This window comes from Virgibacillus byunsanensis (assembly GCF_042675965.1).
GTDB lineage: Bacteria > Bacillota > Bacilli > Bacillales > Amphibacillaceae > Virgibacillus_R > Virgibacillus_R byunsanensis.
Genome location: NZ_JBHTKJ010000032.1, coordinates 1 through 45,500 on the forward strand (window position 1 = coordinate 1; position 45,500 = coordinate 45,500).

The following is a 45,500-nucleotide window of genomic DNA, read 5'->3' on the forward strand; positions in this document are numbered from 1 at the left end:
TGTCAAGCAGGATTCGCACCTGCTAAATTACACGACCTATGCTCGGTCGCTCCGAAAGCCTTAGTTGTACTTATGTAGATAAGAAAGTTTTATACTTTCCTATCTACGAACAAAAGCGCAAACGTCCTTACAGGCTAAGTTCGCCACATCCTTGAAAAAGAAGTTCACTTTTTCTTCGCGATGTTACGCTGTCGTAGCAATCCTTCCTAATGCAATAAAAAAGCCCTGATCACAAAGGCTATTGCCAGTAATCAGGGCTTTTCCTATTACGCTTTACTCGAACCCAAGTTCTTCTTTGGGGTACTTTTTTCCTTTTGACCATTTTTATCCGTATTTTTGGAGTCACTATTTGTTAGATGATGCAGTATAAGCAACTGATATGTGTTACATGCTAGTAACGGAATAATCATCAACCACGCATAGTCTGTCCCCTCTGTTCTTAGCCCTGGCACCCATTCAATAGTTGTTATGACTACCATTAAGAATAATGCTGGTACAAACGCACTTTGATTTGTCTGTTTCGCTTTTATTTTGGCGATTACCCAACCATACAGAAGAATAGATGCTGACATGAGTATATACCAAAAAATGGAAACCTCTCCTTCAGTTGCTTTATATGGAAAAAATACTAGATCAAAAACAACAAATGCAACTAGCAGAATTTGTACTGTTGGCCAAAATGAACGAAAGATCCCTAACCCAAACTGATTCACATATAGATATGCAAAAAAACCAGTTTGACTAATAATGCTTGCTAGTAATCCAAAACCTACATAAAACAACAATAATCCCAGTAACTCCATAAAATTAAATGGACTTACATTTTCAACATAAAGTTCTGTATTTACAAAAAAGCTTGTTACAAGCCCTGTTATTCCACCTACCAATAATGTCTTCAAAAATAACCCTACCAACTTACGACTGTTCAATCGAATTCCTCCTGCCAATACAACTATGTAATCTTACTTTGCATTTTATTTCACAATTCATTCCCCAAGATATTTTATCATGAAATCAAACTTTTTTCCTTCATGAAGTGAATATTTTTTTATCGCAACACTCATATTAATCATGAGAGAAAGGAGGTTTTCCAAATGCATCGTAAGATTTTTATTACGCTTGTTGGAATACTCATTATACTAGTGAGCGCTTGTAATGGAGAGGGGACCTCCGGTAAAGAAGGAGAATACGATACAACCAAAAAAATGGTTGTTGATATATTGCAAACAGAAGAGGGAAAAAAAGCCTTAAAGGAAATACTGGCTGATGAAAAATTAAAACAAGAGTTAGTGATAAATTCTGATGTTGTTAAAGAATCCGTAAACAGCGTACTCGTTTCTGAAAAAGGGAAAGAAATGTGGAAAAAAATGTTTGAAGATCCCGAATTTGTTAAAACTTATGCAGAATCCATGTCTGATGAGCAAAAAAAACTAATGAAGGATCTATTAAAGGATTCTGAATACCAGAAACAAATGCTCGAATTGTTGCAAAATCCAGAAATTACAGATCAAATGTTAAGCGTTTTGAAAGGCCAACAGTTCCGGGCCCATTTAGAAGAAACGATTCAACAAACCTTAGAATCACCACTATTCCAAGCCAAAATACAAGAGATATTATTGAAAGCTGCAGAAAAACAAGGTGGCGGTGGTGGACAACAAGGTGGAGGATCCGGCGAGGGTGAATCCGGTGGCGGTGATTCTGGCGGTTCCGGTGGTGGCGGAGGCTCAAGCTAATGACTCGACTTATCACTAGATGAACAATTGAATTAACATTTGTAAAAAATATAGAGCACACTAACTGGGTGTGCTTTTTTGTTTATAGTAAAGAAGGTTTGGATCATCTGATCCAAACCTTCTTATAGATTTCAACAAGTACATTTATTCTTCGACTTTAGCTATTACTTTAGCCGCTATCTTATGATATTCTTTTCCGATCGGATGGTCTTGTTGATAGATGGAAGGAGCAAATACATCCTCTTCCTCAAATGGCTGTTGTAATGGCAGATGACCGAGAACTTTTGTTTGTAACACTTCTGCAAGTTTCTCTCCTCCACCTTGACCAAATACATATTCCTTTTCTCCAGTCGCTTTACTTTCAAAATAAGCCATGTTTTCAACTACACCTAAGATTTCATGCTCTGTTTTAATTGCCATCTGTCCAGCTCGTGCCGCTACAAATGCTGCTGTTGGATGTGGTGTTGTTACAATTATCTCTTTACATGTCGGTAACATTTCGTGAACATCCATTGCGATATCACCTGTTCCTGGTGGTAAATCCAGCAATAAGTAATCTAGGTCTCCCCATTCGACTTCCTTAAAAAAGCTGGTAAGCATTTTACCCAGCATTGGACCACGCCAAATAATTGGTGAATTATCTTCAACGAAAAAACCCATTGAAATAACTTTTACTCCAAAGCGTTCAACAGGAATTATTTTTTCACCACGAACTGCTGGGCGTTCTTCAACCCCCATCATGTCTGGAACACTAAATCCGTATATATCTGCATCAATAATCCCTACTTTTTTGCCTATACGCATTAAAGACATAGCTAAATTTACGGTTACAGTGGATTTTCCTACTCCACCCTTACCACTTGCTACAGCTATAAAATGCGGTTGTTTACTCCCACCCATCAACGTTTTTTCTTTTTCATCTTCCATAGATGGTTGGAACTTTTGAATTACTTCATCAGGTAGTTGTTCAAAGCGCAGCCCTACTGTATTAGCACCATTTTTCTTTAAAATGCCAACTAGCTCTTGTTGTAGTTGCATTTGTTCACCAGTGTTTGTTTTTCCAATGCCAATTTTTACACTGACATGTTTTTTCTCTTCTTTAATGGTTACTTCCTTTACGCCGCCAGTTTCTTCTAACGTTCTATGTAAAAATGGATCCTTAACAGGATTTAATAGTTGTACAACTTCTTCTTTTGTTAACACAATGCGTCACCATCCCTTTTCTAGCATCTGAGTAGTATTAGATAACTTCAGACTAACTCTACCTTAATCATATCCAACGCTAGTATAACATAAATCACGTAAAATCTAAGTGATATGAATCATGGGATGGTTTCTAATGATTTCACTTGCCTAATCAGACTCTTCTATTTCTTCTGTAGCATAGCGTAATATCCCTTCATAAATACTGCCTGCCATCTTTTGCTGATAGGAATCTTTCTTTAAGTGCTCACGTTCGTGTTCATTAGATAAAAACCCAATTTCTACTAATGCTCCAGGAACTTCTGCTTGCTTTAAAAGATAGATACCATTAATGGCTAATGCAACACGATCTGTGTTTTCCAAATTACGGATGATTTCAGATTGAACCATCTTTGCTAAATGCTTACTCTCATCATGTTTTGAATAGTAAAATGTCTGTGCACCGCTCCATTTACCTGAAGGGAGTGCATTTAAATGAATAGTTAGGAAAAAATCAGCTTTTTTATCATGAATAAAGTCTAGCCGTCTACGAATATCCTCTGCTTTTCTACGTGCTAAACCCTTTGTTTCTTCATCAGCTAAATCCTCATCCTTTTCACGCGTTAAATATACAAGTGCACCTGCTTGTTGCAAGTAATCTTGCAGCTTCTTTGCCACTTCCAATGAAATTTCCTTTTCTAATGTTTGGTCTTTTCCAACAGCCCCGCCGTCTGGGCCACCATGGCCTGGATCAAGTACAATCGTTTTCCCGGAAAGGGGTAATGACCATGTCTGCCATGTTGTCTCTACTTTTTGAATAGGAAATTGTATAAGAAAAGCTAAAATAATAATACCTATTACCCAAGTTACAACCCCGCCTACTCGCCCCATATCATTCTCTCCTTATCTCATTACTCTCATTATTCTATGGGACAAGATATTGGATTATGACTTAAACTGTATTTATCGTATATGCATTTCAAGTTAACGGGATAGAATCCCTATTACAAATTGTTTTTTCCAACTTATATTTTCAAATTCAGTTAATTTCCTCCATTTAATTTGCTTCCAATTCAATGGTGTTATAAACGTTGAACCAGATTTGAATTTTTCTTGATTAGGCACAGCCAGCCATTCATCTGGCTCAGCGCCTCTTGTAACCTCCCAAATATTATTCATCTGAATCCCAGTCTGAATTTCCTGGTTAATAAGTTTACCCTTATTCGTCATTATCCATAATTCACCGTTGCTTATATGTTCATTAAGTACAGCAGTCGCATCATTCGATTCCTTCATTATAATCTCAATTGTTGCATGATACCCAGGTAATAATTCTTCCGTATCTATTTCTTCAGTGAATGCTACGTTAAAGGGATAGACACTTGAACTTTTAATTGGAGTGGCCTTCGGTGTATCGCTAATATTTTCTATCGAACCTTGAAGTACTACTTCCTTCTCTAGAAACGTCACTTCTACAGGCATATCCTGTTCAACTGTCACACGCTCTTGTTCATTTAACTCGCCCTTTACATGTAATTCCATATCTCTTACCGTTATAAGTGGGTCACCTAATTCCTCTGATATGGTTGTTACTTCCCCTTGATAAGGACTCTCTACTGTAATAGTATCTCCAGTTGCTTCAAGCTCTGCTAACTGTGCTCGAACACTTTCACGTTCTGCGTTTTTTTGAGCTAATTCTTTTTCCTTTTCAGCCAAATATTGTTCCTTCATATAATCAGCTTCCACTGGAGGTTCTGGTGTAATCGTAATATCTTCCTCTTCCTCACGTTCAATTATGATATTCGTTTGTGGTACTTGATAAAAAGACATAGTCGCTATCGCTTGCTCAATTGCTGCGATCTCTCCATTAATCTTATCTATCTCGCTTTCTAAATAGGTACGCATTTCAACATAATCATGAACTGCATATGTATATACCGCATCACCAGTATCTATCAGCTCACCCTCATCGACTAAAAATTCCTGAAAGCTTCCTCTATTTTTATCAAAATATATATGTTGTTCGTTTACTGAAGACAGTACGCCTTGTTTATCTATCGATTCGTACATATCCATCTCAAATGTTGCTGACCATTGTTCAACATATGCTTTTTTGGGTATTTTCCCATCATGATCCAGGTAATTCAACAAGAGGTTAATTCCCATAAATAAAATAACCATCATATAGATCAGTCGTTTGCGTCTCATTCGAACCACCCACTTATCAACTCAGTATCTATGTAAGCCAACGTTGCTACTAGTAACCAATAAAATAGATGTAACAAAATGACAGTTGTCCATAGCCAATGCGTTTTAATAAGAGACATGGAACCGATAAATTTCACTTGAAACCAGATGATCCAAAGTTGAAAAATTGATATAGCGCCAAAAAAATAGATGATTAGGGGCATTTCAGTGATATAAGATGCTATAATGCCAAAGGACATGGGAGAAACATACCAATCCAACCCCAAAAATACGACAAGCGGGATCCATATGATACGTTCGGTTAACATGACGAACAGTACCATTTGTTGCATAATGACCAGTTTTTTAAACGAGATACCTGTTAATGAATAAAGAATCAACGCAGGTAAAAATAATATCAAACATGCAAATACAACAGCAAAAACAATCCTACCAGCAACAAACCATAATTTGCTTTCCTCGTAAGTCAGTTGACCCATCTCTGTTGCACTTCCAGAAATAATATCAGACCCTATTCCAAGCATAGCCATCCATGCGTAAATGGTCATACTTACTAATATAAGTGCGATAGTTAGCTTCCATAAATTTTTAAATGCTTCTGCTTTTTTAATTCGAAATAAATGATCATCTATGGAAAAAAGTAACTTCAAAATATTTATAGTATACATAAAAGACATTCCCTTGTCCGTGGCATATTTTTAAAGTAAATTTACGGAAAAATTTTTCATTTAGTATCTATTCTAGCGTATTATACTACATTTTCCTATTATTATTTTAATTGTTTTAAATAGTAAAAATAGTTGTCTAAATATAAGGCTGTTTTCGCACGCATTGTTGCTTTTTCACCTTTATAGTTGATAAATATAAAATGAGGGAGTATCTCCTCGTGTCGCATATTAGCAACATTTTGAAAAACTCCCTCACATATTTGTTTTGTTAAAAGAAATCCGATAGAAATGTTTGTTGCTCTGGAATAAGCTGCTCCAGCTGTTCAATATCTTTTTTCCCTCCCTGAAGAAATCCAATATCGTACAATTCGATTGGTCGTTTGTAGCCTAAAAATATAGATGTAAGCGTCTGAATCGTACACGTTATCCCTGACTCGTTAGTTGCTTTTAAGGTAGTTACCTTGGTTTCCAATCCAGCCTGAGTCAACTGATACGTTCCGCTGTTCTCCGGCAGAAATGAATCCTCAATATGTAATACAACAGGTTTTCCTTCACTGTTTAGAAAAGGATAGTTTTTTAGGAAGTTAAATACATCGACAATACGCGCCATGAAATAAGGAACTATTTCCTGGGCGAATCTAGGTTCATCAATTAATAGATGCAAATTATCATTTTCAGGAACCGTTAGTTCTACCTTTTCAGCCATAGAATCATGGTTAGCAATAAATTGAAGTAACAGCTTTTGTCCATTGCTGGAGGCATAAACCATTTCCTCAACAACAAATTTATTCTCTTTAACCTTATAGATAACATAACCATCTGCTTCTTTTTGGTCATTATAAGCAACTACAATATGATAATTATCCTTAAGGACACGTTGCTTCCACCATTTCTTATCACGCACAAGCATCCCATTAAGTTTCTTTGCATAACTAGTATAGATATCATGCAACACTTCTATATCATCTTGAATGCGTCGCACATACCCATTTCCTCCCCACTTCCCTTTCAACGACTCCATAGGAAGGGTGTAATTCTTTTCTACAAAGGTGAGCTCCCATCCGTATTTTCTATAAAACGAAAAGGCAAATGGATGGAGGAATGAAATTGTCTGACCATTTTCCTTCATATGTTGCAGCGCATGGTGCAGGAGATGTTTAACAGCACCCTGCCTACGATACTCAGGCCATGTGGCAACAGAACTTATTCCCCCGATTTCAAACGTCTTTCCATTCATATAACAAGACAAAGGAATGAGATGTAATTTAGCTGCAAGTTGTTCATTTTCCATCCAACCCCAAATGATATGCCGTTTAGCTTCCTCTTGCTTCTTCTCTAATTCCACTTCTGATAACTTATATTGAAAAGCAAATTGAGAAAGCGGAAATATTTCATGATAGTCTGCTTCTGATAGCCTCTTTATTTTATTCATTCAGCACCCTCACTTCCTTTATTACTACCTTTATAATACTATATTTTAATCATTAAAAATGCCCCATTACCTATAAAGGAAAAGAGCTTATAAAATTTTATCGCTTAACTGTACTATTTACTTCTTTCTGTCCACGGTGTTCCAATGCAGGCAATGCCCAGCGACAGCTACTGCGTTTAGATTAACAAACATATCTAAGAACCAAGTATACCACCCTGCTACATCACTACTAGAAATGAAACCTATATAACCTGCTATTTCAGTACCATCACTTCACCAGAAGTTAACCATGTATACCCAAGATATAATCTTAAAATCAGCCAGATCCATGCTGATTTCGTGTTCGTACACAACCATCTGGATAGAGGGTTTTCTTCTACAACTATTTCATTTCCAGAAACCTCTCCTTTTATATTAGCTATTTCAAACACTCCTAAAAATGATCTAAATACTAAAAAAACCCTCTTTCCCATAAGGAAAGAGAGTTTTTGATATAAGCAATAATTAACGTTTTGAGAATTGTGGTGCACGACGAGCGCCTTTAAGACCGTATTTCTTACGTTCTTTCATACGAGCGTCACGAGTTAGGTACCCTTCTGTTTTAAGAGAAGCGCGATATTCAGGATCAGCTTCTAGAAGTGCACGAGCGACACCGTGGCGGATAGCGCCAGCTTGGCCAGTAAATCCTCCACCATGAACGTTTACTAAAACATCATATGTTCCTTCTGTTTCAGTAGCTACAAGTGGTTGGTTTAGAATTAATAATTGTGTTTCATATGGGAAATAGTCTTTTGCTTCACGGTCATTTATAACAACACGGCCAGTTCCTGGAACTAAACGTACACGTGCAGTTGATTTTTTACGACGACCTGTTCCGTAGTATTGTACTTGTGCCAATTGATTAACCTCCTTTTAATTATCCACGAAGCTCGTGAACTTCTGGTTTTTGTGCTTGATGATTGTGCTCAGAATCTCTGAATACGTGCAATTTTTTACCCATTTGACGGCCTAGAGGACCTTTAGGGAGCATACCTTTTATAGCAAGCTCTATCATTTGTTCAGGGTATTTCGTACGCATTTCAGATGCATTACGTTCTTTTAATCCACCTGGGTGGTTAGTGTGGCGGTAATACATTTTGTCATTTATTTTGTTACCTGTTAGTTCTATTTTTTCAGCGTTAATAATGATTACATTATCACCTGTATCAGCGTGTGGTGTGTATGTTGGTTTATGCTTTCCACGAAGGATCGCAGCAACCTCACTCGCTAAGCGACCAAGACGTTGGCCTTCAGCATCCACAACAAGCCATTTGCGTTCAATATTATTTTCATTTGCCATGAAAGTTGTGCGCATGATTAGTTTCCCTCCATATTTCAATAATCGTTCATTTCGTTTTATATTTCAACACAATTAGATTCCGGGGCTAATCGTGGTTTAGAAATAAATAAAATGCCATTAATCATCATATACCAAAATAGTGGTCAATGTCAAGTTGTTCATTAGTTTATTAAAATATTATTCCTTCTAATTTCAACCATGGAGTATTATAACGGTTATTTGTATTTAACTGCAACCAAATATAACCCTTGTGGTGGAACAGTTTCACCTACCATTTGACGGTCTTTTTTCGCTAGTAACTCAACAATGTCAGAGGGTTTACGTCTTTCTTGGCCAATGTCTAACATTACACCTACGATAATCCGTACCATATTATATAAAAAGCCGCTTCCACGAAAAATAAATACGATTTCATTGCCATTCTGTTCACACACAGCCTGATAGAGCGTTCTTTTTTTACTCCCCTTTGTAGTTGCCTTAGCCGAAGAAAACGTTGTAAAATCATGTTCTCCTTCTAAATAACGGCATGCTTCCTGCATTGCTGTAACATTCAAGGTATACGGAAACTGATAGGCATAGTTTCGTTTAAAGACATCGATCTCTTTTTCATTCCAGATGTAATAACGATATTCTTTCTCCACAACATCATACCTCGCATGAAATGTATCAGATACTATCCCCACTTCCCAAACATATAAATCACCAGGCAGAAGTGTATTAAGCGCTTGTTTCCAATTCGTTGTTGGAATGTCGTAGGCTGAATCAAAATGAACTGTTTGACCTTTTGAATGTACACCTGTATCTGTTCTGCCTGATGCTTGAATGCGTATTGGAGTACCTTTATGCATTTTTGTTAATGCTTTTTCCATTTCACCTTGGACTGTCCGTTTTTTGGGCTGGATTTGAAAGCCAGAAAACAGTGATCCGTCATAACTGATGATGCATTTCAGTCTTGCCATCTTACTCCAGCCCTTTCTGTATCATGAATAAACACTTTTAAGAATAACTCCGTGTCCAAAATAACCCCGCAATGATACATGCAAATATCAGATAAATGAATATATCGCGACGTTCAATTTTTAACTCACGCAATTTAGTACGTCCTTCTCCACCCTGATAGCCCCGAGCTTCCATCGCCATTGCTAATTCCTCAGCCCGCTTGAACGCACTAACGAAAAGCGGAACCAATAATGGTACTACAGCTTTCACACGTTCCTTAATTGGGCCAGTTTTGAAATCAACACCACGAGATGCTTGAGCTCTAGATATCTTTTCCGTTTCTTGCATAAGCGTTGGAATAAATCTCAGTGAAATAGACATCATTAACGCTAGCTCATGAACAGGGAACTTTACTTTTTTCAACGGATGTAACATGTCTTCAATTGCATCCGTTATTTCTATAGGTGTTGTCGTTAGAGTTAGTAGTGAAGTTACAAGGATGAGTAAGAAAAATCGCATTGAAATTGCAAAACCTTGTACTATTCCACCTGAATAGAATTCAAAAATCCAATAATCAAATACTACTGTTCCTTCCCTTGTAACAAATAAGTGCAGAATAAACGTAAATATAATTAAAAACCATACCGGGGTTAATCCTTTTATAATATAGCGAATAGGAATTCTTGTCGTAAACATACTTGCTAATGCAAACGCAGTTATAAATCCGTAGCTCCATGCGCTATTGGCAAAAAATACGATGAATACAAAAAAGAAAATGATTGTTATTTTTGTTCGTGGGTCCAATCGATGTACAAGCGACTCACCAGGTACATACTGACCAATAATTAGTGCATTATTCATGATTCAGCCCCCTTAATAAAGCGCTGAATCGAATGTGCAACCTCGGTGACTGATTGACGCTTAAATGGAATCTTTTCTCCAAACTTGTTTTCAAAGCCATTTAAAAATTGAATCATCTCTGGTACATCAAGTTGTACCTTATTAAGTGCTTCTTTTTGTGTAAAAACATCTTCTGGCTTTCCTTCCATATACTTCGTGCCATTGTTTAAGATAATGACATGGTCAGCATACTTCACCGCATCTTCCATACTGTGTGTAACAAGGGCCGTTGTTAACCCCTCTTTTTTATGCATAGTATAAAACATGTCCATTATCTGCTTTTGACCACGAGGATCAAGACCTGCAGTTGGCTCGTCGAGTACAAGTACTTCTGGTTTTATTGCAAGTACACCAGCAATAGCTACTCTGCGCATCTGTCCTCCACTTAAGTCAAAGGGAGATCTTTGAAGTAATTCCTCAGGAAGACCCACTGCTGGAGTAATTTCTTTAATACGCCGACTTATTTCTTCTGAAGCCACATCAAAGTTTTCTGGACCAAATGCAATGTCTTTTTCAACTGTTTCTTCAAATAATTGATGTTCTGGATATTGAAATACAACTCCGACACGACTTCGTAATTCTTTCATGTTTTTTGGCTTATTGGCACTCGTTAAATGGTAATCTCCAATTGTTACTTCGCCTTCACTCGGTAAAACAAGTCCATTTAAGTGCTGAATAAGGGTAGATTTCCCTGATCCAGTATGACCAACTATCGCAACAAATGACCCTGATGGAATGTGAAAGGACAAATCTTCGATCGCTTTATGTGCAAATGGTGTATTACGTTGATATACATAGCTTACGTTTTTGAATGTAATGTCCATAAATCCTCCAGCAATTCATCTTGGTTTAGTGGTTCATCTGTAATCGATATACCTGCTTGCTTTAACTCACTTGCTAATATTGCAATAAAAGGCACGTCCAATCCAATTTTACGCAGTTCTTCTTGTTTCGAAAAAATTTCACGTGGTGTCGCCTCATCCCATATTTCACCATCGTTCATAACAATAACGCGTTCAGCCTGCACCACTTCCTGAAGGTCATGTGTAATGGTAATTAATGAAAGATCGTTCTCTTCTTGAACATTTGAAACGGTGTGCATAATTTCAGTGCGTCCTTTTGGATCAAGCATCGCTGTCGCCTCATCCAAAATGAGCACCTGTGGTGAAATAGCTAACACACTTGCTATTGCCACTCGTTGTTTCTGTCCACCTGAAAGCCGGTGTGGTTCTGTCATACGATAATCTTGCATTCCTACAGCAGTTAATGTTTCATCAATACGCTTTATCATTTCATAACGGGGAATCCCGCGATTTTCCATACCAAAAGCAACATCGTCACGTACAGTAGTTCCAACAAACTGATTATCAGGATTTTGAAAGACCATGCCTACTTCTTTACGGATATCCCATATCGATTCCTGGTTTACTTGCTTTCCATTAATTAAAATTTCCCCTTCTTGTGGAAATAATAACCCATTTAAAAGCTTAGCGATGGTTGACTTACCAGAACCATTGTGCCCGATGATGGCAATCCATTCACTTTCATAAATTTCAAACGTTACATTTTTTAACACCCATGGCTGCTCATCTCCATATCGAAACGATACATTTCTAAACTCTATTAACTTTTTTCTCATATATATGCATTCTCCTCTACTCTGCTCTATAGCCTTTGGGTGAGATGTATAATTTAAGTAATATAGTTGGTTTCTCCGAGTTCACCAATCTGTTGCACACCGCCAAGCAAGCCCGCTGCACTTTTGCATGTCTAGTTCAGGCTTCTAAAATCTGCCGTCATAAGCAATTGACACTTCAAGCGCAAAAAACCATGCGCTTTACGGTCCCTTGCTTATGCGTCCGCTTCTGAACAGTCGCCTTCACCTTTCAACCTACAAAAAAAGGGCTGGGATTCACCTCGGAAGAGATTCAGTCCTGCCCTTAACGTGTATGCTTCATTAAACTAGTTCAATGATTGCCATTTTTGCTCCGTCACCTTGACGAGCGCCTAGCTTAAGAACACGTGTATATCCACCTTGACGATCCTCGTAGCGTTTAGCTATGTCATCGAAAAGCTTCTGAATAACACTTTCGTTTTCATTTGCCTCTTTATTATATAAATATGATGCCGCTTGACGACGCGCGTGAAGATCACCGCGTTTTCCTAGCGTAATCATTTTATCAACTACTGATTTTAGATCCTTCGCCTTTGCTTCTGTTGTCTCAATGCGTTCGTGAATGATTAAATCAGATGCAAGGTTGCGAAGTAGTGCTATACGTTGGTCTGTTGTACGACCGAATTTTCTAGCCATGGACTATCCCTCCCTCTCTCAAAACTCTAAAGGTGTCTTTATTTATCAGTCGTCATCACGTAAGCCTAAGCCTAGATCATCTAGCTTCACTTTAACCTCTTCTAGTGATTTACGGCCTAAATTACGTACTTTCATCATATCTTCTTCAGATTTATTTGAAAGCTCTTGAACTGTATTTATACCAGCACGTTTCAAACAATTATAGGATCTAACAGACAGATCTAGTTCCTCAATTGTCATCTCCATTACTTTTTCTTTCTGATCTTCTTCTTTTTCTACCATAATTTCAGCATTTTGTGCTTCGTCAGTTAAACCTACGAAAATATTTATATGCTCTGTAAAGACCTTAGCACCTAAAGAAACTGCTTCTTCAGGACGAATGCTTCCGTCTGTCCAAACATCTAACGTTAATTTATCATAGTTTGTAACTTGACCTACACGGGTATTTTCAACTTGATACGTTACACGTGACACTGGTGTAAAAATAGAATCAACAGGAACAACGCCGATTGGTTGATCATCTCGCTTGTTAGCTTCAGCAGTACGATAACCACGTCCGCGTTCAGCAGTGATTTTCATATGCAAGCTGCCTTTACTATTAACTGTTGCTATAGGTAGATCTGGATTTAGTACTTCTACATCACTATCATACGTAATGTCTGCAGCCGTAACTTTACCTTCTCCTTGTACATCTATTTCTAATGTTTTTTCCTCATCAGAATAGATCTTCAAAGCTAGCTTTTTCAAGTTTAAAACGATCGTAGTTACGTCTTCCACTACGCCTTCAACGGTTGAAAACTCATGGAGCGCACCATCTATTTGCACTGATGTAACAGCAGCACCTGGAAGTGAGGATATCAGGATACGACGCAAGGAGTTTCCTAGAGTGGCACCATATCCACGCTCAAGCGGTTCTACAACAAATTTCCCAAATGTAGCATCATCGCTGATCTCTACCGTTTCAATTCTTGGTTTTTCTATTTCGATCATTCCATAAAAACCTCCTTTAAAACGTCGAAACCCCGGTTAGACTATCTTGTCTAACCGAAATTCCCCAAATAGGCAGTTGGCGTTTCTGCGCTATTGTATTACTTTCGTATTCTCTGTCATATCTCGATGCCGGTGGATGAAATTTATAGTTAACCACAAATCTCACACTTTTAGCTATCATAACCCATTATAGACAGGCTGACAAATTTTATACGGTACAATTATACACGACGACGTTTTGGTGGGCGACAACCATTGTGAGGAACTGGCGTTACATCCACAATAGCTGTAACTTCTAGGCCTGCTGCTTGAAGTGAACGAATTGCTGCTTCACGTCCTGCTCCAGGTCCTTTAACTGTTACTTCTAGAGTTTTCATGCCATTTTCTACAGCTGATTTAGCTGCAGATTCTGCTGCCATTTGAGCCGCAAATGGTGTGGATTTACGAGAGCCTTTGAATCCAAGTGAACCAGCTGAGCTCCAGCCAATTGCATTACCTTGAACATCCGTAATCGTAACAATTGTATTGTTAAACGTAGAACGAATATGTGCTATCCCCGTATCAATATTCTTTTTTACACGACGCTTACGCGTATTTGTTTTACGTGCCATTGATTAGCTTACCTCCTTCACGTTACTTTTTCTTGTTAGCCATTGTACGACGTGGTCCTTTACGAGTACGTGAATTGTTCTTTGTCTTTTGTCCACGAACCGGCAACCCACGACGATGACGAATTCCTCTATAGGAACCAATTTCGATTAAACGTTTAATGTTAAGGGATACTTCACGACGAAGATCACCTTCAACGTTAACTGCTTCTAATGCTTTACGAATCTTACCTAATTCATCTTCTGTAAGATCACGCACACGAGTGTCTTCTGAAACGCCTGCTTCTTTAAGGACTTCCTTTGCTGTAGAACTTCCAACACCATAAACATATGTTAATGAAATTACTACACGCTTATCACGCGGAATATCTATACCTGCAATACGTGCCATAAGTCAAGTGCACCTCCTTGTTTTTAGCCTTGTTTTTGCTTGTGTTTCGGGTTTTCGCAAATCACCATTACTTTACCTTTACGTTTTATAACTTTACATTTTTCACATACTGGTTTTACAGATGCTCTTACTTTCATCATCTTTACCTCCTTTTATATCGGAGCTCGTTTATTTATAACGGTACGTAATTCGTCCTCTTGTTAAATCATACGGTGAAAGTTCTACCGTCACTTTGTCACCTGGTAAAATACGAATAAAATGCATACGAATTTTACCAGAAACATGCGCCAATACGGTATGACCATTCTCAAGTTCTACCTTGAACATCGCATTTGGCAATGTTTCGTTAACGATACCTTCCACTTCAATTACATCGTCTTTCGCCATCGTGTTGATCTCCCTTCTTCAAATCAGTCACAACCTCATTGATAAATTTAGCTATGGAAAACCGGAGTTTACCATTTGTGACACGACCAGTTTCTAGAAGGCTGTTTTGGACTTCCGGAGAAATATAATCCATAACTTCAATATGATGTAGATTCTTTTTCTTTGGTCGATCATATTTACGTTTTTCCCCATCTGCTAGCAAGACATACCGATCGTCTATAATTTCAAGAACAATCGCATATTGATCTGCTTCACGTCCCTGCATAATACGAACAACTTGACCTATTCGCGGAATCGAATCATCCTCGTTCAACAACGATCACCTTCACTTAGGCTTGATTTTAACTACTTTTTTTCAAAAGCATTATATCTACTACTATAAAACACCCTGTGTCACTTTCTATATCAAGTAATAAGCATCAATGTATTACGATACATATTATATCTTGTTAGAAAAAGAATTGCATCAATGCTGAGTTGTCTATACAGTCAACATGCTATTTTTTCAATATTGATTTGATATCTTGAAACACCTGATCGATGCCTTGATCTCCATCAACTTTAACAAGATATCCTTTTTCATGATAGAAATCCAATAACGGTTGCATTTGTTTGATATTAACTTCCAAACGAGTTTTAACCGTTTCGGCTTGATCATCTTCACGTTGAATTAGCTCGGAACCATCATTATCACATATACCCTCTTGTTTAGGCGGGTTATAAATCACATGATAAGTTGCTCCACATGTTTGACAAATTCTACGTCCCGTTAAACGCTCCACTAAATTTTCTTCGGGTACATCTACGTGCAATACGTAATCAATTGATTTCTGTAAACCTGCTAAAAGTGTTTGTAAAGCTTCAGCTTGCGCAATAGTTCTTGGAAATCCATCCAATAAAAAACCATTCTCACAATCGTCTTTAGCTAAACGTTCTTTTACAATTCCAATTGTTACTTCATCAGGAACCAGTTCACCTTGGTCCATAAATTCTTTTGCTTTCTTACCAAGGTCTGTACCTTCTTTTATAGCTAATCGAAACATATCTCCAGTTGAGATATGAGGAATTTGATGTTGTTTGCTGATTTTATCTGCTTGGGTACCCTTGCCTGCTCCTGGCAGGCCCATTAAAATTATATTCAATTACTTTCCCCTCGCTCTAATTGGCAACAGTTTTACTTAATAAATCCTTTATAGTGTCGCTTCACTAATTGGCTTTCCAATTGTTTCATTGTTTGTAACGCAACACCTACAACGATTAGTAAGCTAGTGCCGCCGATTTGTACTGCTTGAGGCAGATTTGCCAAACCACCTAATATAATAGGTAGCACAGAAACAGCTGCTAAGAAGATAGATCCTACAAATGTTAAGCGATACATAACGCGTGTAAGATACGTTTCTGTATTTTTACCAGGACGAATACCTGGAATATATCCACCTTGCTTTTGTAAGTTTTCAGCCATCTGCTCAGGGTTAACTTGAACAAATGTATAGAAATAAGTGAAAGCAATAATTAGCGCAACATAGATGACCATACCAATTGGTTGGGTATAATCAAAAACCATTTCTATTGTTGATGCGACGTTACTGCCTTCAAAGAAACTCGCAATTGTTCGTGGTGCAATGATAAATGCAATTGCAAAAATAACTGGGATAACACCCGCAGCATTTACTTTTAGTGGTAAATGTGTAGACTGACCTCCAACCGGAGAACGGTTTACAAGTTTTTTTGCATATTGAATTGGTATCTTACGCAATGCCTGTTGAATGAAGATTACACCAACAGTAACTGCGATAACAACTAAAGCAATTAAGGCAACAATTATAATGTTAATAAACAATTCATCACCAGGATTAACAAAATACTGGCTGTATAATTGTTGTACTCCATTTGGAACCGCTGCTACGATACCAGCAAATATTAAAATAGAAATACCATTTCCCACTCCATTTGCTGTAATTTGTTCACCTAACCACATTAAGAAAGTTGTTCCACTTGTTAACACGATTGCGATGATTAAAAATTTCATAACGCTTGGATCAGCTATTAACATACCACCTGCCATAGCGTTGAAACCTATTGACATTGCAATTGCTTGAACAAATGCCAAAACCACTGTTCCATAACGCGTGATTTGCGCCAGTTTTTTACGGCCCATCTCACCTTGCTTTTTCCATTCAGTAAACTTTGGTACAACATCCATTTGCAGTAATTGCATAATAATGGATGCAGTAATGTAAGGCATAATCCCCATTGCAAGAATAGAGAAGTTTTGTAATGCCCCACCCCCAAAGGTGTTTAGAAATCCGAATACGTTTTGCTGATTCATAAAATCAATTGCTTCTTTATCTGTATACGGTACTGGAATAAATGTGCCAAGACGGAATACTATTAACATTAATAATGTGAATATGATTTTCCGTCTAATGTCACCTACGCGCATAAAATTGGAGATTGTACGGAACATTAGATCACCTCGATTTTACCGCCCGCTGCTTCTATAGCTTCTTTAGCTGAAGCAGAGAACTTATGAGCTTTTACTGTAAGTTTTTTCTCGATAGCACCCTTACCTAGTACTTTAATACCAGCTTTAAGTTTGCTTACGACACCTTCTTCAAGTAGTAGCTCAGGTGTAATTTCTGTGCCATCTTCAAAGCGATTTAACGCATCTAAGTTTACAATTGCAAATTCTTTACGGTGGATATTAGTAAATCCTCTTTTAGGTAGACGTTGGAATAATGGCATTTGGCCACCTTCAAAACCTAAACGTACACCACCGCCTGAACGTGCTTTTTGTCCTTTATGACCTCTGCCGGAAGTTTTTCCGTTACCTGATGACATTCCACGACCTACACGATTACGTTTTTTGCGTGTTCCTTCTGATGCTTTCAATTCATGAAGTTTCATACGAGCACCTCCTCTACGCTAATGTTTTATTATACTTCTTTAACCGCTACGAGATGGGATACTTTATTAACCATACCACGAAGTGCTGGTGTATCTTCACGTACTACGGATTGATGCATCTTTTTAAGACCCAATGTTTCAACAGTCTTACGTTGTACCTCTGTTCGACCAATAACACTGCGCGTGAGGGTGATTTCTAATTTTTTAGACATAGTGTTTCCCTCCTTATCCTAACAGTTCTTCAACAGACTTTCCGCGTAGTTTTGCTACGTCTTCTGCGCGTCTCAAGTTTGTTAATCCATTTAAAGTTGCACGAACCATATTAATTGGTGTGTTCGAGCCAAGTGATTTTGTCAAAATATCGCCAACACCAGCAAGCTCAAGAACAGCACGAACTGGTCCACCAGAGATAACCCCTGTACCTTCTGAAGCTGGCTTCATTAGTACATTACCTGAACCAAATCTTCCATTGATTTCATGAGGAATAGTTGTTCCAACGATAGGTACTAAAATTATATTTTTCTTAGCATCATCAACTGCTTTTTTTATTGCTTCTGGTACTTCTTGTGCTTTACCTGTACCGAAACCTACATGACCGTTTTTATCACCGACTACTACCAATGCAGCGAAACGGAAACGGCGTCCACCTTTTACTACTTTTGCTACACGGTTGATCGTAACAACACGTTCTTCAAGATCTAATTTGTTCGGATCAATGCTTGTTGTATGCATGTATGTCCCTCCTTTTTCTATTAAAATTCAAGACCTGCTTCGCGAGCAGCTTCTGCTAAAGCTTTTACACGTCCATGATAAAGATAGCCTCCGCGATCGAATACAATCGATTTGTAACCTTTATCTTGGGCACGTTTTGCAATTAATTCTCCAACTTGCTTAGCAGTATCTACATTAGCAGTTCCTTCTGTTGAAGCACTTGCTAGTGTAACTCCGTTAATATCATCTATTAACTGGACATAAATATTTTTATTTGAGCGATACACGTTCAAGCGTGGACGTTCCTCAGTTCCAAAAAGATTTTTGCGAACACGGTTATGTCTCTTCTTGCGTGTAACGTTTTTGTCAGGCTTTGTTATCATCTAGGTCACTCCTTTCTGCTCCCTAACCAACCTTATTTAGCAGTTTTACCTTCTTTACGTCGTACATATTCACCTTCATAACGAATACCTTTACCTTTATAAGGCTCGGGAGGTCTGATTGCTCTAATATTTGCAGCAACTGCACCAACTAGTTCCTTATCAATACCTTTTATAATTACTTGTGTATTTTTAGGAACTTCAATTTCAATACCTGCTTGAGGCTCGATTTCAACTGGGTGTGAATAACCTGCGTTAATTACAACTTTATCACCTTGTTTTAGGGCACGATACCCAACACCAGTGAGTTCAAGGTTTTTTTCAAAACCTTTACTTACTCCTTCAACCATATTACCGATCAGGCTGCGAGTAGTTCCGTGCAACGCACGATGTTCTTTATGATCACTTGGGCGTTCAACTGTAAGAACATTATCCTCAATTACAACTTTCATATCTTGATTGAATTTTCTTGTTAATTCACCTTTTGGACCTTTAACTGTAACAGTGTTATCGACTAATTTAATCTCTACACCGTCTGGAATTTGTATCGGCTTAAGTCCTATACGAGACATTCCATGCACCTCCTGTCTTAAAAAGTATAAATTACCAAACGTATGCTAGAACTTCGCCACCAATAGCTTGTGTACGTGCTTCTTTATCAGATAATACACCAGTTGATGTGGAAACAATAGCGACACCTAAACCATTTAGTACACGTGGTACTTCATTAGCTTTTGCGTAAACACGTAGTCCCGGTTTACTAATACGCTTGATACCTGTAATTACTCGTTCGTCATTAGAACCGTATTTAAGGAAAATACGCAGAACACCTTGTTTATCATCTTCAATGAATTCATAATCACGTACAAAACCTTCACGTTTGAGGATATCAGCGATTTCTTTTTTCATTTTAGAAGCCGGAAGCTCTAACTTTTCATGGCGTACCATGTTTGCATTACGAATACGAGTTAGCATATCTGCGATTGGGTCTGTCATAACCATTACTCATTACCTCCTTCCCGAATCGGGGTTTACCAGCTTGCTTTTTTGACACCAGGAATTTGACCTTTATAGGCAAGTTCGCGGAAACAAATACGGCAAAGTTTAAATTTACGGATTACAGAATGTGGACGGCCACAACGTTCGCAACGTGTATATTCACGTACTTGGTATTTCTGTGGGCGTTTTTGTTTCGCAATCATTGATTTTTTAGCCACAATTTTCCCTCCTTGTATTAGCTCTTAGCTTATTTTTGGAAAGGCATGCCTAGCTGAGCTAAAAGTTCATGCGCTTCTTCATCAGTGTTAGATGTTGTTACGATCACAATATCCATACCGCGCACTTTATTTACCTTATCATAATTAACTTCTGGGAAAATTAGTTGTTCTTTAACACCTAGTGTGTAGTTACCACGACCGTCAAAAGCTTTGTTTGAAATACCGCGAAAATCACGAACACGTGGAAGTGATACAGCGATTAGCTTTTGCAAGAATTCAAACATGCGCTCACCACGAAGTGTAACTTTAGCACCAATCGGCATCCCTTCACGTAGACGGAATCCAGCAATGGACTTCTTAGCACGAGTGATCATTGGCTTTTGCCCAGAAATTAATGAAAGTTCTTCTACAGCACTATCTAGTGCTTTTGAATTTTGAACAGCATCACCAACACCCATGTTGATGACAATTTTTTCAACTGTTGGTACTTGCATAACTGATTCATAGTTAAATTTATTCATCAATGATGGTAATACATCATCTTGATATTTTTGCTTTAGTTCATTCATCATGTCGCCCTCCTTTCGCCTGTGAACTATTTATCTAATGCTTCACCGGATCTTTTAGCGATGCGGACTTTATTTCCGTCACGTTCTTCATATCCAACACGAGTTGGCTCACCGGATTTAGGATCAATTGGCATTACGTTAGAAACATGAATAGCAGCTTCTTGGTTAAGAATCCCGCCTTGTGGGTTATCTTGTGAAGGCTTTGCGTGTTTTTTAATCATGTTGATTCCTTCTACAAGAACGCGCTCACTCTTTGGGAATGCTTCTAAAATAGTACCTTGTTTACCGCGGTCTTTACCGGAAATTACTTTAACTTTATCACCTTTTTTTACATGCATGCTTGACGCACCTCCTTACAAGGCTTTTCATTACTACCTATAAAACTTCTGGAGCTAGAGATACTATTTTCATGAATTTTGCATCACGTAATTCACGTGCAACTGGTCCGAAGATACGAGTACCTCGTGGACTTTTATCATCACGGATTATTACTGCAGCATTTTCATCAAAACGAATATATGACCCATCTTTACGACGCATACCAGACTTAGTACGTACGATGACAGCTTTAACAACCTCACCTTTTTTAACAACGCCTCCTGGTGTTGCATGTTTTACTGAACAAACAATTACATCACCAATATTCGCTGTCTTACGACCTGAACCGCCTAATACTTTAATGGTTAATACTTCTCTGGCACCAGAGTTATCTGCAATTTTTAAACGAGTTTCCTGTTGAATCAACGCTTGCGACCTCCCTTCGGATACCTTCCGAGCGAACTTATATTATATAATTACCGCTTCTTCAACGATTTCTACTAAACGAAAACGTTTTGTAGCTGATAGTGGACGAGTTTCCATAACGCGAACAACGTCACCAATTTTTGCTTGGTTATTTTCATCATGTGTTTTGAATTTTTTAGAGTACTTTACACGCTTACCGTATAACTGATGAAACTTATATGTTTCAACTAAAACAGTGATTGTTTTATCCATTTTGTCAGATACGACACGGCCTGTGTATACTTTACGATTATTACGCTCACTCATTTTGAGGCTAACCTCCTCTCTGGTTCTAGTTATTCACGCTGACTTCACGTTGACGTACAACGGTTTTCAAACGAGCAATGGATTTTCTCACTTCACGAATGCGTGCAGTGTTTTCCAATTGTCCAGTAGCTAATTGAAAGCGCAAATTAAATAGTTCTTCTTTTAATGACTTCACCTTTTGTTCAATTTCGGCAGTGGTTAGTTCTCTGATTTCATTAGCCTTCATTGATTTCACCACCAATTTCTTCACGTTTTACAAACTTTGTTTTAATCGGCAGTTTATGAGAAGCAAGACGTAACGCTTCACGTGCCACCTCTTCTGGTACACCAGCGATTTCAAACATAATTTTTCCTGGTTTCACTACTGCTACCCATCCTTCAGGAGCACCTTTACCGGAACCCATGCGGACTTCTAGGGGTTTTGCAGTATATGGTTTGTCAGGAAAGATTTTAATCCAAACTTTACCGCCACGTTTCATGTAACGAGTCATTGCAATACGAGCAGCCTCAATTTGACGACTAGTGATCCAAGAAGCTTCAACAGCTTGAAGACCATATTCACCAAAAGCTACTGTAGTTCCACCTTTTGCTTGGCCTCTCATACGACCACGATGTTGTCTACGGAATTTAACGCGTTTAGGCATTAACATAATGCATTTCCCCCTTCCTTATTTTTTCGATTTAGTTGGAAGGACTTCTCCACGGTAGATCCACACTTTAACACCTAGTTTACCATAGGTAGTGTCTGCTTCAGCTGTACCGTAATCGATATCAGCACGCAATGTGTGTAGTGGTACTGTTCCTTCGCTATAATGTTCCGCACGAGCGATATCTGCTCCGCCTAGACGTCCGGAAACTTGAGTTTTAATCCCTTTTGCTCCTCCGCGCATTGCACGTTGAATAGTTTGCTTTTGAGCACGACGGAATGAAATACGATTTTCTAATTGACGAGCAATGTTCTCAGCAACCAATTTTGCATTAAGATCAACTTTCTTAATCTCAACGATGTTGATGTGAACTCGTTTGCCAGTCAAACTGTTTAGTGATTTACGTAGAGCTTCTACTTCAGATCCGCCTTTACCAATAACCATACCAGGTTTTCCTGTATGAATTGTGATGTTAACACGGTTTGCTGCACGTTCAATATCAATAGAAGAAACAGCAGCCATGCTCAAGCGGTTTTCAAGATATTCTCTGATCTTAATATCTTCATGTAGTAAGTCTGCATAGTCTTTGCCAGCATACCATTTTGACTCCCAGTCACGAATGATACCAACACGAAGACCGTTAGGATTTATCTTTTGACCCACTGACTATCCCTCCTTCTTTTCTGTTACCACAACTGTGATGTGGCTTGTGCGTTTATTGATTTTACTTGCACGTCCTTGTGCACGTGGACGAAAACGTTTCAATGTAGCACCTTCGTTTACAAATGCTTCAGAAATTACTAGATCATCTGGATCCATTTCGTAATTGTGTTCTGCATTTGCAATTGCAGAATTTAAAACTTTTTCTACAACTGGAGAAGCACCACGTTGAGTATGACGTAAAATTGCAACTGCTTCACCAACATTTTTCCCTCGAATTAAATCAACGACTAAACGTACTTTACGAGGAGCAATACGAACAGATTTCGCAACGGCTTTAGCTTGCATGGTGAGTGCCTCCTCTCATTAGCGTTTTGTTTTCTTGTCATCACCAGAATGCCCTTTAAATGTGCGGCTTGGTGAAAATTCACCTAATTTATGTCCGACCATGTCTTCTGTAACATAAACGGGTACGTGTTTACGTCCGTCATATACAGCGATTGTATGGCCAATAAAAGTAGGGAAGATCGTTGAACGACGAGACCAAGTCTTCACAACTTGCTTCTTGTCTGTTTCGTTTAAACTATCGATTTTCTTCAATAGATGGTCATCTGCAAAAGGTCCTTTTTTTAAGCTACGACCCATGGATAAACCTCCTTTCGCAATTGAGAGAACAGGATTATCACCTGTCCACTACTATCGGTTATTTTTTACGCTTACGAACGATATACTTATCAGTCGGCTTATTGCGCTTTCGTGTTTTGTAACCAAGTGTAGGTTTGCCCCAAGGTGACATTGGTGACTTACGTCCGATTGGCGCACGTCCTTCACCACCACCATGTGGGTGATCGTTAGGGTTCATAACAGAACCACGAACAGTAGGGCGTTTACCCATCCAACGAGAACGTCCTGCTTTACCAATACGGATTAGTTCATGTTCAAGGTTTCCAACTTGACCTACTGTTGCACGACAAGTTGTCAAAATTAAACGAACTTCACCAGATGCTAAACGAACTAGTGTATATTTGTCTTCACGTCCAAGAATTTGTGCTTCTGCACCAGCAGAACGTGCAAGTTGACCTCCACGTCCAGGCTTCAATTCAACATTGTGAATGATAGTACCAACTGGAATGTTTGCAAGTGGAAGTGCATTACCTGATTTGATATCTGCGTTTTCACCAGATTCTATTTGTTGTCCCACTTTTAGTCCTTTCGGAGCTAAAATATAACGTTTTTCACCATCTACATAATGGATTAATGCGATATTAGCTGAACGGTTAGGATCGTATTCGATCGTAGCAACGCGTCCTGGTATACCATCTTTATCACGTTTGAAGTCGATAATACGGTATTGACGCTTGTGACCGCCGCCTTGATGACGAACAGTTAATTTCCCTTGATTGTTACGTCCGCCACGGTTATATAGTGGACTCAGTAGAGATTTTTCTGGAGTGTCAGTTGTGATCTCCGCAAAGTCAGATGCAGACATATTACGTCTAGCATTTGTAGTAGGTCTGAATTTTTTAATCGCCATCTTGTTTTCCCTCCTTCGCTTATTTTTTCTTAGCCTTCAAAGAATTCTAGTTCTTTACTATCTTCTGAAAGCTGCACAATTGCTTTTTTGCGATCAGAGCGGTATCCGCCATAACGGCCCATCCGCTTAAATTTACCTTTAAGATTCATTGTGTTAACTTTTTCTACTTTCACACCAAAAACCAACTCAACAGCATCTTTAATCTGTGTTTTATTTGCTTTGGGGCTTACTTCGAACGTATATTTCTTCTCTGCCATTAAATCAGCAGTATTCTCTGTAATGACAGGGCGCTTAATAATATCACGTAGATCTTTCATTATGCAAGCACCTCCCCTGCTTTTTCAGCTGCATCTTTTGTCAAGATCAGCTTGTCATGCGCAAGCAAGTCTAGTACATTAACTTCCTCAACAGAAAGTACTTTAACATTTTGCAAGTTGTTTGCTGAACGAATAACAGTATCTTCTTTTTCAGCAGTAACAATTAATACTTTCGTATCAACATTTAACGCCTCTAGCATCTTAACTACTTCTTTTGTTTTAGGTGCTTCGATTGCAATACTATCTAAAACAACTAGATTTTCTTCTTTCACTTTTGATGAAAGTGCAGATTTAAGTGCTAAACGACGTACTTTCTTTGGTAGTTTGTAGCTATAGCTGCGTGGTGTAGGACCAAAAACAGTACCACCACCAACCCATTGCGGAGAACGAGTAGAACCTTGACGTGCACGTCCTGTCCCTTTTTGTCTCCATGGTTTGCGTCCACCGCCTCTAACTTCCGAACGGTTTTTCACATCATGTGTTCCTTGACGTAATGATGCGCGTTGCATAACTACCGCCTCGTGCAACACATGTGTATTTGGCTCAATACCGAACACAGAATCATTTAATTCCATATCACCGGTTTGTGAACCATCTTGTTTAAATAGCGCTACTTTAGGCATGACATATCCTCCCTTCGTGTATATGATTAGTTAGCCTGTAATGCACTTGTGATTTTCACTAAAGATTTTTTCGCTCCTGGAACATTTCCTTTGATTAATAATAGATTACGCTCTGTATCTACATTAACAACCTCAAGGTTCTTGATTGTGATTTGACCGCCACCCATTTGTCCAGGTAACTTCTTACCTTTAAAGACACGTGCTGGGTCTGCAGCTGCACCCATTGAACCTGCACTTCTGTGGAAATGTGAACCATGGGATGATGGACCACGTTGTTGATTGTGGCGTTTAATAGCCCCTTGGAAACCTTTCCCTTTAGAAGTTCCGGTTACATCAATTTTGTCGCCAGTTTGAAAAACATCTACGCTAATTTCTTGACCAGTTTCATATTCATCAAGATTTGCGTCACGGAATTCACGAACGTAGCGCTTAGGGGCTGTGTTTGCTTTTTCAGCATGGCCTTTTTCCGCCTTATTTGTACGTGATTGTTTTTCATCAGCAAAGCCAATTTGTAGTGCTTCATAGCCATCATTTTCTAATGTACGCTTTTGTAAAACTACGTTTGGTTCAGCTTGAATAACTGTCACTGGTACTAATTCTCCATCTTCAGAGAAAAGCTGAGTCATGCCGATTTTACGACCTAAGATTCCTTTCGTCATCCGTTACACCTCCTATAATAACTCATTATTTTTATAATTTAATTTCAATATCCACACCAGATGGTAAATCGAGACGCATTAGCGAATCTACTGTTTGTGGAGTTGGGTTAACAATATCGATTAAGCGTTTATGTGTACGCATTTCGAATTGCTCACGAGCATCCTTGTATTTGTGCACCGCACGCAATACAGTATAAACAGATCTTTCAGTAGGCAACGGAATTGGTCCTGATACGTTTGCTCCAGAACGTTTCGCTGTATCTACAATCTTCTCAGCTGATTGATCTAAAATGCGATGATCATAAGCCTTCAAACGAATTCTAATCTTTTCTTTTGCCATAATTTTCCCTCCTTTTCGCCCATATTATTATAGACATTCTCCGTGAAAATTTCTTAACATCCCGCCATGGCAAAGGGGCCGGGTGTGTCAACAACCTTTCACATCATCGCCTTAAAATGACCAACATTTATATTATATAGAAAAACGTTAGTCAATGCAACCCTATTTCATAATTTACTATGTGATTGCACAACTATGTATTATACTGACTATACCTAGTGATTGCAAGAGATAGAGTGATATTTTTTGTTGGGAAAATTGAACAGATAAAACAAAAGCTAGAAGCGCATGAAAGATACGACAAGCATAAGCAGGTCGAGTAGTGTGGGCGCCTTTACGACACGGAGTCCAACAGCTTATGTCTCGAGGGTTTAGGTGCCGGCCGACGAAAACGCCACATCCTTGAAAAAAGAGTTCCCTTTTTTATCGTACCTGTTTCGCTGTCGAAGTCTTCCTTGTCCTGTACGTCGGATCTGGATGCGGCTTACATAGTTAATAAATTGCTCACAGGCTCCTAATTTTATAATTTCATTAACAATAAAAAACAGATAGCGTCGTCACGCTATCTGTTTTGAGTAAAACTATTATTTTTGAATTGATGTTACAACACCAGATCCAACAGTACGTCCGCCTTCACGGATTGAGAAACGAGTACCGTCTTCGATAGCGATTTTTGAGATTAGTTCAACATCCATTTCAATATTATCACCAGGCATTACCATTTCAACGCCTTCTGGTAATTGAATAACACCAGTTACGTCAGTTGTACGGAAATAGAACTGCGGACGGTAGTTAGCGAAAAATGGAGTGTGACGTCCACCTTCTTCTTTTGATAATACATAAACTTCTGCTTTGAAGTTAGTATGTGGAGTAATAGAACCAGGCTTTGCTAGTACTTGACCACGGTTGATATCTTCACGAGAAACCCCACGAAGAAGTGCACCAATGTTATCTCCAGCTTCTGCATAATCAAGAAGCTTACGGAACATTTCAACACCAGTTACTGTAGTCTTAGAAGCATCTTCAGCAAGACCGATGATTTCTACATCGTCTCCAACTTTGATTTCTCCACGCTCAACACGTCCTGTAGCAACAGTACCACGGCCAGTGATTGAGAATACGTCCTCAATTGGCATCATGAATGGCTTGTCGTTGTCACGTTCTGGAGTTGGGATGTAGTCATCAACTGCAGCCATAAGTTCAACGATTTTTTCTTCATATTCTGCATCGCCTTCTAGAGCTTTAAGTGCAGAACCTTTAACAACTGGTACATCATCACCAGGGAAGTCGTATTCAGTTAATAGATCGCGAACTTCCATTTCTACTAATTCAAGTAGTTCTTCATCATCTACCATGTCTGTTTTGTTAAGGAATACAACGATTGAAGGTACTCCAACGTTACGAGACAATAGGATGTGCTCACGAGTTTGTGGCATTGGGCCATCTGCAGCAGATACTACTAGAATAGCGCCGTCCATTTGTGCAGCACCAGTGATCATGTTTTTAACATAGTCAGCGTGACCTGGGCAGTCAACGTGTGCATAGTGACGAGAATCAGTTTCATATTCAACGTGAGATGTAGCGATTGTAATACCGCGTTCTTTCTCTTCAGGTGCACCATCAATTTGGTCATACGCCATTGCGCTACCTTTACCAGATTTCTTGTGCATTACTGAAGTAATTGCAGCAGTTAAAGTAGTTTTACCATGGTCAACGTGTCCAATTGTACCAATATTCACGTGACTTTTTGAGCGATCGAACTTTTCTTTAGCCATTTATAGTTCCTCCTTAAATAAGTAAAAGTGTTTTTTTAATTATTATGTTCAGCTAAGAAATAATGCGTTGACCATTTCTTAGCCTTCATAAAAGTTATACTTTAGTATCAGGAAAAAATCAATTATTCACCTGAGTTTTTCTTGATTATTTCTTCTGAAATACTCTTAGGTACTTCTTCATAATGGTCGAAGTGCATGGTGTACTGTCCACGTCCTTGCGTGTTTGAACGCAATGCAGTCGCATAACCAAACATTTCTGAAAGTGGAACAAACGCTTTGATAACCTGTGCAGGTCCGCGTGCTTCCATACCTTCAACACGTCCACGACGAGAAGTTACATCTCCCATGATATCACCCATGTATTCTTCTGGAATTACAATTTCAACTCTTTCAAGTGGTTCAAGTAGAACCGGTTTACATTTATTCTTAGCTGCTTTCAATGCCATTGAACCAGCGATTTTAAATGCCATCTCATTCGAGTCAACGTCATGATAACTACCATCATAAAGAGTTGCTTTTAAATCTATTAGTGGGTAACCAGCTAACACACCATTTTCTGTTGCTTCTTTAATACCAGCTTCAACAGATCCGATATATTCACGTGGTACTGAACCACCAACAATTTTGTTTACAAATTCAAAGCCAGCGCCTTCTTCGTTTGGTTCAAATTTAACCCAAACATGACCATATTGTCCACGACCACCAGACTGACGTACGAATTTACCTTCAACTTCAGCGGAACCGCGGAATGTTTCACGATACGCAACTTGTGGCGCACCAACGTTTGCTTCCACTTTAAATTCACGCTTTAAGCGATCAACAATGATGTCAAGGTGAAGCTCACCCATGCCAGAAATAATCGTTTGACCTGTTTCTGGGTTTGTTTCTGTTTTAAATGTTGGATCTTCTTCTGCTAGTTTACCTAATGCAATAGCCATTTTATCCTGGTCGGCTTTTGTTTTAGGTTCAATAGCTACAGAAATTACTGGGTCAGGGAATTCCATTGACTCAAGAATTACTAATTCTTTTTCATCACATAGTGTATCCCCTGTAGAAGTATCTTTTAAACCTACCGCAGCTGCAATTTCACCGGAATAAACTCTTGAAATTTCTTCACGGGAGTTTGCATGCATTTGTAGAATACGTCCTACACGTTCACGCTTATCTTTTACTGAGTTTTTAACATATGAACCAGAATCTAAAGTACCAGAATATACGCGGAAGAATGTTAATTTACCAACGTATGGGTCTGTCATTACTTTAAATGCTAGTGCAGAGAATGGTGCACTATCATCTGATGGGCGAGCTACTTTTTCTTCTGTACCTGGGACTATACCTTCGATTGGAGGTACATCCGTTGGTGCTGGAAGATAATCAATAACACCATCAATAACTAATTGAACACCTTTGTTTTTAAACGCTGAACCTGCAAATATTGGATAAAATTCAACATTTAATGTTGCTTGACGAATTGCTTTCTTAAGTTCTTCGTTAGAGACTTCCTCTCCTTCTAGATACTTTATCATCAGCTCTTCATCTAATTCAGATACAGCTTCGACTAAGCCTGCACGCAGTTCTTCAGCTTTGTCCTTATAATCTGCAGGTATTTCACGTGCTTCAGCTCGTGTACCTAAGTCATCTTCATAGTAATATGCTTGCATAGTAACAAGGTCAATAATACCTTCGAATTCATCTTCAGCACCAATTGGTAGCTGAACTGGGTGTGCATTAGCTCCCAAGCGATCTTTCAATGTTTGTGTAGAATACAAAAAGTCTGCACCGATTTTATCCATTTTGTTAACAAATACAACTCTAGGCACGCCATAAGTTGTCGCTTGGCGCCACACTGTTTCTGTTTGTGGTTCCACACCAGATTGTGCGTCAAGAACAGCTACCGCTCCATCAAGCACACGTAATGAACGCTCAACTTCTACTGTGAAGTCCACGTGACCGGGTGTGTCAATAATATTTATACGATGTTCCTTCCAAGAAGCAGTTGTCGCTGCAGAAGTAATTGTAATTCCGCGCTCTTGTTCCTGCTCCATCCAGTCCATCTGTGAAGCACCTTCGTGTGTTTCACCAATTTTATGAATACGTCCTGTGTAGAAAAGAATACGCTCAGTCATGGTAGTTTTACCTGCATCAATGTGTGCCATAATACCAATATTGCGTGTCTTTTCCAAGGAGAACTCTCTTGCCATGTACTCTTCTCCTTCCTGTTAAAAGCTTTAATAGTATTTTACCAACGATAGTGAGCAAACGCTTTGTTCGCTTCAGCCATCTTGTGTAGTTCTTCGCGTTTTTTAACAGATGCTCCGGTGTTGTTTGAAGCATCAAGAATTTCATTTGCAAGACGCTCTTCCATTGTCTTTTCACCGCGCAAGCGTGAATAGTTAACGATATAACGTAATCCTAATGCTTGACGACGTTCTGGGCGTACTTCCATTGGTACTTGGTAGTTAGAACCACCAACACGGCGCGCACGAACTTCAAGTACTGGCATAACGTTTTTCATTGCTTGTTCAAAAACTTCTTTAGCATCTTGTCCGCTACGTTGAGCAACTAAGTCAAATGCATTATATAGAATTTTTTGAGCAATACCTCTTTTTCCATCAACCATGATTTGGTTGATCAAACGAGTAACTAACTTTGAATTATAAAGTGGATCCGGCAAGACATCGCGTTTAGGTACTGGTCCTTTACGTGGCATATGTCCCCCTCCTTTCCTAAATATCTATCTGCGTTCAATTATTTTTTCTTTGGTCTCTTTGTTCCATATTTTGAACGTCCTTGTGAGCGTCCTTCAACACCGGCAGTGTCTAGTGCGCCACGAACAATATGATAGCGAACACCTGGTAAGTCTTTTACACGTCCACCACGGATCAATACAACACTATGTTCTTGTAGGTTGTGTCCGATTCCAGGTATATATGCAGTAACTTCCATGCTGTTTGACAAACGCACACGTGCGTATTTACGTAGTGCTGAGTTTGGTTTCTTTGGTGTCAATGTTCCAACACGAGTACAAACTCCACGCTTATGAGGTGCGTTTTGGTCTGTCATTGACTTTTTAAAGCTGTTATATCCTTTATTAAGTGCTGGAGAGTCAGACTTTTTTGGTTTGTTTACTCGGCCTTTACGTACTAATTGATTAATAGTAGGCATTTATGTTTCCTCCTTTCTAGTTAACGAAATACGTTAAGAAAATTTTAATCTAGTAACCACCTTTATGGTTGATTGTAATCCCACATGTCCGGGTGGTTCATCTTTTGGCAAAAAACAAAGCTTTCGCGAATATCGCTCCGCCAAAACTCCTATCTTTTTATAGCTGCCGTTGATGTAGCTACATCTATACCACAAGCAGTGCCTAGCTTTTCCATTGAATCAACATGCTTACAAGGTATACCAATTTGGTTAGCTAAGTCAGCAACCTTTTGTGTTATAAATTGATCAGCATCATCAGCAATAAAAACTTCACTCACATCGCCATTTTTCATAGCCTTTAGAGTTTGCTTCGTTCCAATTATTAAGCGTGATTGCCGCTGAGTTACTTTTTCATAAGACATTAGAATGTTATCCTCCAAAGCAACAAGTATAATCGGAAGCACCTTGAATATAGTATCATCCTCGTTTTTTAATGTCAACTTAAAATCAACTTTTTTTTGGTGCTTCCTATATTTTTTTACTTGTTTACTGTACTGTTTCTGTTTCTTCTGGTTCATCTATAACATCGTCTGCTACATCACTAGAAGATTTGATCTTTCGATATCGTTGCATCCCTGTTCCGGCAGGTACGAGCTTACCGATAATTACATTCTCTTTTAGTCCTAATAGCTCATCACGTTTACCTTTGATTGCTGCATCCGTTAAAACGCGTGTAGTTTCCTGGAATGAAGCGGCAGACAAGAATGAGTCTGTTTCAAGTGATGCTTTTGTAATTCCTAATAATACTGGTTTTCCTACTGCCGGTTGCTCACCATTATTTATGACAGTATAGTTAGCGTCTTTGAACTGGTGTATTTCTAATAGTGAACCAGGAAGTACATCTGTATCACCAGCATCGTGTACACGGATCTTTCTTAACATCTGGCGTACCATTACTTCTACGTGTTTATCACCGATTTCAACACCTTGCATACGGTATACACGCTGAACTTCACGTAATAAGTAATGTTGTACTCCTTCCACCCCTTTAACTCGGAGTAAATCTTTTGGATCAACAGAACCTTCTGTAAGTTCTTGACCAGCAATTACTTCATCACCAACAGCCACTTTAAATCGTGCATTGTATGGCACAGCATAAGATCTTTGTTCTACATCACCTTGGATGACAATTTCTTGTTTATCTTTCACTTCTTTAATTTCGTGAACTGTTCCAAAGATCTCACTAATAACAGCTTGCCCTTTTGGATGACGCGCTTCAAATAATTCTTGAATACGAGGTAAACCTTGTGTAATGTCATCTCCGGCAACCCCACCTGTATGGAATGTACGCATGGTTAACTGTGTACCTGGTTCACCGATGGATTGTGCAGCAATAATTCCTACTGCCTCACCAACTTCAACATCCATTCCTGTTGCAAGGTTTTTACCATAACATTTTTGACAAGCTCCATGCTTCGTATTACATGTAAACACAGAACGGATAATTACTTCTTCAACCCCAGCGTCCACTGTTTTCTTCGCTTGGTCTTCTGTAATAACCGTATTCTTCTCAACAATTACATCTTTTGTTTCTGGATGGCTAACTGTTTCAAATACGGTACGACCTATTAGTCGGTCATTTAGCGGTTCTATTACCTCTGTACCATCGGTCAGTGCTGAAACTTTTAAGCCTCGGTCTGTTCCACAATCTGCCTCGCGGATAATAACATCCTGCGCTACATCTACAAGACGTCTTGTTAGATAACCTGAGTCAGCGGTTTTCAATGCTGTATCAGCCAAACCTTTTCGAGCGCCGTGTGTGGAAATAAAGTATTCTAATACAGTAAGCCCCTCACGGAAACTTGATTTGATTGGCAGTTCAATAATTTTACCCGCTGGGTTGGCCATCAAACCACGCATTCCAGCTAACTGCGTAAAGTTAGAGGCGTTACCCCTTGCTCCAGAATCACTCATCATAAAGATTGGGTTTCTATGACTCAATGATTTCATTAGTTTATCTTGAATTACGTCCTTCGATTGAGACCAAATTGCAATAACGCGATCATAACGCTCTTCGTCTGTGATTAAGCCTCTTCTGAATTGTTTCGATACGTTATCTACTTTTATTTGAGCCTCTTCAAGTATGGCCTCTTTTTCAGCTAATACAACAATGTCAGAAACACCAACAGTCATACCTGCTTTTGTTGAATAACTAAATCCAAGATCCTTCATGCGGTCAAGCATTTTTGAAGTTTCACTAATCTTAAAGCGTTTAAAGACCTCAGCGATTACATCACCTAGGATACCTTTTTTAAACGGGTTGATAATATCGCGACTTTTAATCTCTTCTCTAATGTCTGTTCCCTTTTCAACAAAATACTTAATTGGAGTTTCAATTTCCAAATTGCTTTTCGTCGGCTCATTAATATACGGGAACGATTCAGGCAGAATTTCATTGAATATAAGCTTACCAACTGTTGTTAGCAATAGTTTATTATGTTGCTCTTCTGTAAACGTATTGTTTTTTAAGCTTGATGCTTGCACTGCAACTCTAGTGTGTAAGTGCACATAACCATTTTGGTAAGCTAGTAGTGCTTCCTCTACATCTTTAAACACACTACCTTCTCCAATTGCACCCTCTCGCTCCATAGTCAAGTAATAGTTTCCTAATACCATATCTTGTGAAGGTGTTACAACTGGTTTACCATCTTTAGGGTTTAAGATATTTTGAGCAGCAAGCATTAGGATTCTTGCTTCTGCTTGAGCTTCTTCAGATAAAGGAACGTGAACCGCCATTTGATCACCATCAAAGTCAGCGTTATATGCTGTACATACTAATGGGTGGAGGCGAATTGCCCGACCTTCAACCAGGATTGGTTCAAACGCCTGGATACCCAAACGGTGCAATGTTGGTGCACGGTTTAGTAGTACCGGGTGCTCCTTGATAACTTCTTCTAAAACATCCCATACTTCTGGATGCACGCGCTCTATTTTACGCTTTGCAGATTTAATATTATGAGCGTAGCCTTTTTCAACTAGCTCCTTCATAATAAATGGTTTGAACAGCTCTAGTGCCATTTCTTTTGGCAAGCCACATTGGTACATTTTCAGGAATGGACCAACTACGATTACAGAACGTCCAGAATAGTCTACACGTTTACCTAATAGGTTTTGACGAAAACGTCCTTGCTTCCCTTTTAGCATATGTGATAGTGATTTCAGAGGTCTATTACCAGGGCCTGTTACCGGACGACCACGTCGACCGTTATCAATTAATGCATCTACGGCTTCTTGCAGCATACGCTTTTCGTTTTGAACAATAATACTTGGTGCACCAAGATCTAATAAACGTTTTAGTCGATTATTACGATTGATAACACGACGATATAAATCATTTAAATCAGAAGTAGCAAAACGACCTCCGTCAAGTTGTACCATTGGTCTTATTTCTGGTGGTATAACAGGAAGTACATCTAAAATCATCCAAGATGTATCGTTTCCAGAATGACGAAATGCTTCTAAGACATCCAAGCGTTTAATAGCACGAGTTCTACGTTGACCTTGTGCTGTCTTAAGTTCTTCTCTTAATGCCTCAACCTCTTTTTCAAGATCGATATCTTGCAAGAGCTTGCGAATTGCTTCTGCGCCCATTTGTGCTTTAAAAGTCTTACCATACTTATCGTAATAGGCACGGTACTCCTTTTCAGATAACAGTTGTTTCTTCTCAAGAGGAGTATCACCTGTTTCTGTTACAATATAAGCTGCAAAGTAGATTACTTCTTCTAACGCACGTGGTGACATATCTAACACAAGACCCATACGACTTGGAATTCCTTTGAAATACCAAATGTGCGATACAGGAGCTGCTAATTCAAGATGCCCCATTCTTTCACGTCGAACTTTAGCTTTTGTAACTTCAACACCACAACGGTCACAAACGACACCTTTATATCGTACACGTTTATATTTCCCACAATGACATTCCCAGTCTTTTTGCGGACCAAAGATCCGTTCACAGAACAAACCATCTTTCTCTGGCTTTAATGTACGGTAGTTGATCGTTTCTGGTTTTTTTACCTCGCCGTATGACCAAGAGCGGATTTTTTCTGATGATGCTAAACCGATTTTCATATACTCAAAGTTATTTACATCTAGCAAGGGGCCTACCTCCCTTTTAGTGTCCAAATTTACCAATAGCTTTTCAGAATAACCTGATACCGCCTGTTGGCGAAAAAATATTGTACAATACGCTAACCTTTTTAAAAAGTTAGTTTTAAAGTTGTGCTATATTTATTTGAAGGGTATTGACTCTACCCGGCATTACCGGTTGAGAGCCAACCCTACTCCAATTATTCTAATGTTCCTCTACTTCTAGATTAAGCTTGCTTGCTTGTTGCGTTTCTTCTTCTTCAAGGTCACGCAATTCAATTTCTGACTCATCACTTGATAACATTTTCACGTCTAAACCTAAGCTTTGCAGTTCTTTTATAAGAACTTTAAATGACTCTGGAACGCCTGGATCTGGAAGGTTATCACCTTTAACGATTGCTTCATAAGTCTTCACACGTCCAACAATATCATCTGATTTAACAGTTAATATTTCCTGAAGTGTATATGCTGCACCGTATGCTTCAAGTGCCCAAACTTCCATCTCACCAAACCGCTGTCCACCAAATTGCGCTTTACCACCAAGTGGTTGTTGCGTAACAAGTGAATATGGTCCTGTTGAACGAGCATGTAATTTATCATCAACCATGTGTGCCAGTTTAATCATGTACATAACACCTACTGAAATGCGGTTATCAAATGGCTCTCCTGATCTTCCATCATAAAGAACTGTTTTGGCATCCCTTGGCATTCCGGCTTCTTCCAACGTATCCCATACGTCTTGTTCGGTTGCACCATCAAATACTGGTGATGCTACATGAATACCTAACTGACGCGCTGCCATACCTAAGTGCATTTCAAAAACCTGTCCAATGTTCATTCGCGATGGAACACCTAATGGATTCAACATAATATCGATTGGCGTACCATCAGGCAAGAATGGCATATCTTCTTCTGGTAAAATTTTAGAAATTACACCTTTGTTACCATGTCGGCCAGCCATCTTATCTCCTTCAGAAATCTTACGCTTCTGAACAATGTAAGCACGAACTAGCTGATTAACTCCTGGTGGTAGTTCATCACCGTCTTCTCGGTTGAAAATTTTAACATCAAGTACGATGCCCCCAGCTCCGTGTGGTACACGTAGGGATGTATCACGTACTTCACGTGCTTTTTCACCGAAAATGGCGTGTAGCAAACGTTCTTCAGCAGATAACTCGGTAACCCCTTTTGGTGTTACTTTACCTACTAAAATATCACCGTCACCAACTTCAGCACCTACACGAATAATGCCGTGTTCATTTAGGTCTTTTAGTGCTTCTTCTCCGACATTTGGTATATCTCGTGTGATTTCTTCTGGTCCAAGCTTTGTATCACGTGCTTCTGATTCATATTCTTCAATGTGAATAGATGTGTATACGTCATCTTTAACCAGTCTCTCACTCATGATTACCGCATCTTCATAGTTATAACCTTCCCATGTCATAAAGCCAACTACAACATTACGACCTAGCGCAAGTTCGCCACTTTCCATGGAAGGTCCATCAGCCAAAATTTCTCCTTTGGTAACACGGTCTCCTTCGCTGACAATCGGGCGTTGGTTATAACAAGTACCTTGGTTAGAGCGAATAAATTTTTGTAAGCGATAGCGATCTACGTCACCTTGAACTTCTTTTCCGTCTATTTCAGAAATGCGACGAACGTGTACTTCTTTCGCTTCTACTCGTTCCACAACACCTTCGTGCCTGCAAATTACCGCAGCACCTGAGTCTTTTCCAGAAACATATTCCATTCCTGTACCTACAGTAGGTGCTTCTGGTTGCATCAATGGTACTGCTTGACGTTGCATGTTCGCACCCATTAGTGCACGGTTAGAGTCATCATTCTCCAAGAAAGGAATACATGCTGTCGCTGCAGAAACAACTTGTTTTGGTGATACGTCCATATAATCAATATTTTCACGAGGTACAACTTTGTTCTCACCTCTAAAACGGGCGATAACCTCTGCGTCCTCAAAACTACCATCTTCATTTAAATGCGCATTCGCCTGCGCCACTACATAATTATCTTCCTCATCGGCTGTAAGATAATCAAATTCTGCTGTAACTTTACCGGTGTCTGGGTCAACCCTACGATATGGTGTTTCGATAAAGCCAAACTTGTTAACTTTCGCATAGCTTGATAAAGAGTTTATCAGACCAATGTTCGGTCCTTCTGGTGTCTCAATCGGACACATACGACCGTAGTGAGAGTAATGAACGTCTCGAACTTCAAATCCTGCACGTTCACGGGTTAATCCCCCGGGTCCCAATGCTGATAGACGGCGTTTGTGCGTCAGCTCACCTAATGGGTTTGTTTGGTCCATAAACTGTGAAAGCTGTGAACTGCCAAAGAACTCTTTAATAGAGGCAATTACAGGACGAATATTAATTAATTGTTGTGGTGTAATACTAGAAGTGTCTTGAATTGACATTCTTTCACGCACCACACGCTCCATACGAGATAAACCAATACGGAACTGGTTTTGCAATAATTCCCCAACTGAACGGAGTCTACGGTTGCCTAGATGGTCAATATCATCCGTTCCTCCTACCTTATGGAGTAAGTTAAAGAAGTAATTAATTGACGATAAAATATCAGCAGGCATAATATTCTTTACACCTGAATCTATTCCAGCATTACCAATAACGTTAAGCTCCCTTTCACCATTAGGATCGGTTGGGTCTATTATCTTAACGGATTGAAGACGGATCGGATCTTCTAGAACCCCTTCATTTGGCTCTAAAATTCTCTCTCCAACTTTCTCTTCATCATTTTCTAAATACGGTATAATTTTATTAAGTAATTTACGTTCTAACTTATCGCCTTTTTGTGCTAATACTTCTCCGGTTTCCGGATCCACAATTGGCTCTGCTAACACTTGATTGAACAAACGGTTTTTTATGTGTAGCTTTTTATTCATCTTATAGCGGCCAACATGAGCAAGGTCATAGCGTTTTGGATCAAAGAACCGTGAAACTAATAGACTTTTTGCATTATCAACTGTTGGTGGCTCACCAGGACGCAAGCGTTCATAGATTTCTAGTAACGCTTTATCCGTTGTTTCAGTATTATCTTTTTCCAATGTATTACGTAAATAATCGTTTTCACCTATGAGATCAATGATTTCTTGATCTGTTCCAAAACCAAGTGCACGTAACAGCACTGTAATAGGCAATTTACGTGTACGATCAATACGGACATAAGCAACGTCTTTTGCATCTGTTTCAAATTCCAACCAAGCTCCTCGATTCGGAATTACAGTTGCAGTTACGCCTCTTTTACCGTTTTTATCAATTTTTTCATTAAAATAAACACTAGGTGAACGGACAAGCTGTGAAACGATTACTCGTTCAGCCCCATTTATTACAAATGTACCTGTGTCAGTCATTAATGGGAAATCTCCCATAAATACCTCTTGCTCTTTTACTTCACCGGTTTCATTGTTAATCAAACGAACCTTCACTCGAAGCGGAGCATTGTAAGTGACATCTCTATCTTTTGATTCATCTACAGGATACTTAGGTTCTCCTAAACTATAATCGACAAATTCTAATGATAGGTTGCCTGTAAAGTCCTCAATTGGTGAAATGTCTTTAAACATTTCTTTCAAACCTTCTTCTAAAAACCATTCATACGAAGCGGTTTGAATTTCGATTAGATTTGGTAACTCTAATACTTCGCTGATACGCGCATAGCTTCTACGCTGGCGGTGCCGTCCATACTGAACTAGTTGACCTGTCAACTGCTTCACCTCTCAAATCATGCATTTTTCATAATCTAGAAAAATGGCTATTATATTTTAGAAAACATTGCTGAGATTTTAATCAGCATTTTTTCTTACATACTTAGTTAGAAAATGTTCAGTCATAAAACGCACTGAACAAACTTGTATTACTGATGTAATTACAAGTGTTACAAAAAATATCTTTGAATTAAAGAGACACGTTTCTTTCATCGGCAAAAAACAGACTAGCTAAAACCGGTGTGATGATATAAAATGAAATAGAAAAAAGGTTTTTCATTAAAAACCTTATCGTGTATTTTCTCGATTTTAACAGTGTTTCCGATCATCGATGAATTATACGTTACATATTTCATAAAACTTCCTCTTGACAAGGGAAGTCCCATGTTAGCATTTTACAATATTATCACAAGTATAAAACAAGGTCAAACATTTGTAGCCCTCAAAATAAAGTAGCCTTTGTCCCGATTGACTACTTCTGCATTCCCAAATACTTCAACTAATTTTTCTTTTGCAGATGGGGCGCCTTGCTTCTTCTGGATTACTACCCACAGTTCTCCTTGAGGTAGTAATGCCTTTTTACTTTCTTCAAACATTGAATGGACAATTTTTTTGCCAGCTCTAATGGGTGGATTCGTGATAATTGCCGCAAATAATTGATTCGATAAATTCGAGAATCTATCACTTTGAATAAATTCTGCATTATCAACTTTGTTATGCGCTGCGTTTTTTTCAGCAAATGCTATTGCACGTTCATTGATATCCGCAAATATTATTTTCCTATCTTTAAAACTATCTGCTAACGCAATTCCAATCGGACCATAACCACAACCCAGATCTAAAAAATCGCCAGTAATAGTTGGTTCTCTAAATTGTTCAATTAATAATCGGGAACCAAAATCTACCTCGTCTTTAGAAAACACACCATAATCACTGGTAAATGTATATAATTTATCTCTCAATTGATAACTCCATGTCTTGGGTGAACTTTTAGATTGGGGTTTTTGTGAAAAGTAATGCTCAGACATTTGGGCACCTACTTTATAAAGTATTAAATAGAGAAGTTATGTGATATATAGAAAGCCCGCCGGTCGGGCGAGCTCCTTTTTTATAATAAAATTACTTAACTGTTACAGATGCGCCTACTTCTTCAAGTTTACCTTTTAGTTCTTCAGCGTCTTCTTTAGAAATTCCTTCTTTAATTGCTTTTGGAGCGTTATCTACCATGTCTTTTGCGTCTTTAAGACCAAGACCAGTGATTTCGCGTACCGCTTTAACAACTTTAATTTTAGAATCTCCAGGACCTTCAAGTACAACATCAAATTCTGTTTGCTCTTCAACAACTTCTCCAGCTCCTGCACCCGCTGCCGCTACTGGTGCCGCAGCTGTTACACCAAATTCTTCTTCGATCGCTTTAACTAGATCGTTTAAATCTAAAACTGACATTTCTTTAATTGCATCAATAATTTGTTCTTTAGTCATGATTTATTTCCTCCTAATTTCGTTTTAATTTTTATATTATCGAAAACGTAAAATTGATTAATTGTATTTTACGCACCTTGTTCTTCTTTTTGTTCTGCAATAGCTTTTGTTGCATATGCAAAGTTACGCACAGGCGCTTGTAGTACGCTAAGCAACATAGAAACCATACCTTCGTAATTCGGAAGACTCGCAAGTTCTTTGATTTGTTCTATACTTGCAATTTCTCCTTCGATTACGCCACCTTTAATGGTTAACTCTTCATGGTCTTTAGCAAAATTGTTCAAAATTTTAGCTGGTGCGATTACATCATCATTACTGAATGCAATTGCAGTTGGACCAATAAGAGTTTCGGATAACTCTCCTAATTCTACAGAGTCAGCCGCACGACGTGCCATTGAATTTTTATATACTTTAAATTCAACACCTGCTTCACGAAGTTGTTTACGTAATTCAGTAACTTCCGCTACATCAAGACCACGATAATCAACTAATAAAGTAGATTGGCTATCTTTTAATTTACTTGCAATTTCTTGGACAAGTTGTTGTTTTTGCTCAATAATATTGCTGTTTGACATTGTTCCACCTCCCGTTAACGTTCATCATTATACCGGACATTAATAAAGCCTCCATGTAGACATGGAGGCTTTTATAACAAATAGCAATCAATCATTAGAATGATCTTTTGTTTATAAACACCTCGGCAGGAAATTAAGCGAATTAACGCACCTACTGTCTACGGTACAACGTATTTAATTTCATAACGCAATTCAGTATAACGAATCCTTTTTAATAAGTCAAGGATGAATTAGCCACGAACATAACTTGAAACATCTACTTTAATTCCAGGCCCCATTGTTGACGTTACAGATGCATTACGCATGTACGTACCTTTAGAAGCTTGTGGTTTTACTTTTACTAAAGCATTTGTAATTGCTTCAAAGTTTTCGATTAGTTTTTCATTATCGAAAGAGATCTTTCCAATTGGAACATGGATGTTCGCTGATTTATCAACACGATATTCAACTTTACCAGCTTTGATATCGTTAACAGCTTTCTCTACTTCGAACGTTACTGTTCCTGTTTTCGGGTTAGGCATTAGTCCTTTTGGTCCTAGTACTCGACCTAGTTTACCAACTTCACCCATCATATCTGGAGTTGCAACGATTACGTCAAATTCAAACCAACCTTGGTTGATTTTATTGATTAAATCTTGATCTCCAACATAATCAGCTCCAGCAGCTTCCGCTTCTTTCACTTTTTCACCTTTAGCAAACACTAGTACACGTAAAGTTTTACCAGTACCATGAGGTAAAACAAATGCTCCGCGAATTTGTTGATCTGCTTTCTTAGGATCTACCCCTAAACGAAACGCAGCTTCTACAGTTTCATCAAAATTTGCTTTTGACGCTTCTTTCACTAAAGAAATTGCCTCTTTAACCTCATATGCTTTTGAACGGTCAACAAGCTTTGCAGCTTCTTGAACCCTTTTACTTTTTTTAACCATTTTATTTCCTCCTCTATTGTGGTTATAGCGGTAATACCTCCCACTTATAAAAGCACAAGACTTTTATAAAGCTTACGATGACTTAGATTAAGGTTTTCCTTAATTCCTCGTCTTACACATTAACCAACGATGCTTAATGTGCATAAAGTGCGAAAAGGTTGCGAGAAATGGAATCCCACTGTCGCAACCCGCACCGTATTTAAAAACCTTAACAGGTATTAGTCTTCGATCGTAATACCCATACTGCGCGCAGTTCCTTCAACCATGCGCATCGCTGCTTCTACATCAGCGGCATTAAGATCAGGCATTTTAGTTTCCGCAATCTCTTTTACTTTATCGCGTTTAACAGTTGCGACTTTATTACGGTTTGGTTCACCTGAAGCAGTTTCAATACCAGCTGCTTTTTTCAATAAGACAGCAGCAGGCGGAGTTTTTGTAATGAATGTAAATGAACGGTCTTCAAAAACCGTGATTTCTACCGGAATAATCATACCAGCTTGGTCTTGCGTACGTGCATTAAATTCTTTACAAAATCCCATAATATTAACACCTGCTTGACCCAATGCTGGTCCTACTGGTGGTGCAGGATTAGCCTTACCTGCTGGAATTTGTAACTTCACTAATTTGATAACTTTTTTAGCCACGAGACACACCTCCTTAAAGTCCGTGATGTGGTAATAGGGGTTTCCCCTCCCACTCATATTTACCATTGCTCCTCATTGAGAGCATGAATAACAAGAGAATTTTAGCACGAATTATAAAAATATGCAAGGTTTTGTCTAGTTGTTTTACTAAACAAAGATCAACTTACAGATTAGGATAATTTTTCAATCTGGGAAAAATCCAATTCTACAGGGGTTTCTCTACCAAACATATTTACATGAACTTTTACCTTTTGTTTATCAATATCGATGTGTTCAATCGTGCCCGCAAAGTCCGTAAATGGACCATCCGTCACACGCACATTCTCTTTCAAATCAAAGTCAATTTGTACAACTGGCTCTGAAACACCCATACGTTTCAATAACGTTTCCACCTCATCAGGCCATAGTGGTGTAGGTTTTGATCCGTGTCCACTAGATCCGACAAAACCTGTCACTCCTGGCGTGTTGCGAACTACATACCATGAGTCGTCAGTCATAATCATTTCAGTTAACACGTATCCAGGGAAAAACTTTTTCTTTGTAACTTTCTTTTTACCATTTTTGATTTCCGTCTCTTCGTCTTCTGGTACAATCACACGGAAGATTTTATCTTCCATTCCCATTGTTTCGACGCGCTTTTCTAAATTCATTCTTACTTTGTTTTCATAACCAGAATACGTATGAACAACATACCAGTTTTTCTCCATTTAAACAGGACAATTGGTTGTCCTTCCCTCCCTTATATGGCACTTTAAAGCCTTATATGTAATTGATCATTTAAAAACCGAAGTTACTTTTTATACAAAGATAAAACAATATTAAAAAACCCGTTAGTCCCGGGTTTTTGTAAAAGGAAATATTATTTTCATTATAGCATAATTATACTGTAATTATTCAAAAAAAGCATTTAAAAATTGTGAAATCCCCGTATCAACGATTCCAAAATATACAGCTACGAAAGCAACTGTTGCAATTACAGTGATTGTATAACTAGTTAACTCACGACCTTTTGGCCAGCTAACTTTTTTCATTTCTCTAGATACATTTTTTAAAAACTTGAATATATTCATGCTTGTACCCCCATACTCTATCCGAATAATACATTTATTTCGTTTCGCGGTGCAACGTATGTTTCCCACATGTCTTGCAGTATTTTCGTACTTCCATTCGTATAGAATGTGTGGATACATTTTTATTTGTCGTATAATTTCTACTAGAACAGATTGCACACGCTAGTGTTATTTTATTACTCATTATACCTCACCCCATCAAGGGTTTTTCTCACTATAATGTAGCATGGTTATGTTTTTGTGTCAACGTCATGTCAAAAGCTTACTTCATTGGATTCTATTAGTTGTTCCAATTTCCGCTTCACTCGTTGTAATGCGTTATCGATCGATTTAACATGTCGTTTCAGATCGACAGAAATTTCTTGATATGACTGACCATCGAGATATAAATGCAATACCTTTTTTTCTAACTCGCTCAATAATTCCGATAATTTTTGTTCCATGTCCCCATAGTTTTCTCTGTTTACCAGTAATTCTTGTGGATCAATCGCTTTTGAGCCCGCAATAACATCAAGTAACGTTCGATCTGATTCTTCATCATAAATAGGCTTGTCCAATGAAACGTAGGAATTTAATGGAATATGCTTTTGTCTGGTTGCTGTTTTGATTGCTGTAATAATTTGACGAGTAATACACAGTTCAGCAAAAGCTTTAAAAGAAGACAGCTTGTCCCCGTCATAATCCCGTATAGCTTTATACAGCCCAATCATACCCTCTTGTATAATATCTTCCTTATCCGCACCAATTAAAAAATAAGTGCGTGCCTTAGCGCGTACGAAGTTTCTATACTTATGAATTATAAAGTCTAGTGCATGACTATTTCCTTGATGGACAAAACGTAATATTTCATCATCATCAAGCATTTTTAAGTTATCATGATCTGTCTCTATCTGCTTGACACTCACCAAGAATGACCCCCCGACTACTCTGTAGTCCATTTAGAAATATTATACAGTAAGCTTTTCATAAGAGTCAATACACCGATTCTGTAAAAAGTAGGAACTTTCTTAACTTTATAGGAACAAAAGCTCGAAGCGCCCGTTTAGCGACGTATGGGCTGGACTTATCCGCATGAGATAAAGGAAACACGAAGAGCGGTAGCGAATCGATGTTGACTTATCGTAAGGAGGATCAGGAAGCCCACTAGTCGCTGGGCGCTGGAGCTGGACGCGGCTTAAGCAGTAAATAAATTATCCACAGGCTCCTAATTTTATAATTTCCCACTAGCGTTGCATAAAATTTTTCAACAGAAGTCAAACAAATTATTTTATGCCAAAATTATGAATAA

At 38.6% G+C, this 45,500-nt stretch carries 60 protein-coding genes and 1 other annotated feature; of the genes, 1 reads left to right on the forward strand and 59 read right to left on the reverse strand.

All coding sequences use genetic code 11. The features are described from left to right. Positions 1–266: 266 nt before the first annotated feature. Positions 267–929, reverse strand: a complete 663-nt coding sequence (locus ACFQ3N_RS12060) for a KinB-signaling pathway activation protein (protein WP_390362746.1) — start codon at positions 927–929, stop codon at positions 267–269. Between the two features lie 165 nt (positions 930–1,094). On the opposite strand from ACFQ3N_RS12060, the gene gerD reads away from it, so the two are divergent. Continuing rightward, positions 1,095–1,733, forward strand: a complete 639-nt coding sequence (gene gerD, locus ACFQ3N_RS12065) for a spore germination lipoprotein GerD (RefSeq protein WP_390362747.1) — start codon at positions 1,095–1,097, stop codon at positions 1,731–1,733. 144 nt (positions 1,734–1,877) lie between these two features. Here the strand turns inward: gerD and ACFQ3N_RS12070 are convergent, their stop codons facing one another. From ACFQ3N_RS12070 to sigH, 58 genes are all read right to left on the reverse strand, one after another. Next, positions 1,878–2,936 carry an Mrp/NBP35 family ATP-binding protein gene (locus ACFQ3N_RS12070; protein WP_390362749.1) on the reverse strand — a complete coding sequence of 353 codons (1,059 nt, stop codon included), beginning with the start codon at positions 2,934–2,936 and terminating at the stop codon, positions 1,878–1,880. Positions 2,937–3,086: 150 nt separating this feature from the next. Continuing rightward, on the reverse strand, positions 3,087–3,806 hold the full coding sequence (gene cwlD, locus ACFQ3N_RS12075; protein ID WP_390362751.1) for an N-acetylmuramoyl-L-alanine amidase CwlD: 720 nt from the start codon (positions 3,804–3,806) through the stop codon (positions 3,087–3,089). 93 nt (positions 3,807–3,899) lie between these two features. Further along, positions 3,900–5,123 carry an efflux RND transporter periplasmic adaptor subunit gene (locus tag ACFQ3N_RS12080; RefSeq protein WP_390362753.1) on the reverse strand — a complete coding sequence of 408 codons (1,224 nt, stop codon included), beginning with the start codon at positions 5,121–5,123 and terminating at the stop codon, positions 3,900–3,902. Further along, complete coding sequence (locus tag ACFQ3N_RS12085) at positions 5,120–5,791, reverse strand: hypothetical protein (RefSeq protein WP_390362755.1); 672 nt, start codon at positions 5,789–5,791, stop codon at positions 5,120–5,122. Before ACFQ3N_RS12085 ends, ACFQ3N_RS12080 begins: the two co-directional genes overlap by 4 nt. A gap of 268 nt (positions 5,792–6,059) precedes the next feature. Beyond that, positions 6,060–7,223, reverse strand: coding sequence for a GNAT family N-acetyltransferase (locus ACFQ3N_RS12090; protein ID WP_390362756.1), 1,164 nt, complete (start codon positions 7,221–7,223; stop codon positions 6,060–6,062). A 254-nt stretch (positions 7,224–7,477) separates the two neighbouring features. Further along, positions 7,478–7,654, reverse strand: a complete 177-nt coding sequence (locus ACFQ3N_RS12095) for a hypothetical protein (protein ID WP_390362757.1) — start codon at positions 7,652–7,654, stop codon at positions 7,478–7,480. 73 nt (positions 7,655–7,727) lie between these two features. Beyond that, the gene (gene rpsI, locus ACFQ3N_RS12100) at positions 7,728–8,120 is read right to left on the reverse strand and encodes a 30S ribosomal protein S9 (protein WP_390362759.1); all 393 of its coding nucleotides are present in this window, start codon (positions 8,118–8,120) and stop codon (positions 7,728–7,730) included. A gap of 19 nt (positions 8,121–8,139) precedes the next feature. Continuing rightward, positions 8,140–8,577, reverse strand: a complete 438-nt coding sequence (gene rplM, locus ACFQ3N_RS12105) for a 50S ribosomal protein L13 (protein WP_390362760.1) — start codon at positions 8,575–8,577, stop codon at positions 8,140–8,142. A gap of 200 nt (positions 8,578–8,777) precedes the next feature. Continuing rightward, positions 8,778–9,521, reverse strand: a complete 744-nt coding sequence (gene truA, locus ACFQ3N_RS12110; RefSeq protein WP_390362761.1) for a tRNA pseudouridine(38-40) synthase TruA — start codon at positions 9,519–9,521, stop codon at positions 8,778–8,780. Between the two features lie 37 nt (positions 9,522–9,558). Then, positions 9,559–10,362 carry an energy-coupling factor transporter transmembrane component T family protein gene (locus ACFQ3N_RS12115; protein ID WP_390362762.1) on the reverse strand — a complete coding sequence of 268 codons (804 nt, stop codon included), beginning with the start codon at positions 10,360–10,362 and terminating at the stop codon, positions 9,559–9,561. Continuing rightward, complete coding sequence (locus ACFQ3N_RS12120; RefSeq protein ID WP_390362763.1) at positions 10,359–11,225, reverse strand: energy-coupling factor ABC transporter ATP-binding protein; 867 nt, start codon at positions 11,223–11,225, stop codon at positions 10,359–10,361. Before ACFQ3N_RS12120 ends, ACFQ3N_RS12115 begins: the two co-directional genes overlap by 4 nt. Continuing rightward, positions 11,201–12,040, reverse strand: a complete 840-nt coding sequence (locus ACFQ3N_RS12125; protein ID WP_390362765.1) for an energy-coupling factor ABC transporter ATP-binding protein — start codon at positions 12,038–12,040, stop codon at positions 11,201–11,203. The genes ACFQ3N_RS12120 and ACFQ3N_RS12125 overlap by 25 nt, the downstream gene beginning before the upstream one ends. A gap of 318 nt (positions 12,041–12,358) precedes the next feature. Next, complete coding sequence (rplQ, locus tag ACFQ3N_RS12130) at positions 12,359–12,712, reverse strand: 50S ribosomal protein L17 (RefSeq protein WP_390362766.1); 354 nt, start codon at positions 12,710–12,712, stop codon at positions 12,359–12,361. A gap of 45 nt (positions 12,713–12,757) precedes the next feature. Beyond that, positions 12,758–13,702, reverse strand: coding sequence for a DNA-directed RNA polymerase subunit alpha (locus ACFQ3N_RS12135; RefSeq protein WP_390362767.1), 945 nt, complete (start codon positions 13,700–13,702; stop codon positions 12,758–12,760). Between the two features lie 221 nt (positions 13,703–13,923). Beyond that, the gene (gene rpsK / locus ACFQ3N_RS12140; RefSeq protein ID WP_390362768.1) at positions 13,924–14,313 is read right to left on the reverse strand and encodes a 30S ribosomal protein S11; all 390 of its coding nucleotides are present in this window, start codon (positions 14,311–14,313) and stop codon (positions 13,924–13,926) included. A 22-nt stretch (positions 14,314–14,335) separates the two neighbouring features. After that, positions 14,336–14,701 (reverse strand): 30S ribosomal protein S13, encoded by a 366-nt coding sequence (gene rpsM, locus ACFQ3N_RS12145; RefSeq protein WP_390362769.1) that lies wholly within the window; start codon positions 14,699–14,701, stop codon positions 14,336–14,338. A gap of 23 nt (positions 14,702–14,724) precedes the next feature. After that, entirely contained in the window at positions 14,725–14,838 is a 114-nt protein-coding gene (rpmJ, locus tag ACFQ3N_RS12150; RefSeq protein ID WP_390362770.1) for a 50S ribosomal protein L36, read from the reverse strand. 31 nt (positions 14,839–14,869) lie between these two features. Continuing rightward, complete coding sequence (gene infA / locus ACFQ3N_RS12155; RefSeq protein ID WP_390362771.1) at positions 14,870–15,088, reverse strand: translation initiation factor IF-1; 219 nt, start codon at positions 15,086–15,088, stop codon at positions 14,870–14,872. Then, positions 15,066–15,401, reverse strand: a complete 336-nt coding sequence (locus ACFQ3N_RS12160) for a KOW motif-containing protein (protein ID WP_390362772.1) — start codon at positions 15,399–15,401, stop codon at positions 15,066–15,068. Before ACFQ3N_RS12160 ends, infA begins: the two co-directional genes overlap by 23 nt. A 184-nt stretch (positions 15,402–15,585) precedes the next feature. Beyond that, entirely contained in the window at positions 15,586–16,230 is a 645-nt protein-coding gene (locus tag ACFQ3N_RS12165; protein ID WP_390362774.1) for an adenylate kinase, read from the reverse strand. 32 nt (positions 16,231–16,262) lie between these two features. Continuing rightward, a complete protein-coding gene (gene secY, locus ACFQ3N_RS12170) occupies positions 16,263–17,555 on the reverse strand; it encodes a preprotein translocase subunit SecY (RefSeq protein WP_390362776.1) in 1,293 nt (430 codons plus the stop codon). After that, positions 17,555–17,995 (reverse strand): 50S ribosomal protein L15, encoded by a 441-nt coding sequence (rplO, locus tag ACFQ3N_RS12175; protein WP_390362777.1) that lies wholly within the window; start codon positions 17,993–17,995, stop codon positions 17,555–17,557. Before rplO ends, secY begins: the two co-directional genes overlap by 1 nt. Positions 17,996–18,024: 29 nt before the next feature. Then, positions 18,025–18,207 carry a 50S ribosomal protein L30 gene (gene rpmD, locus ACFQ3N_RS12180; RefSeq protein ID WP_390362779.1) on the reverse strand — a complete coding sequence of 61 codons (183 nt, stop codon included), beginning with the start codon at positions 18,205–18,207 and terminating at the stop codon, positions 18,025–18,027. A gap of 13 nt (positions 18,208–18,220) precedes the next feature. Continuing rightward, positions 18,221–18,727, reverse strand: a complete 507-nt coding sequence (rpsE, locus tag ACFQ3N_RS12185) for a 30S ribosomal protein S5 (RefSeq protein ID WP_390362780.1) — start codon at positions 18,725–18,727, stop codon at positions 18,221–18,223. Positions 18,728–18,747: 20 nt separating this feature from the next. Continuing rightward, positions 18,748–19,089: a 50S ribosomal protein L18 gene (gene rplR / locus ACFQ3N_RS12190; protein ID WP_390362782.1), complete on the reverse strand. Its 342-nt coding sequence runs from the start codon at positions 19,087–19,089 to the stop codon at positions 18,748–18,750. A gap of 32 nt (positions 19,090–19,121) precedes the next feature. Beyond that, the gene (rplF, locus tag ACFQ3N_RS12195) at positions 19,122–19,658 is read right to left on the reverse strand and encodes a 50S ribosomal protein L6 (RefSeq protein ID WP_390362783.1); all 537 of its coding nucleotides are present in this window, start codon (positions 19,656–19,658) and stop codon (positions 19,122–19,124) included. Positions 19,659–19,689: 31 nt separating this feature from the next. Next, positions 19,690–20,088 (reverse strand): 30S ribosomal protein S8, encoded by a 399-nt coding sequence (rpsH, locus tag ACFQ3N_RS12200; protein WP_390362784.1) that lies wholly within the window; start codon positions 20,086–20,088, stop codon positions 19,690–19,692. A gap of 29 nt (positions 20,089–20,117) precedes the next feature. After that, on the reverse strand, positions 20,118–20,303 hold the full coding sequence (locus tag ACFQ3N_RS12205) for a type Z 30S ribosomal protein S14 (protein WP_019375521.1): 186 nt from the start codon (positions 20,301–20,303) through the stop codon (positions 20,118–20,120). Positions 20,304–20,332: 29 nt separating this feature from the next. After that, positions 20,333–20,872 (reverse strand): 50S ribosomal protein L5, encoded by a 540-nt coding sequence (gene rplE / locus ACFQ3N_RS12210; RefSeq protein ID WP_390362785.1) that lies wholly within the window; start codon positions 20,870–20,872, stop codon positions 20,333–20,335. 26 nt (positions 20,873–20,898) lie between these two features. Further along, on the reverse strand, positions 20,899–21,210 hold the full coding sequence (gene rplX, locus ACFQ3N_RS12215) for a 50S ribosomal protein L24 (RefSeq protein ID WP_390362786.1): 312 nt from the start codon (positions 21,208–21,210) through the stop codon (positions 20,899–20,901). 37 nt (positions 21,211–21,247) lie between these two features. Further along, positions 21,248–21,616 carry a 50S ribosomal protein L14 gene (gene rplN, locus ACFQ3N_RS12220; RefSeq protein WP_390362787.1) on the reverse strand — a complete coding sequence of 123 codons (369 nt, stop codon included), beginning with the start codon at positions 21,614–21,616 and terminating at the stop codon, positions 21,248–21,250. Positions 21,617–21,658: 42 nt separating this feature from the next. Beyond that, positions 21,659–21,922, reverse strand: a complete 264-nt coding sequence (gene rpsQ / locus ACFQ3N_RS12225) for a 30S ribosomal protein S17 (RefSeq protein WP_390362788.1) — start codon at positions 21,920–21,922, stop codon at positions 21,659–21,661. A gap of 25 nt (positions 21,923–21,947) precedes the next feature. Next, a complete protein-coding gene (gene rpmC / locus ACFQ3N_RS12230) occupies positions 21,948–22,148 on the reverse strand; it encodes a 50S ribosomal protein L29 (protein WP_390362789.1) in 201 nt (66 codons plus the stop codon). After that, positions 22,138–22,572 (reverse strand): 50S ribosomal protein L16, encoded by a 435-nt coding sequence (gene rplP, locus ACFQ3N_RS12235; protein WP_390362791.1) that lies wholly within the window; start codon positions 22,570–22,572, stop codon positions 22,138–22,140. Before rplP ends, rpmC begins: the two co-directional genes overlap by 11 nt. Before the next feature lie 18 nt (positions 22,573–22,590). Further along, a complete protein-coding gene (gene rpsC, locus ACFQ3N_RS12240; RefSeq protein WP_390362793.1) occupies positions 22,591–23,232 on the reverse strand; it encodes a 30S ribosomal protein S3 in 642 nt (213 codons plus the stop codon). A gap of 3 nt (positions 23,233–23,235) precedes the next feature. Continuing rightward, complete coding sequence (gene rplV / locus ACFQ3N_RS12245) at positions 23,236–23,577, reverse strand: 50S ribosomal protein L22 (protein WP_390362794.1); 342 nt, start codon at positions 23,575–23,577, stop codon at positions 23,236–23,238. Between the two features lie 18 nt (positions 23,578–23,595). After that, positions 23,596–23,874: a 30S ribosomal protein S19 gene (gene rpsS, locus ACFQ3N_RS12250; protein ID WP_390362795.1), complete on the reverse strand. Its 279-nt coding sequence runs from the start codon at positions 23,872–23,874 to the stop codon at positions 23,596–23,598. 58 nt (positions 23,875–23,932) lie between these two features. Further along, entirely contained in the window at positions 23,933–24,763 is an 831-nt protein-coding gene (gene rplB, locus ACFQ3N_RS12255) for a 50S ribosomal protein L2 (protein WP_390362797.1), read from the reverse strand. Between the two features lie 29 nt (positions 24,764–24,792). Beyond that, positions 24,793–25,080, reverse strand: coding sequence for a 50S ribosomal protein L23 (gene rplW / locus ACFQ3N_RS12260; protein ID WP_390362798.1), 288 nt, complete (start codon positions 25,078–25,080; stop codon positions 24,793–24,795). Beyond that, positions 25,080–25,703: a 50S ribosomal protein L4 gene (gene rplD, locus ACFQ3N_RS12265; RefSeq protein WP_390362799.1), complete on the reverse strand. Its 624-nt coding sequence runs from the start codon at positions 25,701–25,703 to the stop codon at positions 25,080–25,082. The genes rplW and rplD overlap by 1 nt, the downstream gene beginning before the upstream one ends. A gap of 26 nt (positions 25,704–25,729) precedes the next feature. Beyond that, complete coding sequence (rplC, locus tag ACFQ3N_RS12270) at positions 25,730–26,362, reverse strand: 50S ribosomal protein L3 (RefSeq protein ID WP_390362801.1); 633 nt, start codon at positions 26,360–26,362, stop codon at positions 25,730–25,732. 31 nt (positions 26,363–26,393) lie between these two features. Continuing rightward, entirely contained in the window at positions 26,394–26,702 is a 309-nt protein-coding gene (gene rpsJ, locus ACFQ3N_RS12275; protein WP_390362802.1) for a 30S ribosomal protein S10, read from the reverse strand. Positions 26,703–27,286: 584 nt separating this feature from the next. Then, positions 27,287–28,477: an elongation factor Tu gene (tuf, locus tag ACFQ3N_RS12280; RefSeq protein WP_390362803.1), complete on the reverse strand. Its 1,191-nt coding sequence runs from the start codon at positions 28,475–28,477 to the stop codon at positions 27,287–27,289. Between the two features lie 122 nt (positions 28,478–28,599). After that, entirely contained in the window at positions 28,600–30,678 is a 2,079-nt protein-coding gene (gene fusA / locus ACFQ3N_RS12285; protein WP_390362804.1) for an elongation factor G, read from the reverse strand. A 38-nt stretch (positions 30,679–30,716) separates the two neighbouring features. Continuing rightward, a complete protein-coding gene (gene rpsG / locus ACFQ3N_RS12290; RefSeq protein ID WP_390362805.1) occupies positions 30,717–31,187 on the reverse strand; it encodes a 30S ribosomal protein S7 in 471 nt (156 codons plus the stop codon). Between the two features lie 38 nt (positions 31,188–31,225). Further along, a complete protein-coding gene (gene rpsL, locus ACFQ3N_RS12295; RefSeq protein ID WP_390362806.1) occupies positions 31,226–31,642 on the reverse strand; it encodes a 30S ribosomal protein S12 in 417 nt (138 codons plus the stop codon). Between the two features lie 149 nt (positions 31,643–31,791). Then, complete coding sequence (locus tag ACFQ3N_RS12300) at positions 31,792–32,199, reverse strand: ribosomal L7Ae/L30e/S12e/Gadd45 family protein (protein WP_390362808.1); 408 nt, start codon at positions 32,197–32,199, stop codon at positions 31,792–31,794. Beyond that, positions 32,168–35,779 (reverse strand): DNA-directed RNA polymerase subunit beta', encoded by a 3,612-nt coding sequence (gene rpoC, locus ACFQ3N_RS12305; protein WP_390362809.1) that lies wholly within the window; start codon positions 35,777–35,779, stop codon positions 32,168–32,170. Before rpoC ends, ACFQ3N_RS12300 begins: the two co-directional genes overlap by 32 nt. Positions 35,780–35,975: 196 nt before the next feature. Beyond that, on the reverse strand, positions 35,976–39,512 hold the full coding sequence (gene rpoB, locus ACFQ3N_RS12310) for a DNA-directed RNA polymerase subunit beta (RefSeq protein ID WP_390362810.1): 3,537 nt from the start codon (positions 39,510–39,512) through the stop codon (positions 35,976–35,978). Positions 39,513–39,937: 425 nt separating this feature from the next. Continuing rightward, entirely contained in the window at positions 39,938–40,540 is a 603-nt protein-coding gene (locus ACFQ3N_RS12315) for a class I SAM-dependent methyltransferase (protein ID WP_390362811.1), read from the reverse strand. A 91-nt stretch (positions 40,541–40,631) separates the two neighbouring features. Further along, positions 40,632–40,994 carry a 50S ribosomal protein L7/L12 gene (gene rplL / locus ACFQ3N_RS12320; protein ID WP_390362813.1) on the reverse strand — a complete coding sequence of 121 codons (363 nt, stop codon included), beginning with the start codon at positions 40,992–40,994 and terminating at the stop codon, positions 40,632–40,634. A 68-nt stretch (positions 40,995–41,062) separates the two neighbouring features. Further along, entirely contained in the window at positions 41,063–41,569 is a 507-nt protein-coding gene (rplJ, locus tag ACFQ3N_RS12325) for a 50S ribosomal protein L10 (RefSeq protein WP_390362815.1), read from the reverse strand. Positions 41,570–41,601: 32 nt separating this feature from the next. Next, positions 41,602–41,751, reverse strand: a sequence feature (ribosomal protein L10 leader region). 48 nt (positions 41,752–41,799) lie between these two features. Then, positions 41,800–42,498 (reverse strand): 50S ribosomal protein L1, encoded by a 699-nt coding sequence (rplA, locus tag ACFQ3N_RS12330; protein WP_390362816.1) that lies wholly within the window; start codon positions 42,496–42,498, stop codon positions 41,800–41,802. 218 nt (positions 42,499–42,716) lie between these two features. Beyond that, entirely contained in the window at positions 42,717–43,142 is a 426-nt protein-coding gene (gene rplK / locus ACFQ3N_RS12335; RefSeq protein ID WP_019375547.1) for a 50S ribosomal protein L11, read from the reverse strand. A gap of 170 nt (positions 43,143–43,312) precedes the next feature. Next, positions 43,313–43,849, reverse strand: a complete 537-nt coding sequence (gene nusG / locus ACFQ3N_RS12340) for a transcription termination/antitermination protein NusG (protein WP_390362817.1) — start codon at positions 43,847–43,849, stop codon at positions 43,313–43,315. Positions 43,850–44,032: 183 nt separating this feature from the next. Then, positions 44,033–44,212, reverse strand: coding sequence for a preprotein translocase subunit SecE (gene secE, locus ACFQ3N_RS12345; protein WP_390362819.1), 180 nt, complete (start codon positions 44,210–44,212; stop codon positions 44,033–44,035). Between the two features lie 34 nt (positions 44,213–44,246). Further along, positions 44,247–44,396: a 50S ribosomal protein L33 gene (gene rpmG / locus ACFQ3N_RS12350; RefSeq protein ID WP_390362820.1), complete on the reverse strand. Its 150-nt coding sequence runs from the start codon at positions 44,394–44,396 to the stop codon at positions 44,247–44,249. 70 nt (positions 44,397–44,466) lie between these two features. Beyond that, on the reverse strand, positions 44,467–45,075 hold the full coding sequence (sigH, locus tag ACFQ3N_RS12355) for an RNA polymerase sporulation sigma factor SigH (RefSeq protein ID WP_390362822.1): 609 nt from the start codon (positions 45,073–45,075) through the stop codon (positions 44,467–44,469). Between the last annotated feature and the right edge of the window lie 425 nt (positions 45,076–45,500).

What these genes read in the sequence shown, in the direction of transcription:
- gerD (WP_390362747.1), top strand. Translation starts at nt 1,095, where the DNA reads ATGCATCGTAAGATTTTTATTACGCTTGTTGGAATACTCATTATACTA.
- cwlD (WP_390362751.1), bottom strand. Translation starts at nt 3,806, where the DNA reads ATGGGGCGAGTAGGCGGGGTTGTAACTTGGGTAATAGGTATTATTATT.
- ACFQ3N_RS12080 (WP_390362753.1), bottom strand. Translation starts at nt 5,123, where the DNA reads ATGAGACGCAAACGACTGATCTATATGATGGTTATTTTATTTATGGGA.
- ACFQ3N_RS12085 (WP_390362755.1), bottom strand. Translation starts at nt 5,791, where the DNA reads ATGTATACTATAAATATTTTGAAGTTACTTTTTTCCATAGATGATCAT.
- ACFQ3N_RS12090 (WP_390362756.1), bottom strand. Translation starts at nt 7,223, where the DNA reads ATGAATAAAATAAAGAGGCTATCAGAAGCAGACTATCATGAAATATTT.
- rplM (WP_390362760.1), bottom strand. Translation starts at nt 8,577, where the DNA reads ATGCGCACAACTTTCATGGCAAATGAAAATAATATTGAACGCAAATGG.
- truA (WP_390362761.1), bottom strand. Translation starts at nt 9,521, where the DNA reads ATGGCAAGACTGAAATGCATCATCAGTTATGACGGATCACTGTTTTCT.
- ACFQ3N_RS12115 (WP_390362762.1), bottom strand. Translation starts at nt 10,362, where the DNA reads ATGAATAATGCACTAATTATTGGTCAGTATGTACCTGGTGAGTCGCTT.
- ACFQ3N_RS12120 (WP_390362763.1), bottom strand. Translation starts at nt 11,225, where the DNA reads ATGGACATTACATTCAAAAACGTAAGCTATGTATATCAACGTAATACA.
- ACFQ3N_RS12125 (WP_390362765.1), bottom strand. Translation starts at nt 12,040, where the DNA reads ATGAGAAAAAAGTTAATAGAGTTTAGAAATGTATCGTTTCGATATGGA.
- rplQ (WP_390362766.1), bottom strand. Translation starts at nt 12,712, where the DNA reads ATGGCTAGAAAATTCGGTCGTACAACAGACCAACGTATAGCACTACTT.
- ACFQ3N_RS12135 (WP_390362767.1), bottom strand. Translation starts at nt 13,702, where the DNA reads ATGATCGAAATAGAAAAACCAAGAATTGAAACGGTAGAGATCAGCGAT.
- rpsK (WP_390362768.1), bottom strand. Translation starts at nt 14,313, where the DNA reads ATGGCACGTAAAACAAATACGCGTAAGCGTCGTGTAAAAAAGAATATT.
- rpsM (WP_390362769.1), bottom strand. Translation starts at nt 14,701, where the DNA reads ATGGCACGTATTGCAGGTATAGATATTCCGCGTGATAAGCGTGTAGTA.
- rpmJ (WP_390362770.1), bottom strand. Translation starts at nt 14,838, where the DNA reads ATGAAAGTAAGAGCATCTGTAAAACCAGTATGTGAAAAATGTAAAGTT.
- infA (WP_390362771.1), bottom strand. Translation starts at nt 15,088, where the DNA reads ATGGCGAAAGACGATGTAATTGAAGTGGAAGGTATCGTTAACGAAACA.
- secY (WP_390362776.1), bottom strand. Translation starts at nt 17,555, where the DNA reads ATGTTCCGTACAATCTCCAATTTTATGCGCGTAGGTGACATTAGACGG.
- rplO (WP_390362777.1), bottom strand. Translation starts at nt 17,995, where the DNA reads ATGAAACTTCATGAATTGAAAGCATCAGAAGGAACACGCAAAAAACGT.
- rpmD (WP_390362779.1), bottom strand. Translation starts at nt 18,207, where the DNA reads ATGTCTAAAAAATTAGAAATCACCCTCACGCGCAGTGTTATTGGTCGA.
- rpsE (WP_390362780.1), bottom strand. Translation starts at nt 18,727, where the DNA reads ATGCATACAACAAGCATTGATCCGAACAAATTAGATCTTGAAGAACGT.
- rplR (WP_390362782.1), bottom strand. Translation starts at nt 19,089, where the DNA reads ATGATAACAAAGCCTGACAAAAACGTTACACGCAAGAAGAGACATAAC.
- rplF (WP_390362783.1), bottom strand. Translation starts at nt 19,658, where the DNA reads ATGTCTCGTATAGGACTTAAGCCGATACAAATTCCAGACGGTGTAGAG.
- rpsH (WP_390362784.1), bottom strand. Translation starts at nt 20,088, where the DNA reads ATGGTTATGACAGACCCAATCGCAGATATGCTAACTCGTATTCGTAAT.
- rplE (WP_390362785.1), bottom strand. Translation starts at nt 20,872, where the DNA reads ATGAATGAACTAAAGCAAAAATATCAAGATGATGTATTACCATCATTG.
- rplX (WP_390362786.1), bottom strand. Translation starts at nt 21,210, where the DNA reads ATGCATGTAAAAAAAGGTGATAAAGTTAAAGTAATTTCCGGTAAAGAC.
- rpsQ (WP_390362788.1), bottom strand. Translation starts at nt 21,922, where the DNA reads ATGAGTGAGCGTAATAATCGTAAAGTATACACAGGCCGTGTCGTATCT.
- rpmC (WP_390362789.1), bottom strand. Translation starts at nt 22,148, where the DNA reads ATGAAGGCTAATGAAATCAGAGAACTAACCACTGCCGAAATTGAACAA.
- rplP (WP_390362791.1), bottom strand. Translation starts at nt 22,572, where the DNA reads ATGTTAATGCCTAAACGCGTTAAATTCCGTAGACAACATCGTGGTCGT.
- rplV (WP_390362794.1), bottom strand. Translation starts at nt 23,577, where the DNA reads ATGCAAGCTAAAGCCGTTGCGAAATCTGTTCGTATTGCTCCTCGTAAA.
- rpsS (WP_390362795.1), bottom strand. Translation starts at nt 23,874, where the DNA reads ATGGGTCGTAGCTTAAAAAAAGGACCTTTTGCAGATGACCATCTATTG.
- rplB (WP_390362797.1), bottom strand. Translation starts at nt 24,763, where the DNA reads ATGGCGATTAAAAAATTCAGACCTACTACAAATGCTAGACGTAATATG.
- rplW (WP_390362798.1), bottom strand. Translation starts at nt 25,080, where the DNA reads ATGAAAGATCTACGTGATATTATTAAGCGCCCTGTCATTACAGAGAAT.
- rplD (WP_390362799.1), bottom strand. Translation starts at nt 25,703, where the DNA reads ATGCCTAAAGTAGCGCTATTTAAACAAGATGGTTCACAAACCGGTGAT.
- rplC (WP_390362801.1), bottom strand. Translation starts at nt 26,362, where the DNA reads ATGACGAAAGGAATCTTAGGTCGTAAAATCGGCATGACTCAGCTTTTC.
- rpsJ (WP_390362802.1), bottom strand. Translation starts at nt 26,702, where the DNA reads ATGGCAAAAGAAAAGATTAGAATTCGTTTGAAGGCTTATGATCATCGC.
- tuf (WP_390362803.1), bottom strand. Translation starts at nt 28,477, where the DNA reads ATGGCTAAAGAAAAGTTCGATCGCTCAAAAAGTCACGTGAATATTGGT.
- fusA (WP_390362804.1), bottom strand. Translation starts at nt 30,678, where the DNA reads ATGGCAAGAGAGTTCTCCTTGGAAAAGACACGCAATATTGGTATTATG.
- rpsG (WP_390362805.1), bottom strand. Translation starts at nt 31,187, where the DNA reads ATGCCACGTAAAGGACCAGTACCTAAACGCGATGTCTTGCCGGATCCA.
- rpsL (WP_390362806.1), bottom strand. Translation starts at nt 31,642, where the DNA reads ATGCCTACTATTAATCAATTAGTACGTAAAGGCCGAGTAAACAAACCA.
- ACFQ3N_RS12300 (WP_390362808.1), bottom strand. Translation starts at nt 32,199, where the DNA reads ATGAACCAGAAGAAACAGAAACAGTACAGTAAACAAGTAAAAAAATAT.
- ACFQ3N_RS12315 (WP_390362811.1), bottom strand. Translation starts at nt 40,540, where the DNA reads ATGTCTGAGCATTACTTTTCACAAAAACCCCAATCTAAAAGTTCACCC.
- rplL (WP_390362813.1), bottom strand. Translation starts at nt 40,994, where the DNA reads ATGACTAAAGAACAAATTATTGATGCAATTAAAGAAATGTCAGTTTTA.
- rplJ (WP_390362815.1), bottom strand. Translation starts at nt 41,569, where the DNA reads ATGTCAAACAGCAATATTATTGAGCAAAAACAACAACTTGTCCAAGAA.
- rplA (WP_390362816.1), bottom strand. Translation starts at nt 42,498, where the DNA reads ATGGTTAAAAAAAGTAAAAGGGTTCAAGAAGCTGCAAAGCTTGTTGAC.
- nusG (WP_390362817.1), bottom strand. Translation starts at nt 43,849, where the DNA reads ATGGAGAAAAACTGGTATGTTGTTCATACGTATTCTGGTTATGAAAAC.
- secE (WP_390362819.1), bottom strand. Translation starts at nt 44,212, where the DNA reads ATGAATATATTCAAGTTTTTAAAAAATGTATCTAGAGAAATGAAAAAA.
- rpmG (WP_390362820.1), bottom strand. Translation starts at nt 44,396, where the DNA reads ATGAGTAATAAAATAACACTAGCGTGTGCAATCTGTTCTAGTAGAAAT.
- sigH (WP_390362822.1), bottom strand. Translation starts at nt 45,075, where the DNA reads ATGCTTGATGATGATGAAATATTACGTTTTGTCCATCAAGGAAATAGT.